Raw genomic sequence first — 54,611 nt, 5'->3', positions numbered from 1 at the left:
CAGGCGCTCGGACAGTTCGGCGGCGCTCGCGGCGCGCAGGCCGGAGTCGACGCTGCGCCGGTGGTTGGGGGTCACGGTTTCCATCAGGTAGTGCAAATCGCTCTTCGGCGTGCCGTGGCAGCACCACACCTCCACGTCCAGCCGGCACGTCGGCGGCAGCGAGGCGAGCCAGGCGCGGTGGGTTTCGTTCAGCCGCGCGGCGGCGTAGGCGTCGCTTGCGCTCATGAGCGAGCGGTCCGGCGCGAGCACCTGGCGCTCGTGGTTGCCGGCGATCGTGGGCCAGTCGCGCGCCATCAGCCAGTCGATCGTCTCGGCGGGCCACAGCGGCCCGCTGGCGATGTCGCCGAGGTTGACGATCAGGTCCACGCCCGCCGCCTCGATCGCCGCATGCACGGCCTCGAGCGCCGGCAAGTTGCCGTGAATGTCGGATACGACCGCGATGCGCATCACGGCTCCTGCGCGCGCCAGCCGTAGGCCCGCTCGACCTTGGCAATGCGAAGCTCGTAGCCGGTGTACCACTGCTTGCGGCCGGTCTCGCGGGCGATGACGTGCTCGGCATGCGCGCGCCACGCGGCGATCGCTTCCAGCGAAGCCCAGTACGACACCGTGATGCCGAAACCGTCGGCACCGCGCGTGCTCTCGACGCCGAGGAAGCCCTGCTGCTGCGCGGCCAGTTCGACCATGCGATCGGCGGTCTCGCCGTAGCCGGCTTCGGCCGGCGTGCGCTGGCTCGCGAAGATCACCGCGTAGTACGGCGGCTCGGGCCGCGGTGCGAAAGGATTCGTTGTCATGCCAGCTCCCGGCTCAACTCCACCGCCTGTTCGACACGCTCGACGGCATGGATCGTCAAGCCCTCGATCGGCTTCTTCGGCGCATTGGCCTTGGGCACGACGGCCACCGAGAAGCCCAGCTTGGCGGCTTCTTTCAGCCGCTCCTGGCCGCGCGGCGCCGGACGCACCTCGCCGGCCAGGCCGACCTCGCCGAAGGCGATGAAGCCGCGCGGCAATGCCCGTCCGCGCAACGAACCCTGGATCGCCAGCATCACCGCCAGGTCGGCCGCCGGCTCGCTGATGCGCACGCCGCCGACCGCGTTGACGAACACGTCCTGGTCCATGCAGGCAATGCCGGCATGGCGGTGCAGTACCGCCAGCAGCATCGCGAGGCGGTCGCGCTCAAGGCCGACGCTGAGCCTGCGCGGGCTCGGCCCGCCGGAGTCGACCAGCGCCTGCAGCTCGACCAGCATCGGCCGCGTGCCTTCGAGCGTGACCATCACGCAGGAGCCCGGCACCGGCTCGGCATGGGTGGAGAGAAAGATCGCGCTCGGATTCGTGACGCCCTTCAGGCCGCGCTCGGTCATCGCGAACACGCCGATCTCGTTGACCGCGCCGAAGCGGTTCTTGATCGCGCGCACGAGCCTAAAGCTCGAATGCGTGTCACCCTCGAAGTACAGCACCGTGTCGACGATGTGTTCCAGCACGCGCGGGCCGGCGATCGCGCCCTCCTTCGTGACGTGGCCCACCAGCACCATCGTGCAGCCGCCCGCCTTGGCGGTGCGCGTGAGTTGCGCGGCGCATTCGCGCACCTGCGCCACCGAGCCCGGCGCAGAGGTCAGCTGTTCGGAGTACAGCGTCTGGATCGAGTCGATCACGCAGAAGGCCGGCTGTTCGGCCTCGATGGTGGCCTGGATCTTCTCGAGGTTGATCTCGGCCAGCACGCGCACGCGCTGCCCTTCGAGGCCGAGCCTTCGCGCGCGCAGCGCAACCTGCGCGCCGCTTTCCTCGCCGGTGACGTAGAGCACCGGCATCTGCTGCGAGAGCGCGTCCACCGCCTGCAGCAGCAGCGTGCTCTTGCCGATGCCCGGGTCGCCGCCGATCAGCACCACGCCGCCGGCGACGATGCCGCCACCCAGCACGCGGTCGAGCTCTTCGATGCCGGTCGGCGTGCGAGCGACCTCGGCCGCGTCGATCTCGGCCAGCGTCGCGACCGGCTGGCTCTTCGCCAGCGACTGGAAACGGTGCTTCGAGGCGGACGCGCTCTCGGCGACCGTTTCCTCCAGCGTGTTCCAGGCGTTGCAGTGCGGGCATTTGCCCAGCCACTTGAGGCTGGTGCCGCCGCACTCGCTGCAGGTGTAGATCGTCTTGTCCTTGGCCATGCGGGGATTGTGGCCGCTCAGTCGAAGCGCTTGGACCGCCCGGCCTTGACCTGCGCGCGCTGGCTCTTGCCCTCGAGCCGCCGCTGTTGCGAGCCGTAGGTGGGTTTCGTCGCGACCCGCTTGCGCGGCGGTTGCGCCACGCTCATCAGCAGTTCGACCACGCGCTCGAGCGCCGCCTCGCGGTTGCGCGCCTGGCTGCGGTGTTCCTGCGCCTTGACCACGAGCACGCCGTCGTCGCCGATGCGCTGGTCCTTCAAGGCCAGCACGCGCGACTTGTGCGCCTCGGGCAGCGACGAACGCGCGATGTCGAAGCGCAGGTGCACCGCGCTCGACACCTTGTTGACGTTCTGACCGCCCGCGCCTTGCGCGCGCACCGCGTTGAACTCGGCCTCGCGCTCGACGAGCGCGCGCAATCGCTCGGCCTGGCTCTTCAGCACGCGCTCGTTTGCGCCCGGATGCCGCGCTGGCGCTCGTCGAGTTCGCGGCGCAGCGCCTTGCGCTGGCAGGCCGCCTCCCAGCGCCGCTGCTCGTCGCCGGGGGCCGGCGACAGCGGCGGCACCGGGGTCGGCTTGCCCTCGTCGTCGACCGCCACCATCGTGAAGAAGCAGCTGTTGGCGTGGCGCACGACCTGGGTGCGGATGTTCTCGGTCACCACCTTGATGCCGACTTCCATCGACGAGGTGCCGGTGTGGTTGACGCAGGCGAGAAAGGTGACCAGCTCGCCGACGTGGATCGGCTGGCGGAACATCACCTGGTCGACCGACAGCGTGACCACGTAGCGCCCCGCGTAACGGCTGGCGCAGGCATAGGCCACCTGGTCGAGCATCTTCAAGATGGTGCCGCCGTGGACATTGCCGCTGAAGTTGGCCATGTCCGGGGTCATCAGCACCGTCATCGTCAGCTGGTGGGCAGGGAGGTCCATGCCGGCATTGTGGGGCCTGGGCGCACGCGCAGCGCGGCGCGCCCGACGAGACGCGCCAGCAGCGACGGCCGCTCCACCAGGCTCACCTGGGCGCGGCCCTCTGCCTCGACGATCGCCCGCGCGCCGGGCGCCAGGTGGATCGTCTGGCCGGCGTCGAGGAAGTGGTCGTCGAGGTCGCCGGCGCGCGTCACCCAGACGCGGCCCTGCACCACGCTCAACCAGACCGGCCGGCGCTCGCGCCATTGCAGCAGTTCGCCAGCGGCCAGTTGCAGCACGACGGGACGTTGGAATTCGAGCATCGCAGTCTCCCGGAAGTTGGGTTGCCAGTGTTCCGGGATGCCCATCGTCGCAACAGATCCAGCGCCAATTGAACTGCAGCCGCACAGATGCGCAGCGACCCCGCCTGTACCACCCACTGATCGGCACATCTGTGCCGGTACAAGCGCCGCGCCGATGATCACAATCGGGGCGTGGATGACAGCAACGCCGACGCGCCGCTGTACGAGCGGATCGCCAACCAGGTCGAGCAGGCGATGGCCGGCGGCGCCTTGCGCGCGGGCGACCGGCTGCCCTCGGTGCGCCAGCTCAGCCAGCAGCACGGCGTGAGCGTCACGACCGCGCTGCAGGCCCTGCGCCACCTCGAGAACCGCGGCCTGGTGCAGGCGCGCCCGAAGTCCGGCTACTTCGTCTGCCCGCGCCTGCCGGCGCTGCCCGAGCCGCAGATGGACCTGCGCGTCGACGCGGCCAGCTTCGTCAGCATGGACCAGGTGCTGCACGAGTTCCTGCTGACGATGGAGGACCCGCAGGCCGTGCCGGCCTTCCAGGCGCTGCCGGCGCGCAGCCTCCTGCCCGAGGCCAAGCTGCAGGCCATCCTGGCCAGCGTCAACCGTCGCCACCCCGAATACGGCACCACGTTCTCGATCGCCGGCAGCGCCGCGCTGCGCCAGCAGATCGCGCGCCGCGCGGTGAGTTCTGGGGTACAGCTGCGCCCGGAGGAGATCGTCATCACCAACGGCGGCATGGAGGCGCTGTACCTGGCGCTCAAGTCCGTGGCCGCGCCGGGCGAGACCATCCTGGTCGAGTCGCCGACCTACTTCAGCCTGCTGCAGACGATCGAAAGCCTGGGCATGCGCGCGCTCGAGATCCCGAGCCACCCGCGCGCCGGCATTTCGCTCGAGGCGCTGGACTTCGCGACGCAGACTCCTGGCGCGGTGCGCGCCTGCGTCTTGCTGCCGCACTTCCCGAACCCGGGCGGAAGCCTCATGCCGGTGGAGCACAAGCGCCAGCTGGTGCAGCTGTGCGCCGAGCGTGGCATCGCGGTGATCGAGAGCGACATCTACGGCGAGCTCTACTTCGGCGACCAGCGCCCGCCGGTGCTCAAGAGCTTCGACGAGCACAACGACGTGATCCTGTGCTCCTCGTTCACCAAGACCGTCGCGCCCGGTTACCGCATCGGCTGGATCGCGCCGGGCCGCCACTTCATGAAGACGCAGGCGCTGAAGATGCGCACCTCGTGCGCGAGCCCGATGCTGCAGCAGGAGGTGCTGGCGCAGTTCATGCGCGACGGCGGCTACGACCACCACCTGCGCCGCCTGCGCGCCGCGCTCAAGCTGCAGGCGCACCAGATGGCCGACGCGGTGGCGCGCCACTTCCCGATGGGCTGCCGGCTCAGCATCCCGCAAGGCGGTTTCATGCTGTGGATCGAGCTGCCGCGGCACGTGGACTCGCGCGAGGTGTTCGCGCTGGCGCGGCTGGCGCACATCGGCGTCGCGCCGGGTGCGGCGTTCAGCATCTCGCGCCGCTTCGACCATTTCATCCGGCTGCAGTACGGCGACCCGTGGTCGGCGCGCATGGAGGAGTCGATGCGCAAGCTCGGGCAGATCGTCGCGAAGCTGGCCGAGGCGCCGTCGCGGCAGCGACAGGCCGAGCACGCCTTGCAAGCCTGACTTCAGCCCCCTCTCCCCGCAAGCGGGGCGAGGGCCCAGTGCACGCTCAGGCGTCCAGCACCTGCCACGTATCGGCCGGCGCAGGCAGCTGCGGCAGCGCCTGCGCAATCGACTCGCAATGCGCGATGTGGCGCTCGCACAGCCGCTTGAACAGCCAGCCTGAGATCGCGCCGGAGGCGATCTGCCCGGCCACCGGCACGAGCTTGGCGGCCTGCTGCGCGCCCAGGCGCACGCCGATCGCGCGCATCGCGCCGATCATCAGCGTCTGCGTGAGCGCGCGGCCGACGAGGTAGCTGCCGATCTCGCGCGCCAGCGCCTCGACCTGGCTGCGCTGCGGCGCCGGCAATCTGGCGACCTGCTCGGCGCTGAGCCCGTAGGCGAGGTTGATGCTCTCCAGCGTGCTGGCGAGCAGCTTGCCGTTGACGAACAGGTCGACGCCGGCCACCGGCAGCGCGGAGACGCCGGCGGCCTTGAGTGCCTGGCGGCGCACGAAGCGGCGGCACAGCTGGGCGCGCGTTCCCGTCGCGGGCGAGGCGCCCTGCGGCCGGCGGGGGAAGACGGCGGCGATGCCCATCGGCGCACTGTAGCGCCGTCGAAAAGGCCCGCCGCGCGGCTCAGGCGATCGCCACCGGCACGCGCGGCGCCAGCGCGCACATCAGCTCGTAGCCGATGGTGCCGGCCGCGCGCGCGACCTCGTCGATCGGCAGGCGCGTGCCGTGCGGCCCCTCGCCCCACAGCGTGACCTCGGCCCCGATGCCGGTGTCGCGCCCGGCCGCGCGCACCGGCTCGAGATCGACCGCGATCATGTCCATCGATACGCGCCCCACCGTGCGCGTGCGCACGCCATCGACCAGCACCGGCGTGCCGGTCGCGCAGTGGCGCGGGTAGCCGTCGGCGTAGCCGCAAGCGACGATGCCGATCGCCATCTCGCGCTCGGCGGTGAAGCTGCTGCCGTAGCCGACCGTGTCGCCGCCGCGCAGCTGCTGCAGGCCAATCAACTTCGAGCGCAGCGTCATCGTCGGCGCCAGGCCCCAGTGCGCGATGTCGTGCTCGGGGAAATCGGGCGCCGAGCCGTAGAGCAGGATGCCGGCGCGCACCCAGTCGGCGCGCACGCCCGCCGCCTGGGCGTGGCGCAGCGTCGCGGCGCTGTTGGCCACGCTGCGCTCGCCGGGCAGATCGCGCGCGGCGGACTCGAAGGTCTCGACCGCATGCGCGATGCCGCGCGAGCCGTCGGCATCGGAGAAGTGCGTCATCAGCGAGATCTCGTCGACCTGCGGCAGCGCGTCGAGCCGCGCCCATGCGGCGCGAAAGGCCTGCGGCGTGAAGCCCAGACGGTTCATGCCGCTGTTGAGCTTGAGGAAGACGCGGTGTGTCTGGTGGGTCTTGTGCATCGCCAGCCAGTCGATCTGCTGCTCGCAGTGCACCGCATGCCACAGGTTCAGGCGCGAGCACAGCTCGAGGTCGCGCGGCTCGAACACGCCTTCGAGCAGCAGGATCGGGCCGCGCCAGCCTAAAGCGCGCACACGCTCGGCTTCGGCGAGGTCGAGCAGCGCAAAGCCGTCGGCGCCGCGCAGCGCCTCGTAGACGCGCTCGATGCCGTGGCCGTAGGCATTGGCCTTGACGACCGCGAACACGCGCGCGTCGATCGCCGACGCGCGCGCGCGCTCGAGGTTGTGCTTCAGTGCATCAGGATGGATCAGGGCCTGGATCGGGCGGGGCATGTCGGGTTCGAACGGTTGGCGCGGTCGGCCGCTAGTGTGCTCGCGGCCAAGCGCCCGGCGCCGCTGCGGCCAGTGATTTTCATCGCCGATCAGGCCCGCTGATGAGGCGGCATGCGGGCTTTCGCTCGAAAAGCCGTCAAGACCCGCATGCTATAAACCGCGCCGCGGTAGACGGCCTCTTTCTCGACAGCGGAACGAACCACGACCGCTGCAACTCGAACCCGGCTCGCGACGAAGAAAGGCGCATGAAACGAGGCTTCTACACCATCATGTCGGCGCAGTTCTTCAGCTCGCTGGCCGACAACGCGCTCTTCGTCGCGGCGGTGGAGTTGCTTCGGACCTCGGGTCAGGCCGAGTGGCAGCGCGCCGCGCTGGTGCCGATGTTCGCGCTGTTCTACGTGGTGCTGGCGCCCTTCGTCGGCGCCTTCGCCGACGCGGTGCCCAAGGGCAAGGTCATGTTCGCGTCGAACACCATCAAGGTGGTCGGCTGCCTGCTGATGCTGTTCTCGCTGCACCCCTTGATGGCCTACGCGATCGTCGGCCTCGGTGCGGCGGCCTATTCGCCGGCCAAGTACGGCATCCTCACCGAGCTCTTGCCGCCCTCGCAGCTGGTCAAGGCGAACGGCTGGATCGAAGGCCTGACGATTGCCTCCATCATCCTCGGCGTCGTGCTCGGCGGTCAGCTGATGGGCCGCCAGATCGCGCCGATGCTGCTGTCGATCGACCTGCCGATGATCAACACCGGCATCGACAGCGCTCCGGAGGCGGCGATCGCCACCATCGTCGTGCTGTATGTCATCGCGGCGATCTTCAACCTCTACATCCCGCGCACGGACGCACCGCTGCAGCCTTTCGCGCACGGCGTGGTCGGCCTGGTGCGCGACTTCTCCCAGTGCAACGCGCGCCTGTGGGCCGACAAGCTCGGCCAGATCTCGCTGGCAACGACGACGCTGTTCTGGGGCGTGAGCGGAAACCTGCGCTACATCGTGCTCGCCTGGGCCGCGGCGGCGCTGGGCTACTCGACGACACAGTCGTCGACCCTGGTCGGCGTGGTCGCGATCGGCACCGCGGTCGGCGCGGTCGTCGCCTCGGTGTGGATGCGCCTGGAGCACGCCACGCGCGTGATCCCGCTGGGCGTCGCGATGGGCCTGCTGGTGATCGTGATGAACGTGATCAGCAATGTCTGGGTCGCCGCGCCCTTCCTGGTGGCGCTCGGCGTGATCGGCGGCTTCATGGTCGTGCCGATGAACGCGCTCTTGCAGCACCGCGGCCACAACCTGATGGGCGCCGGCCGCTCGATCGCCGTGCAGAACTTCAACGAGCAGGCCTGCATCCTCGGCCTGGGCGCGTTCTACACCGGCATGACGCGCTTCGGCCTCTCGGCCTTCGGCGCGATCACGATCTTCGGCGTGGTGGTCGCCAGCGTGATGTGGTGGATCGGGCGCTGGCACAAGCGCAACACGATCGAGCACAAGGAAGAGGTCGATCACCTGCTGGAGATCGCGCGGCGCGATCCCCATTGAGCCTGTAGACCCGCGCCGGTCGCGGACAATCCCGGCCCCATGTCCGCCACCACCTCGATCGCCGCGCCGCGCGCGCCGTCGGCCCTGCTCCCCGTCGCGGCCCTGCTCGTCAACGCCTTCGTGTGGGGCGTCTCGTGGTGGCCGTTTCGCCATCTGCAGGGCCTGGGCCTGCACCCGCTGTGGGCCACCGCGCTGATCTACGTGATCGCGGCGGCGGTGATCGTCGTCCGCTGGCCGCAATCGGTCGGCCAGCTGCTGCGCACGCCGGTGCTGTGGATCCTGGTGTTCGCCTCGGGCAGCACCAACGCCACGTTCAACTGGGCGGTCAGCATCGGCGACGTCGTTCGCGTGGTGCTGCTGTTTTATCTGATGCCGCTGTGGGCGGTGCTGCTCGCGCGCGTGCTGCTGCACGAGCGCCTGACACGGCTGGCGCTCGCGCGCGTCGTGCTGGCGCTCGCGGGCGCCGCGATCGTGCTCAAGCCCGAGGGTGCCGGCTGGCCCGTGCCCTCGAGCCTGTCGGACTGGCTCGGCATCGCCGGGGGCTTTTGCTTCGCGCTCAACAACGTGATGCTGCGGCGCGAAGCGCACCGCCCGCCGGAGGCGCGCGCGCTGGCGATGTTCGCTGGTGGCGTGGTCGTGGCCGGCGCCATCGCCGCGGCGCTCGGCGCGCTCGGCAACGTGCCGCTACCGCCCGCACCGGCCTGGTCGTGGACGCTGCCGGCCTTGCTGCTGGCCGGCGCCTTCCTCGCCGCCAACCTCTCGCTGCAGTACGGCGCCGCGCGCCTGCGCGCGAGCGCGACGGCCGTCGTGATGCTCAGCGAAGTCGTGTTCGCGGCGGGATCGGCGGTGCTGCTCGGCGATCAGGCGCTGTCGGCGGGCGTGCTGCTGGGTGGGGCGCTGATCCTCGCGGCCGCGGCGCTGGCGACGCTGGAATCCAGCGACGCGCACTGAGCGCTACGCGGCTCGCAGGCAATCGACGATCTTCATCCTCGCCGCCCGCCACGCCGGCACGAAGCCGCCGACGAAGCCCATCGCCAGCGAGAACAGCAAGGTCTGCACAACGATCGCCGGCGTGAGCTTGAACTGGAAAGCGATCTCGCTGAAGGTCTGGAAGTTGGTGGTCGACAGGCTCACCGCCTGCATCAGTGACGCGCCCGCGAGCCCCACCACGCCGCCGACCAGCGCGAGCAGCAGCGCCTCGCCGAGAAAGGCCGCCAGCACCGCGCCGCGCCGGAAGCCCAAAGCGCGCAAGGTGCCGATCTCGCCCACGCGCGACGCCACCGACGCGAACATCGTGATCATTGCGCCGACCACCGCACCGATCGAGAAGATGATCGACAGCGTCAACCCGAGGATGCTGATGAAGGTCGCGAGCGCCTGGCTCTGCTCGGCGTAGAACGCGTCCTCGCGCTTCATTTCCACCTGCAGCCGCGGCTCCTCCTCGAGCAACTTCTTGAGCGCATCGAAGCGCTGCAGATCGCTCAGGCGGAACACCACGCTCGAGAACGCGTTGCGCCGAAACGCCTGCATCATCTGCTCGGCGTCGCCCCAGATCTCGGAGTCGAAGCCGGTGCGCCCGGCGTCGAACACACCGACCACCACCCACTCGCGACCGGCAAAGCGCAGCGTCTCGCCCAGGCCCGCGTTGCGAAAGCCGCTCGCGACCGCGCGGCCGGTGACGATCTCGCTGGTGCCGGGGCGAAACATGCGCCCTTCGACGATGCGCACCTGCGGGCGCAGCTCCAGCCCCTGCGGCGTCGTGCCGCGCACCGTCACGTTGGCCGGCTTGCCGCTGTTGCGCTTGGGCAGGTTGTTGAGCACGACCGGCTCCTTGGTCACCAGCGCGCGGCCTTGCGCGTCGGTCGCGATGCCGTCCTGGCTTTCGATGATGGCCGCCTGCAGCCGCGAGATGCCGGAGTTGATCTCGGCGCCGGCGCCCTTGCGCAGCACGATCACGTTGTCGGGCTGGCCGGTCGCGACCAGCGTCGCGCGGATGCCCTCGCTCATCATCAGCACCGTGGCGAACACGTAGACCACGAGCGCCATGCCACCGGCGGTCAGCAGCGTCGTCACGCGCCGCATCCAGAGGTTGCGCGCGATGTAGCTGATCGGCACCGCCTTCATGCGACGTGCCTCAGGCCCGCAACGATGTCGATGCGGCTCATCTTCCACGCCGGCCACGCGGCCGCGATCAGACCGACAACCAGCGCCGCGGCGAGCTGCAGCACAAGCGTCAGCTCCGAGATCTGGAACACCGGAAACAGCGTGCCGACCGCGCCGCGAAACGCCGCGGCCAGCGGGAACGACACGAGCACGCCCAGCACGCCGCCGATCGCCGCGATCAGGAGGCTCTCGCCGAACAGCAGCTTCACCACGAAGCCGGGCGGAAAGCCCAGCGCCTTGAGCGTCGCGTACTCGGCCAGGCGCTCGCGCGCCGTCATGCTCATCGTGTTGGCCATCACCGCGAGGATGATCAGCACGACGATGAAGCTCACCGCCTCGATGCCCACGAGGATGGCCTCGCTCATCGCGACGAAGCCGAGCTGGAAGGCCTTCTCGGTTTCGGTCAGCGTCTCGGCCAGCGAGTTGGCGAAGATCTCGTCGACCTGGCGCGAGATGGCCGCGGCCGCGTCAGGGTCGCGAATGCCGATCACGTAGACGCCGACGAAGTCGATGCTGCGGCTGCCGCTGCCCGCGCGCTGCTGGCGCATGCGCTCGTTGATCAGCTTCCAGTGGAAGAACATCTGCGTCTCGTCGACGGTGGCATCGGCGCCGTCGTAGATGCCGCGCAGTGTGAAGTTCCAGGTGCCCGGGTAGATCGTGCCGCGCAGCGGGATCGTGTCGCCGAGCTTCCAGCCGAACTTGTCGGCGATCTTGCGGCCGACCACCGCGCCTTGCCGGTCGCGCACGAAGGCCGCGCGCTCGGCCTCGCTCATCCTGTATTCCGGATAGAGGTCGAGGTAGGTGTTCGGGTCGATCGCGAACTGCGGAAAGAAATTGCGCTCGGTCTGGTAGATGCCGCCAAACCAGTTGGCCCACGACACACCCGAAACGCCTTCGACGCCGCGGATGCGCTCGGCGTAGTTCAGCGGCAGCGGAAAGGTCAGCGAGATCGCGTTGCGGGTGATCAGGCGCGTGGAGGAGCTGGCCTCGACGCCGGCGTACCAGGCGTCGACGATGGTGCGCAGCAGGCCGAAGGCGCAGATCGCGACGATCAGGCCCACGAGGGTGAGCAGGGTGCGGAGTTTGTGGCGGAAGGCGTTCTTCAGCAGGAGCTTGAGGGTGAACATGGTTTGTGTTCCTCAACTCAAGCGATGGGGTGGAGATGTCGCCCTGCGGGGCGCGTGCTGTCTCTGCGAGGCTCGATGCCGGGGCGAAATCCCGGCGCCAGCGCCGCAGGCGCGCAGCCGCCCGCAGGGCGGCACCACAAGCCCCTCGCGAAGATCCAACTTCGCGACCCCCATCAACGCCCACCTTCCAAAGAAGGATCATCCACCAGCACCCCCTTCTCCAGATGCACCAGGCGCTGCGCCCGCGCCGCCGCCTTCGGGTCGTGCGTGACCATCACGATGGTCTTGCCCAGCTCGCGATGCAGCGCATCCATCAGCGCGAGCACCTCCTCGCCGGTCGCGCGGTCGAGGTCGCCGGTCGGTTCGTCGGCGACGATCAGCGTCGGGTCGGTGACCAGCGCGCGGGCAATCGCGACGCGCTGCTGCTGGCCGCCCGAGAGCTCGTTCGGGTAGTGGTCGAGCCGGTCGCTCATGCCCACCATGTCGAGCACCGCCGCGGCCTGGGCGCGGCGCTGGCTTGCCGACAGCCCCGCCAGCAGCAACGGCAGCTCGACGTTCTCCAGCGCACTCAACACCGGCATCAGGTTGTAGAACTGAAAAATGAAGCCGATGTTGGCGGCACGCCAGTCGGCCAGCTCGCCTTCCGACAGCTGCGCGATGTCGACGCCGGCAATCTCGATCGTGCCCTGCGTGGGCTTGTCGATGCCGGCGATGAGGTTGAGCAGCGTGCTCTTGCCCGAGCCGCTCGGGCCCATCAGCGCGATGAACTCGCCCGACTGAACATCGAGGTCCAGCCCCTGCAGCACGGGAATGGTCTGGTCGCCGCGTCGGTAGGACTTGTCGAGTCCGCGGATGCGGATCAGCACCTCGTCGTTCACTTCGCCCCCGCCGCCACGCGCACCGCGTCGCCGTCCTTGAGCTTGTCGGGCGGGTTGAGCACCAGCTTGTCGCCGCTCTTGAGGTCACCGGCCTGCGCGAGCTCGATCGCGTCGCCCAGCGTGCGGCCGGTGCTCACGGTCACCGCCTGCACCGTCGGTGCCGCGCCCTCCTTGGCCGGCTTGCCGATGCGAAACACCACTTTCGCGCCGTCGCGCTCGACCACCGCCGCCGGCGCGACCGCGAGCACGCTCTTCAGGTCGGCCTCGCCGACCGGCTGCGACAGGAACGCGACCTTGGCGCTCATGTCCGGCAGGATGCGCGCATCGAGGCGGTCGAACTGGATCTTGGTCATCACGGTGGCCTTGGCGCGGTCGACGGTCGGCACGATGGTCGCGACCTTGCCGATGAAACGCATGTCCGGCAGCGCGTCGAGCGAGATCTCCACCGGCTGGCCGATGCGCGCCTTCGCGAGGTTGCTCTCGGAGACGTCGGCCTCCACTTCGAGCGTGCTCATGTCGGCCATCGTGACCACCGAACCGAGCGAGCCGGCCGCGCTGGAGAACGGCGTGATGATGTCGCCGACGTTGGCGTTCTTGACCAGCACGACGCCGTCGAACGGCGCGCGGATCTCGGTGAAGTCGCGGTTGACCTGTTGCAGCCTGAGCTGCGATTGCAGCTGGCCCACCGTGGCCTGCGCCGACGCCACCGCGGCGCGGGCGCTGGCCGCGCGCGTCGAACTGGTGTCCAGTGCGGCCGGCGACAGGAAGCCCTGCGCGACCAGCTGCTGGTTGCGCTTGAGCTCGACCTCGGCGTTGGCCGCTTCGGCCTGCGCCTGCCGCACCTGCGCCTCGGCCTGGCGGACGCCGGCGCGCGCCGCGTCGATCTGCGCCTGCACGTCGGCGGCGTCGAGCCGCGCAATCAGCGCGCCCTTCTTGACCACCGAGCCCTCGCGCACGTTGAGCTCGAGCAGGCGGCCGGTGGCCTTAGAGGCCACCGCGGCACGGCGCTGCGCGACCACGTAGCCCGATGCGGTGAGCTGCACGTACTGGCGCGACGGGGTGCTTTGCAGCACGCCGGTGGACTGCACTTCGGGCGCGCGCGGCTTGAGCGCCACGCCCACGGCCGCGAGCACGGCCACCGCGATCGCGATGCGCCAGCCCCAGCGGCGGCGCTTGCGCGCCTTGCCAACGCCGGGCGCGCCGCGGTCGATCTTCAGCTGCGAAAGCCGGCTGCTCTTCGCCGCCGGTGCGGCCGAGGCAGCCGACGGGGCGGTGGTTCCAGTGGCGTCGCTCATGGCGGCGTGCGGCGTGGAGTGGCAATGGCGCCGGATTGTGGACGAGCGTGCGATGCCGCGGAGCCCCCGCGTTGCGGCGGCGGCGACACGCCTGCGAGGCCGCGCGGTTGCACTTTGTGAGCCCTGCGCCGCCGCTGTGCGTGCAGGATCGGGCACGTCCGTTGCCTCACGAGCTTGCCTCGTCGCTTGCCGCCATGAGCGTTCATCCCTTGCCTCGCCGCCTTGCCCTGCTCGGCCTGCTGGTCGCGCTGTCCGCCTGCGGCGGCGGAGGCGATGACAACGGCGGCGACGACGAGGCGCCGGGCGGCGGCGTGCCGGCCGGCACCGACATCGGCTGCGGCACCGCGAACTTCCAGGCCGAGGCACTGCGCCTGGTCAACGAGCGGCGCGCAGCCGGCGCCTCGTGCGGCACGCGCGGCAACTTCGCGGCGACCGGCGCGCTGCGCTGGAGCGACGCGCTCGCCAGCGCGGCCTACCTGCACTCGAAGGACATGGCCGACAAGAACTACTTCTCGCACGACAGCCAGGACGGCCGCAGCTTCTCGCAGCGCATCACCGCCGCCGGCTACAACTGGAACACGGTCGGCGAGAACATCGCCGCAGGCCAGGGCACGCTCGCCGCCGTGATCGACGGCTGGATGGCCAGCGACGGCCACTGCGCCAACATCATGAGCCCGGCGTTCCAGGACATCGGCCTGGGCTGCGCGCGCAACGCGAGCAGCCAGTACGGCATCTACTGGACGATGGATCTGGGCACGGCTCGCTGAGCCCTGGGAGTCCGCGCGGCAGACTCCTAGGCCGCGGCAGACGCGATCACCCCGCCGCCCAGGCACACCTCGCCGTCGTACAGCACGGCCGACTGCCCCGGCGTCACCGCCCACTGCGGCTCGTCGAAGCGCAGCGAGAACACTCCGTTGGCGCCAGGCGCCAGCTCGCAGGCACTGTCGGCCTGGCGATAGCGCGTCTTCGCGGCGATGCGCGCCGCCCCCGGCGCCTCGCCCGCGACCCAGCTCGCGTCGTCGGCATGCAGCGCATGCGACAGCAGCAGTGGATGGTCGTGGCCCTGCACGGCCACCAGCACGTTGCGCTCGAGGTCCTTGCGCGCGACGAACCACGGTGCGTGGTCGCCGCCGCCGCGCGCGACGCCGTTCGCACCGCGCTTCAGATGGCGCTCCTTCAGGCCACCGATGCCCAGGCCCTGGCGCTGGCCCAGCGTGTAGAACGACAGCCCGACGTGCTCGCCGATGCGCCGGCCGCGCTCGTCCTCGATCACGCCGGGCTGGTTGGCCAGGTAGCGGTTGAGGAACTCGCGAAACGGCCGCTCGCCGATGAAGCAGATGCCGGTCGAATCCTTCTTCTTCGCGTTGGGCAGGCCGATCTCGTCGGCGATGCGCCGCACCTCGGTCTTGCGCAGCTCGCCGACCGGGAACAGCGTCTTCGCAAGCTGCGCCTGGCTCAGGCGGTGCAGGAAGTAGCTCTGGTCCTTGGCGGGGTCCAGGCCCTTGAGCAGCTCGTGGCGCTGCGTGGCCTCGTTGAATCGAACCCGCGCGTAGTGGCCGGTCGCGATCTTCTCGGCGCCCAGGCGCATCGCGTGGTCGAGGAAGGCCTTGAACTTGATCTCGGCATTGCACAGCACGTCGGGGTTGGGCGTGCGGCCGGCCTGATACTCGCGCAGGAACTCCGCGAACACGCGGTCCTTGTACTCGGCGGCGAAGTTGACGTGCTCGATCTCGATGCCCAGCACGTCGGCCACCGAGGCGGCGTCGAGGAAGTCCTGGCGCGACGAGCAGTACTCGTCATCGTCGTCGTCTTCCCAGTTCTTCATGAAGATGCCGACGACCTCGTGGCCCTGCTGCTTGAGCAGGTACGCGGTGACCGCGGAGTCGACTCCGCCGGACAGGCCCACCACGATGCGCTGCTTGCTGCTCATCCGGCGATTTTATTTTTGGCGCGATGAGCCCGCGGTGTGCAAGGCTTCAGCGGTCGGGTCGCAGGACGATGGGCTCGAGCAGGCTCGGGTCGGCCCACACGAGATCGATCGGAAAGCGCCGCCCGGCCAGGTGATCCTCGATGCAGCGCCACAGCAGCGGGCTGCGGTGCGGCGTGGCGTGCGTGCGGATCTCGTCCGGCGCGAGCCACAGCGCGCGCACGATGCCCTCGTCGAGCGCACGACCGGGCTCGGGCTCGCTCACGTCACCGGCAAACGCGAAGCGCAGATAGGTCACGTCCTCGCCGGTCGCCGCACGATGGAAGCGCGAGAGGTACACGCCCAGCAGCGCCGTCGGCGTGAAGCGGCAGGCGGTTTCCTCGAGCATCTCGCGGCACACCGCGTCGATCAGCGACTCGCCCGGCTCCAGGTGTCCGGCCGGGTTGTTCAGGCGTAGGCCCTCGCTGGTGAGTTCCTCGACCAGCAGGAAGCGGCCGTCGCGCTCGGCGACGCCGGCGACGGTGACGCTCGGGCGCCAGCGGTCGTTCAGCAGGGATGACATGGCACGAGATGGTATCGACGCGACACGCGTGTCAGTTTCCGTAAGGTAAGCTCGCGCCCGTCGTTCGGGTGGCCATAAGCCCCGGTGGCAGTCGGAGCATCGGGGACCTGTTCGATGCGCCGTCGGCCACGCCCACGTTGTGTGATCGTTGTTTGATCAACGTTGTCGGAGGAGCAACCATGCTGATCGGCGTGCCTGCGGAGTCGTCCGCCGGCGAAACCCGGGTCGCCGTGACCCCGGAGACGGCCAAGAAATTCATTGCACAGGGCCACGCGGTGCGCGTGCAGTCCGGTGCAGGTGTCGCGGCCGCAGTGACCGACGCCGCCTACCAGGCCGTCGGCTGCGAGATCACCGATGCCGCCGGCGCCCTGGGCGCGGCCCTGGTGCTCAAGGTGCGCTCGCCCAGCGATGCCGAGCGTGCGCAGATGAAGCCCGGCGCCGCCCTCGTCGGCATGCTCAACCCCTTCGACCGCGACGGCCTGCAGCGCCTCGCCGACGCGGGGCTGACCGCCTTCGCGCTCGAAGCGGCGCCGCGCACGACGCGCGCGCAGAGCATGGACGTGCTGTCCAGCCAGGCCAACCTGGCCGGCTACAAGGCCGTGATGATGGCGGCCGACAAGTACCAGCGCATCTTCCCGATGCTGATGACGGCCGCCGGCACCGTGAAGGCCGCGCGCGTCGTGATCCTGGGCGTGGGCGTCGCCGGCCTGCAGGCCATCGCGACAGCCAAGCGCCTGGGCGCGGTGATCGAGGCCTCGGACGTGCGCCCGTCGGTGAAGGAGCAGGTCGAGTCGCTGGGCGCCAAGTTCATCGACGTGCCCTACGAGACCGCCGAGGAAAAGGAAGCGGCCGAAGGCGTGGGCGGTTATGCGCGCCCGATGCCACCGAGCTGGCTCGAGCGCCAGAAGGTCGAAGTGGCCAAGCGCGTCGCGCAGGCCGACATCGTGATCACGACCGCGCTGATCCCGGGGCGGCCCGCGCCGGTGCTGGTGACCGAGGAAATGGTCAAGGCCATGAAGCCGGGCTCGGTGATCGTCGACATGGCCGCGCCGCAGGGCGGCAACTGCCCGCTCACCGAAGCCGGCAAGACCGTCGTCAAGCACGGCGTCACCATCGTCGGCGAAACCAACCTGCCGGCGCTGGTGGCGGCGGACGCTTCCGCGCTCTACGCGCGCAACGTGCTCGACTTCCTCAAGCTCGTGCTCGAGAAGGACGCCACCGCGCTGAAGATCGACCTCGAGGACGACATCGTCAAGGCCTGCCTGATGTGCCGCGACGGGCAACTCCTTCGCACCTGAGGGGCCGGCGATGACCCGCATCATGCTGCGCGCGAAGCTTCATCGCGCCACCGTCACCGAGGCCGACCTGCACTACGAGGGTTCGTGCGGCATCGACGCCGCACTGCTCGAAGCCGCCGACATGCGCGAGTTCGAGAAGATCGAGCTCTACAACGTCAACAACGGCGAGCGCTTCTCGACCTACATCATTCCGGCGCCTCCGGGCTCGGGCGTGATCTCGCTCAACGGCGCGGCCGCACGCAAGGCCCACGTCGGCGACCTGCTGATCATCTGCACCTACGGCCCGGTCGACGAGGCCGACGTGCCGAACCACAAGCCCAAGGTCGTGCTGCTCGGCGAGGGCAACCGCATCGACTCGATCCGCAAGTTCTGACCGAGCCGCGAGGAGGACCGAATGGACATCGTTTCCCCAACCCTGATCAACCTGATCATCTTCGTGCTGGCCATCTACGTGGGCTACCACGTGGTGTGGACCGTCACGCCCGCGCTGCACACGCCGCTGATGGCGGTCACCAACGCGATCTCGGCGATCGTGATCGTCGGCGCCATGCTCGCCGCGGCGCTCACCGAGACCACGCTGGGCAAGACCATGGGCGTGCTGGCCGTGGCGCTGGCCGCGGTCAACGTCTTCGGCGGCTTCCTGGTCACGCGCCGGATGCTGGAGATGTTCAAGAAGAAAGAGAAGAAGCCTGCGCAGATCGAAGGGGGCAAGGCATGAGCATGAACCTTGTCGTCCTGCTCTACCTCGTGGCGAGCGTCTGCTTCATCCAGGCACTCAAGGGCCTGAGCCACCCCACCACCTCGATCCGCGGCAACCTGTTCGGCATGGTCGGCATGGCGATCGCCGTGCTGACCACGGCGGCCTTGATCGTCAAGACCGCGGGCCAGCTCGGCCAGCCGAGCGCCACGGGCATGGTGTGGGTCTTCGTCGGCCTGCTGGCCGGCGGCACGCTCGGCGCCATCATGGCCAAGCGCGTCGAGATGACCAAGATGCCCGAGCTGGTGGCCTTCATGCACAGCATGATCGGCCTGGCGGCGGTGTTCATCGCGATCGCCGCGGTGGCCGAGCCCTGGGCTTTCGGCATCGTGGCGCACGGCGCGCCGATCCCGCACGGCAACCGGCTCGAGCTCTTCCTCGGCGCCGCCATCGGCGCGATCACCTTCAGCGGCTCGGTGATCGCCTTCGGCAAGCTCAGCGGCAAGTACAAGTTCCGCCTGTTCCAGGGCGCGCCGGTGCAGTTCAGCGGCCAGCACATGCTCAACCTGGTGCTGGGCCTGGCGACCATCGGCCTCGGACTCGTCTTCATGATGACCGAGCAATGGGTCGCCTTCTTCACGATGCTGGCGCTGGCCTTCGTGCTGGGCGTGCTGATCATCATCCCGATCGGCGGCGCCGACATGCCGGTGGTGGTGTCGATGCTCAACAGCTATTCGGGCTGGGCGGCCGCGGGCATCGGCTTCTCGCTCAACAACAGCATGCTGATCATTGCCGGATCATTGGTGGGCAGCTCGGGCGCGATCCTGAGCTACATCATGTGCAAGGCGATGAACCGTTCGTTCTTCAACGTGATCCTCGGCGGCTTCGGCGGCGAGACCGCGGCGGCCGGCGGCGCGGCCCAGCAGCAGCGCAGCGTCAAGAGCGGCAGCGCGGACGACGCGGCCTACATCCTCGGCAACGCCGAGACCGTGATCATCGTGCCGGGCTACGGCCTGGCAGTGGCGCGCGCGCAGCACGCGGTCAACGAGCTGGCCGAGAAGCTCACGCACAAGGGCGTGAACGTGAAGTACGCGATCCATCCGGTGGCCGGGCGCATGCCGGGCCACATGAACGTGCTGCTGGCCGAGGCCGAGGTGCCCTACGACCAGGTGTTCGAGATGGAAGACATCAACGGCGAGTTCGGCCAGGCCGACGTGGCGATCATCCTCGGCGCCAACGACGTGGTGAACCCGGCCGCGCTGCAAAAGGGCACGCCGATCTACGGCATGCCGATCCTCGAGGCCTACAAGGCCAAGACCATCATCGTCAACAAGCGCTCGATGGCCGCCGGCTACGCGGGCCTGGACAACGAACTCTTCTACATGGACAAGACCATGATGGTCTTCGGCGACGCGAAGAAGGTGGTCGAGGACATGGTCAAGGCGGTCGAGTAGGGAATTCGCACCGCCCTTGGCGTGAAGGAAGGCCGGCTCGTCCGGCCTTCTTCGTTTCTGGGGCCGCCCCTCGATAAAACGCTATCGAAAGCCCCGATGCCCCGGCGTCAGTCGCGGGTAAGAATCCGCGCCGATTTGAATCGACGGACATCACAACCATGAACGCCCCCTGGCTCAAGCATTACCCGGCCGGCGTGCCGCCCACCATCGACCCGGACCAATACGGCTCGCTGGTGCAGCTGCTCGACGAGAGCTTCAAGAAGTACCGCGAGCGTCCGGCCTACTACTTCATGGGCAAGGCCATGACGTTCGGCCAGGTCGACGACGCCTCGCGCGCCTTCGCGGGCTACCTTCAGTCGCTGGGGCTGGCCAAGGGCGATCGCGTCGCGGTGATGATGCCCAACGTGTTCCAGTACCCGATCGCGGTCGCGGGCATCCTGCGCGCGGGCATGACGCTGGTCAACGTCAACCCGCTCTACACGCCGCGCGAGCTCGAGCATCAGCTCAAGGACTCGGGTGCCAAGGCCATCGTCATCATCGAGAACTTCGCGGCGACCTTGCAGGCCTGCATCGACGTGGTGCCGACCAAGCACATCGTGCTCGCCGCGATGGGCGACCAGCTCGGCATGCTCAAGGGCGCGCTGGTCAACTACGTGGTGCGCAACGTCAAGAAGATGGTGCCGGCCTACAGCCTGCCGGGCGCGGTGCGCTTCAACGACGCGCTGGCGCAAGGCGCGCGCTTCGCCTTCAAGGCGCCTTCGATCTCGCGCGACGACATCGCCGTTCTGCAGTACACCGGCGGCACCACCGGCGTCAGCAAGGGCGCGGTGCTGAAGCACCGCAACATCATCGCCAACGTGCTGCAGTCGGAAGCCTGGAACGGCCCGGCGCTGAACAAGATCCCGGCCGGCGAGCAGCCCACGACGATCTGCGCGCTGCCCCTGTATCACATCTTCGCGTTCACGGTGAACATGATGCTGTCGCTGCGCACCGGCGGCGCCAACGTGCTGATCCCGAATCCGCGCGACATCCCCGCCGTGCTCAAGGAGCTCTCGAAGCGCCGCTTCCACAGCTTCCCGGCGGTCAACACGCTGTTCAACGCGCTGGCCAACCACCCCGACTTCAACACCGTCGACTGGTCGAGCCTGAAGCTGAGCGTGGGCGGCGGCATGGCCGTGACCGCGGGCACCGCCAAGCTGTGGCTCGAGAAGACCGGCTGCCCGATCTGCGAGGGCTACGGCCTGTCGGAGACCTCGCCGTCGGCCTCGTGCAACCCGGTCGACAGCACCGCCTACACCGGCACGATCGGCGTGCCGATCCCGTCGACCGAGTTCAAGCTGCTCGACGACGAAGGCAACGAGGTGTCGGTCGGCACGCCGGGCGAGATCGCGATCCGCGGCCCGCAGGTGATGGCCGGCTACTGGCAGCGCCCCGACGAGACCGCCAAGGTGATGACCTCGGACGGCTTCTTCCGCACCGGCGACATCGGCATCGTCGACGAGCGCGGCTTCTTCAAGATCGTCGACCGCAAGAAGGACATGATCCTGGTCTCGGGCTTCAACGTCTATCCGAACGAGGTCGAGGACGTGGTCTCGCAGATGCCCGGCATCCTCGAGTGCGCGGCGGTCGGCGTGCCGGACGAGAGGTCCGGCGAGGCGGTCAAGCTGGTGCTGGTCAAGAAGGACGGCGCCGTGACCGAGGACGACGTGCGCAGCTACTGCGAGACCAACCTCACCGGCTACAAGCGGCCCAAGGTGATCGAGTTCCGCACCGAGCTGCCCAAGACGCCGGTCGGCAAGATCCTGCGCCGCGAGCTGCGCGCGAAATCCTGAGCCGGGCTCGCGCAGTAAAGCCATGATGGACCAGCGATTCGTCAAGACCTCGGCGGGCCAGGAAGAGATCAAGTCCAAGTCCCGGCCGCTCACGCGCGGCGCGCGCAACCTGCTGCTGATGATCGACGCCACGCGCACCGGCGGCGAGTGGCTCGGCCTGATCAACGGCGTGGAGCAGGCCGACCTGCAGTACCTGGTGAGCGAGGGGCTGCTGTCGGCCGTCGTGCCGGCGCCGCAGGCGGCGACCAGGCGCGAGCCCGGCTTGCCGCTGGAACAGGCGCTGGCACCGCTGTCGCACGAGGATCTCTACAAGTGGCTGACCGGCCAGGCCCGCGAGCAGCTCGGGCTGATCAAGGGCTACAAGGTCATCCTGGACGTCGAGCGCTGCCCCGACACGCAGGCGCTGCGCGAGCTGGCGACGCGCTTCGTCGCCCAGGTGCAGGAGCTTCAGGGCGACGAGGCCGCACGCCAGCTGCGCCGCACGCTGCCGGCCGCGGCCTGACTCAGCGCAGGTTGCGCGAGCCGGTCACGACGACCAGCTTGCCGGCCGCGAAGGTCGCGTTGAGCGAACGCTCCTCGTCGCCCCAGGTGCAGTTGCGCAGTCCCAGGGCCTCGTCGCAGGAGGCCGGCTTGCCGATGATGCCGACCACCTCCTCGTAGGGCATGCCGGTCTTGAGCCGGTCGACGTTTTCCACGGTCAGCTTGCTGCAGCCGGCCAGCAAGGCCGACGCCAGCAGCGCGAAAAGGAGCGCAGGCATCGTAGGTCGCATGCGCCGATGATGCTCGAAGCCGCGGCGGCTGTCGCGCACGGCGCGGCCGTGGCAGCATGCGGCCTTTCCCCACTCGACCCGCGCCCGACATGACGCTCGCCCTGATGGCCGCAATGGCCGAAGAGCTCGAGGCCCTGCTCGCGCCGCTGCAGGAGCGCGCCACGCACCACCATGCCGGGCGCGAGTTCCACACCGGCCGCCTGGACGGCCACGCGGTCGTGCTGGTGCTCGCGCGCGTCGGCAAGGTGGCCTGCGCAACGACCGCGGCGCTGCTGGTCGAGCGCTTCGGCGCCGATCGCATCGTCTTCACCGGCGTGGCCGGCGGCCTGCACCCGGCCGCGCGCATCGGCGACGTGGTGGTCGCGCGCGAACTGTTGCAGCACGACCTCGACGCCTCGCCGATCTTCCCGCGCCACGAGGTGCCGCTGTACGGCCGCTCGCGCTTCCCGACCGACGCGCCGCTGTCCGACGCGCTGCTCGCCGCGGCGCGCGAGGTGCTGGAGATCGAGCGCTTCGCGCTGGCCGAGCCGTACGCGGCGATGGGCATCGTCGAGCCGCGCGTGCACGAGGGCCTGGTGATCAGCGGCGACCGCTTCGTCGCCACCGCGCCCGAGGGCGAGGCACTGCGCCGCGAACTGCCCGACGCAATGGCCGTGGAGATGGAGGGCGCGGCGCTGGCGCAGGTCTGCCACGACTGCGACGTGCCGTTCGCGGTGCTGCGCTCCATCTCCGACCGCGCCGACGAGCGCGCCCATGTCGACTTCCCGCGCTTCCTGCGCGAGATCGCCGGGCCGGTGTCGGCCGCGATCGTTCGGCGCTGGCTCAGCCGAGGAGCGACGGACTGAATGACTCCCCCTCCCGACGGAGAGGGAGCTCCTTTCAGCCTGCGGGCACGGCGGCGATCACCTGCGCCACCGCAGCCGTCAAGCGTTTCGCATACGGCACGTGCAGGAACTCGTTCGGCCCGTGCGCATTGCTCTTCGGGCCCAGCACGCCGCAGACCATCATCTGCGCCTTCGGGAAGCCCTTTTGCAGCAGGTTCATCAGCGGGATCGTGCCGCCCTGGCCGATCAGGCCGCAGGGCGCGCCGTAGTGGGCGCGCGAGGCGGCATCCAGGGCCTGCTGCAGCCAGGGCTCGAGCGAGGGCGCGTTCCAGCCGGTCGCGCCCCAGTGGTCCATGCGGCCGTCGGGCTCGAAGGTGACGCGCGCGTTGTACGGCGCGTTGTCCTCGAGGATGCGCTTGAGCTCGACGGCGGCAAGGTGGCCGTCGACCAGCGGCGGCGTGCGCAGGCTGAGCTTGAATGCGGTGTAGGGCCGCAGCACGTTGCCGGCATTGGCGATCGGCGGCAGTCCTTCGGCGCCGGTGATCGACAGCGTCGGGCGCCAGGTGCGGTTGAGCAGTGCCTCGGTCGGGTCGGTCGTGGTCGGCAACGTGAAGCCCCCGTCGGCGCCGCAGGCCCAGGGCATGCGCTTCCAGACCTCGTCGCCGAGGATCTGCGCGGTCGTGCGCGCCTGCTCGACGCGCTCGGTGGGAATCTCGCAATGCAGGCTCGCCGGCAGCAGGCGGCCGGAGGCGGAATCCTCGATGCGGTCGAGCAGCTGGCGCAGGATGCGCAGGCTCGAAGGCACGAGGCCGCTGGCATCGCCGGAGTGGATGCCCTCGGTCAGGACCTCGACCTTGAGCGTGCCGGTGACGTTGCCGCGCAGGCTGGTGGTGAGCCAGAGCTGGTCGTAGTTGCCGGCGCCGGAGTCGAGGCAGACCACCAGGGCCACTTCGCCCAGGCGCGACTTCAGCGCATCGATGTAGGCCGGCAGGTCGCCCGAGCCCGACTCCTCGCAGGTCTCGATCAGGCCGACGCAGCGTGGGCGCTCCGCGCCTTGCGCGTCGATCGCTTCCAGCGCGGAGATCGCCGCGTAGAGCGCATAGCCGTCGTCGGCACCGCCCCGGCCGTAGAGCTTGTCGCCGTCGAGCTTGGGCGTCCAGGGCCCGAGGTCGGCGCGCCAGCCGTTGAACTCGGGCTGCTTGTCGAGGTGGCCATAGAGCAGCACGGTCGGCGCATCGGCCGCATTGCCGCCGGCGCGCGTGGCCGGCAGCTCGAAGAAGATCACCGGCGTGCGCGGCGTGCCGTCGGCCTCGGCCAGCCGCACGACCTCGAGCTTCAGGCCGGCGAGCTTGCGCGACTCGGCCCAGGCCGCGGCATCGCGCACCACCTGGTCGATGTAGCCGTGCGCTGCCCAGTCGCGGTCGAACATGGGGCTCTTGGCCGGAATGGCGATGTAGTCGGTCAGCCGCGGCACGATGCGCGTGTCCCAGGCCTGGTCGACCAGGCCCTGCAAGGCGGTCGCGTCGAGAGGAAGATGGCGGTCGGGAGCGTTCATGGCCGGCTCGCGTGGGCAGAGGTGAAGCCGAAAGTTTAGGCGTCGCCGCTGCGCTGCCGGCAGGCTCCTGCCGTGTTGCTGCCAAGTGGGCTCACGGCGCACAAGGATTTGCAGCCTGACCTTCCGGTCAGTAAGAATCGTAAAAACCCTAGCACTGGTCTGGTCGACCGCGCGTCGATCGTCGTGCTTTTGGTGCCTCGCGGGGGAACCGTGGCACCGCTCCCGCTTCCGCCTCTTTCCCAAAAGGATTCGAGTCATGGCCATGACCACACGTCATTCGTTCTCGCTGTTGCCCGTTGCCGTCGTGGCATGGGCCCTCGCCGGTTGCGGCGGACCGGCCGAGGGCCAGTCGCACGGCGCCCCGCAGGCCGCGCCAGTCGGCGTCGCCGCCGCGGTGCAGCGCCCGGTGCGCGACATGGAGGAGTTCACCGGCCGGCTCGAGGCGGTGGAAAGCGTCGACGTGCGTCCGCGCATCGGCGGCACGATCGACAAGGTGCACTTCCGCGAAGGCGCGCTGGTGCGCGCCGGCGACATGCTGTTCACGATCGACCCGCGGCCCTACCAGGCCGAGGTCGCGCGGGCCGAGGCACAGCTCGCGTCGGCGCAGTCGCAGTCGGAACTGGCCCGCGCCGAACTCGCGCGCGCGCAAAAGCTGCTCGAGTCCAAGGCCGTGTCGCGCCAGGAGTTCGACCAGCTGACCTCGGGCGCACGCACCTCCGACGCCAACATCAAGGCCGCCGAGGCGGCGCTTCGGGTGGCACGCCTGAACCTCGAGTACACCGCCGTGCGCGCGCCGATCGCCGGGCGCATCTCGCGCGCCAACATCACGACCGGCAATCTGGTCGACGACAAGACCGTGCTGACCACCCTGGTCGCGCAGGCCAAGGTCTACGCCTACTTCGACGCCAGCGAGCAGACCTTCCTGCGCCTGCGCAAGGCCACGGCCGACCAGCTGCAGGTCAAGATGGGCTTGGCCAACGAGCAGGGCTTCCCGCACGTCGGCAAGATCGACTTCATCGACAACCGCCTGAACCCGCAGACCGGCGCGATCCGCCTGCGCGCGGTGTTCGACAACGCCAAGAGCGAGTTCACGCCGGGCCTGTTCGCGCGCGTGCAGCTGGCCGGCGCGACCGAGCGCACGGTGGTGATGACGCCCGACCGCGCGCTGGGCACCGACCAGAGCAAGAAGTTCGTGCTCGTCGTCGACGACAAGAACGTGGCCGGCTACCGCGAGGTGCGGCCGGGCCCGCTCTACGACGGCATGCGCGTGATCGAAAGCGGCCTGAAGCCGGGCGAGCTGGTGATCGTCGACGGCCTGCAGCGCGCCCGCCCGGGCATGCCGGTCGCGCCGGAGAAGCTGGCGCTCGACGAGCACGGCATGCCGGTGCCCAAGGCGCCCAACGCGCCGGCCGCGCAGCAGGCGCCGGCCGCCGACAAGTCCTGACCGCCCGGGAGACCACGCGATGGACATCTCACGCTTCTTCATCGATCGACCGCGCTTCGCAGGCGTGCTGTCGATCATCATCTTCCTGGTCGGCCTGATCGCGATCTTCCGGCTGCCGATCTCCGAGTACCCCGAGGTCGCGCCGCCGCAGATCGTCGTGCGCGCGCAGTTTCCCGGCGCCAACCCGCGCGTGATCGCCGAGGCCGTCTCCACGCCGCTCGAGGAACAGGTCAACGGTGTCGAGAACATGCTCTACATGTCCTCGCAGGCCACGTCCGACGGCTCGATGACACTGACCGTCACGTTCAAGATCGGCACCAACCCCGAGGTCGCGGAGACCGCGGTGCAAAACCGCGTGAACCGCGCGCTGCCGCGCCTGCCGGAGATCGTGCGGCAGATCGGCGTGACCACCGAGAAGAGCTCGCCGAACCTGACCATGGTGGTGCACATGGTCTCGCCGGACGATCGCTACGACGCGCTGTACCTGCGCAACTACGCCACGCTCAACGTGCGTGACGAACTGCTGCGCATTCCCGGCATGGGCTCGGTGCAGACCTTCGGCTCGGGCGACTACGCGATGCGCGTCTGGCTCGACCCGGACAAGCTCACCGCGCGCGGCCTCACCGCCAGCGACGTCACCAACGCGATCCGCGAGCAGAACGCCCAGGTCGCCGCCGGCGTGGTCGGTGCGCCGCCGGCGCCGCGCGGGCTCGATTTCCAGCTCTCGATCAACACCCAGGGGCGGCTGACCACGCCGGAGGAGTTCGCCGAGATCATCGTGCGCGCCGACACGCGCGACGGCTCGCTGGTGAAGATCAAGGACGTGGGCCGCGTCGAGCTGTCGAGCAACTCGTACTCGCTGCGCAGCCTGCTCAACAACAAGGAAGCCGCCGCGATCGCGGTGTTCCAGGCGCCGGGCTCCAACGCGCTGCAGCTGTCCAACGACGTGCGCAAGACGATGGAGCGCCTGAAGGCCGACTTCCCGCCCGGCGTGAGCTACGACATCGTCTACGACCCGACGCGCTTCGTTGCCACCTCGATCGAGAAGGTGATCCACACGCTGATCGAGGCGGTGCTGCTGGTCGTGCTGGTGGTGATCGTGTTCCTGCAGACCTGGCGCGCCTCGCTGATCCCGCTGCTGGCGGTGCCGGTGTCGATCGTCGGCACCTTCGCGGTGCTGCTGGCCCTGGGCTTTTCGATCAACACCTTGACGCTGTTCGGCCTGGTGCTCGCGATCGGCATCGTGGTCGACGACGCGATCGTGGTCGTGGAGAACGTCGAGCGCAACATCGAGGCGGGCCTGGGTCCGCGCGAGGCCAGCGTCAAGGCGATGAAGGAAGTGTCGGGCCCGATCATCGCGATCGGCCTGGTGCTGTGCGCGGTGTTCGTGCCGCTGGCCTTCGTGTCCGGCCTGTCGGGGCAGTTCTACCGCCAGTTCGCGGTCACGATCGCGATCTCGACGGTGATCTCGGCGTTCAACTCGCTGACGCTGTCGCCGGCCTTGAGCGCGATCCTGCTCAAGGGCCACGACGAGCCCAAGGACTGGCTCACGCGCGGCATGGACCGCCTGTTCGGCCCGTTCTTCCGCGTCTTCAACAAGTTCTTCCACCGCTCGTCGGAGGCCTACGGCCGGCGCGTCACGTGGATCGTCGGCCACAAGATCAAGGCGCTGCTGATCTACGCCGTCGCGATCGGACTGACCGCGTTCATGTTCACGCGCGTGCCGCCGGGCTTCGTGCCCAGCCCCGACAAGCAGTACCTGATCGGCATCGCGCAGCTGCCCGACGGTGCCAGCCTCGACCGCACCGAGAAGGTGATCCGCGAGATGAGCGAGATCGCGCTCAAGATCCCGGGCATCAAGGACTCGGTCGCGTTCCCGGGCCTGTCGATCAACGGCTTCGCGGCGCAGCCCAACTCCGGCATCGTGTTCTTCGGCCTCGAGGATTTCGAAGAGCGCACCACGCCCGACAAGAGCCTGTTCGCGATCCTCGGCGGCGTGAACGGCGCGATCCAGCAGATCAAGGACGCGCAGATGTTCGTCGTGCCGCCGCCGGCCGTGGACGGCCTCGGCAACGCGGGCGGTTTCCGCCTCGAGCTGCAGGACCGCGACTCGCTCGGCGAACAGGCGCTGTTCGGCGCCGCCTGGGGCGCACTGGGCCAGATCTACGGCAACCCGAACTCGTCGATCGGCCTGGCCTACAGCAACTACCAGATCAACGTGCCGCAGCTGTTCGCGGACGTCGACCGCACCAAGGCCAAGCAGCTCGGCGTGAACCTCGGCGACGTCTACGAGACGATGCAGACCTACCTCGGTTCGCTGTACGTCAACGACTTCAACCGCTTCGGCAAGACCTACCAGGTCGTCGTGCAGGCCGACGCGCAGTTCCGCGCGCAGCCGGAAGACATCGTCAAGCTGCGCGTGCGCAGCCAAAGCGGCGAGATGGTGCCGCTGGGCGCGCTGATGAAGGTCGCGCCGACCTTCGGGCCCTCGGCGGTGTCGCGCTACAACGGCTTCTACTCGGCCGACATCAACGGCTCGCCCAAGCCCGGCTTCAGCTCGGGCCAGGCGCAGGCGGAGATGGAGAAGATCCTGCAGCAGTCGCTGCCGCGCGGCATCGGCTTCTCGTGGACCGAGCTGGTCTACCAGGAAAAGATCGCCGGCAACACGATGGTCTACATCTTCCCGCTGTGCGTGCTGCTGGTGTTCCTGGTGCTGGCCGCGCTGTACGAGAGCTGGACGCTGCCGATCGCGATCATCCTGATCGTGCCGATGTGCATCCTGTCGGCGCTCACCGGCGTATGGTTGAGCAAGTTCTTCGGCCAGCCGGGCGACTTCAACATCTTCACGCAGATCGCCTTCGTGGTGCTGGTGGGCCTGGCGTGCAAGAACGCGATCCTGATCGTCGAGTTCGCCAAGGAGCTCGAGGAAAAGGGCGAGGACACCATCAAGGCCGTGATCCACGCCTGCCGCCTGCGGCTGCGCCCGATCCTGATGACCTCGATCGCCTTCATCGCCGGCGTCGTGCCGCTGATCCTGGGCACCGGGGCCGGCGCCGAGATGCGCCGCGCGATGGGCGTGGCGGTGTTCAGCGGCATGATCGGCGTGACCGTGTTCGGCATCTTCCTGACGCCGGTGTTCTACGTGCTCTTGCGGCGCTGGCGCCTCAAGGGCGTGGTGGCCGGGCCGCATGGCGGTCATGGCGCCAGCGCGCTGGCTCACGCACCTCATGACGCCGCCGAGAAGGGAGCCGGCCATGTTTGAGAAGCAAAACGCGATGCTTCGCGCCACCGCGCTCGCGGCGGCCGTGTTTGCCGCCGGCTGCGCCGTCGGCCCTGACTACCAGCGCCCGGCCTCGGCGATGGATGGCAGCTTCCTCAACGTCGGTGCCGCGCGCAACAACGACGCCGCCCCGTCGGCCGACATCGCCAGCTTCTGGCGCGGCTTCAACGACGCCGCGCTCAATGCGCTGGTCGAACGTGCGCTGTCCGCCAACGGCGACGTGCGCATCGCACAGGCGCGGCTGCAGGAAGCGCGCGCCAACCAGGGCGTGGCCGATGCCGAGTGGCTGCCCAGCATCGGCGCGCAGGCCAACGCCGGACGTTCGGTGACGCCGCGCTACCAGGCGCCGACGCTCAGCCGCAGCGAGCGCACCGGCAGCGCCTACGACGCGAGCTTCGTCGCGAACTGGGAGCTCGATCTCTTCGGCCGCGCACGTCGCGGCGCCGAGGCCGCGGCCGCGCAGGTGAGCGCCAGCGAGGCCGGGCTCTATGCCGCGCATACCGCTGTGAGCGCCGAGGTGGCGCGCAACTACCTCGAGCTGCGCGGCCTGCAGCAGCGCTTCACGGTCACCGAGGCGGCGCTGGAGAACCAGCGCAGTTCGCTGCAGCTCACCGAGGCGCGGCTCGACGCCGGCCGCGCGACGCAGCTCGACCTCGAGCGCGCTCGCACGTTGACCGAGAACACCGCCGCCGCGCTGCCGGCGCTGCAGGCGGCGATCGACCGCACGATCTTCCGCCTTGCGACGCTGACCGCGCAGTCGCCGCGCTTCCTGCGCGAGCAGCTGGGCGCGCCAGCGCCGATCCCGACGCTGCCGGTCACCGACCTCTCGACGCTGCCGGTCGGCACGCCCGAGGCTTGGCTGCAGCGCCGCCCGGACCTGGTGGCGTCCGAGCGTCAGCTCGCCGCGGCGACGGCCAGCATCGGCATTGCCAAGGCGGATCTGTTCCCGCGCCTGTCGCTCAGCGGCCTGCTGGGCCTGGCGGCCGCCAGCGCCGGCGACCTGGGCGAGAGCGCGTCGCGCATCTACTCGGTCGGCGCCGGCATGACCTGGACGCTGATCGACTTCGGTCGCGTGCGCGGGCGCATCGCGGCCAGCGAGGCGCGTGCGCAACAGGCCCTGGCGAGCTACGAGCAGACCGTCGCCACCGCGCTCGAGGAGACCGAGGGCGCGCTGACGCAGTTCACGCGCGACGCGCAGCGCAGCGAGCGGCTCGCCAACGCGGCGCACAGCGCCGACGAGGCCGCGCGGCTCGCGCGGTTGCGCTACGAGACCGGCGTCACCGACTTCCTCGCGGTGCTCGACGCCGAGCGCGAGGCGCTGTCGACGCGCGACGCGCTGGTGCAGTCGCAGACCAGCAATGCGGCCTCGCTGGTGGCCGTGTACCGCGCACTGGGCGGCGGCTGGTCGGTGCCGAGCGCGCCGGCGACCGCCTCTCGCTGAAGCACGGCTTCGTTAAGCGAAGCGCGCGTTCAGCCAGTCGAGCACGCGGTCCAGCACCAGCTCGCGCTCGGGCTCGTTGAAGAGCTCGTGCGCGAAGCCGGGCCAGGGCAGCGACTCGAGCACCGAGCGCGGCGCCGCCGCCGCGAAGGCCGCTGCGCCGGCCGGCGCGACGCAGCGGTCGGCGCCGGCCCACATCAGCAGCGTCGGCACGCGCCAGCGCGCAGCGAGCACCTGCGCCTCGGCGCCCGCCTCGGCTGCGAAGCGCGCCACGGTGGCGGTGACGCGGTCGTGCACGAGCGGATCGGCTTGGTACGCGGCCACGACGCGCGCGTCGCGCGAGATCCACTTCGGGTCGAGCCCGTTGCCCACCGCCAGATGCGGGAACAGGCGCCGCGCGACCTGGAGCAGCGTGCGCTGCGCCGGCTTGAGCCCCGCGTCGAGCGCCGGCGACGAGAGCGCGAGCGCATCGACCTCGCGCGACCAGGCGGGCCGCGACGGCTCCAGCCCCGCGGCGACGAAGCGTGCCGCGATCAGGCCGCCGAGGCTGTGGCCCAGCAGGACCAGCGGCAGCCCGCGCGGCGTGAGCGCGCGCGCGGCATCGATCACCAGCGCCAGGTCGGCCAGCAGCGTGTCGCGCTGCGGCGCGTCGCCGCGCGGGCCTTGCGAGCGGCCGTGGCCGCGCAGGTCGCAGCCGAGGACGCGCCACTGCTGCGCAGTGAGCCGCGCGGCCACGTGGTTGTAGCGGCCCAGGTGCTCGCCCAGGCCGTGCACGAGCACGACGCTGCCGCGCGTCGGCCCGTCGATCGAGGGCCAGTCGTAGGCGTGCAGGCGCAGACCGTCGGGGGTGGTGATGGAGTCCATGGGCGGGCAGTCTAGGCAGCCGGGTGCCGTCGCTCTCTTCGGGCCGATCCCTATCGGCAGAATCCCCGCATGGATCAGTTCCGCGCCATGACCGCCTTCGTGCGGGTGATCGACGAAGGCAGCTTCGCCAAGGCCGCGCGCGCGCTCGACCTGACGCCGCCGGTGATCACGCGCCTGGTGTCCGATCTCGAGCAGGCGCTCGGCACGCGGCTGATCCACCGCACGACGCGGCGCCTCGCGCTCACGGCAGTCGGCGCGCAGTACCTGGAGCGCGCGCGCCAGATCCTCGCCGACCTGGAGGAAGCCAACACGCAGGCGATGACGACCACCGGCCAGCTGCGCGGCGTCTTGCGCGTGTCCGGGCCGCTGCCGTTCCTGGTGCATCAGGTGGCGCCGCGCCTGCCCGCGTTTCGCGAGCGTTATCCGGGTGTCGACTTCGAGGTCACGGCCGCGGCAATGCTCGAGGCACCCGACGAGAACGCGGACGTGACGCTGCTGTTGAGCGGGCCGCGCCCGATCGACGGCGACTTCGTCGCGCGGCGGCTCGCGCACGCGCAGATCGTGTTCTGCGCGACACCGGACTACCTGGATCGCCATGGCCGCCCGCAGTCGCCCGCCGATCTGGACGCGCACCAGCTGCTCGTGCCCAACGTGAGCTTCGCGCCGCGTGAGTGGACCTTCCGCCGCGTCGGCGATGGCCGCGACGGCGCGGCGCAGCAGGTGGTCGGCGTGCTGCGCCGCAGCGCGATCTCGTCGACCAGCACCGACTTGCTGCTGGCCGCGGCGCGCGCCGGCATGGGCATCGCCGGCACGCTGTCCTACTCGGTAGCCGATGCGCTGCGCGAAGGCAGCCTCGAGCGCGTGCTCGCCGACTGGAGCGTCGGCCACTATGTCGTCCACGCCGCGATGCCGACGCGCAAGTACCTGCCGCTGCGCACGCGCGTGTTCACCGACTTCCTGGTCGAGGCGTTCGGCGGCGAGGAGCGCGATCCCTGGCTCACCGGCTGCAACCGCGCCGAGTGACCGACCCGGCCTCGGCCATCGGGCGGCACGTCTTCGGCAAGCCTGCGCCGCTTCGCACGCCCCGCGGCCCTACGCTGGTCGCGAATCGAGCGGAGGTTCGCATGGAGCGACAGCAGCAGCCGGCCTGGAAGGTCGAGCCCCTTTCGGCGAAGGACATCGATGCCATCGTCGCCCACATCAAGACGCTGCCGCCCGAGGACCTGCGCCTGCGCGGCTTCGGCAACGTCGCGTCGGACGAGGAGATCCGAACGCTGGTGAAGGGGCAGTTCGGCATGCCCGGCGCGATGATCGCCGGCGTCTTCGACAGCACGCGCAGCCATCTGGTGGCCTATGCGACCTATGGCCCCGACACGCAGGCCGGCGGCGCCGGCAGCCAGGACACCGCGACGGTCGGGCTGAGCATCTCGCCGCAGTTCCGCGGCCAGGGCATCTATCGCGCAGTGTTCGAGTGGCTGTGCGACACGCTGGCGGCGCACTACACCTACCTGAGCGTCGATATCCGCGGCGACAACGAGCGCTCGATCTCGGCGTGGAACCGCGTTGCCGGCGCGATCGGCTCACGGCTGACGGTGGGCTTCGGCGGGCGAGCGGCCATCCACCTCCAGGACCGCCTGGCCGTGATCGCGGCGCTGACCGCGTTCTTCGTCGGCCTTCGCGAGCTCGCCGCCGGCGTGGGCACGACGACCGCCAGACTCTGATCACGGCGGCGGCACCGGCGCCGCGGCACGGCTAGCATCGCGCGTCGCCACGACGCTTCGCGCACGCCACCATGGATCGCCGCCGCTTTCTCTCGCAGATCCCCCTGGCCGCCGCGGGCGCGGCCGTCGCCGCCGACGACGCGACGCCGGTGCCCGACTTCTCGTTCGCCGAGCTGGGCGTTGCCGAACTCGCGCCGCGCCTGGCCGACGGTTCGCTGAAGGCGGTGACGCTGGCGCAGGCCTACCTCGACCGCATCGCGGCAATCGACGCTGCCGGCCCGGCGCTTCGCAGCGTGATCGAGCTCAATCCCGACGCGCTGGACATCGCCCGTGCGCTCGACCAGGAGCGCGCCGCCAAGGGCCCGCGCGGGCCGTTGCACGGCGTGCCGGTGCTGATCAAGGACAACATCGCGACCGCCGACCGCATGGCCACCACCGCCGGTTCGCTGGCGCTGCTGGGCGCCAAGGCGCCGCGCGACGCGCACCTCGTGGCGCGGCTGCGCGCGGCCGGCGCGGTGATCCTCGGCAAGACCAACCTGAGCGAGTGGGCCAACATCCGCTCGTCGCGCTCGACCTCGGGCTGGAGCGCGCGCGGCGGCTTCACGAAGCACGCCTACGCGCTCGACCGCAACCCCAGCGGCTCGAGCTCGGGCTCCGGCACCGCCGCCGCGGCCAGCCTCGCGACGCTGACCGTGGGCACCGAGACCGACGGCTCGATCACCTCGCCGGCGTCGGTGCAGAACCTCGTCGGGCTCAAGCCCACGGTCGGCCTCGTCAGCCGCGACGGCATCGTGCCGATCTCGCACACGCAAGATACCGCCGGGCCGATGGTGCGCAGCGTGCACGACTGCGCCGTGCTGCTGGCGGCCCTGGCCGGGCACGACCCGCGCGACGCGGCAACCAAGCCGCTGGCCGGCCGTGCACCGGTCGACTACCTCGCCGCGCTGCAGGGCGAACGCGGCGTCAAGGGCGCGCGCATCGGCGTCGCGCGCAGCTTCTTCACGCACCACGACCGCATCGACCCGGTGATCGAGGAAGCGATCGGCACGCTCAGGGCGCTGGGCGCGGTGATCGTCGATCCGGTCGAGCTGCCGTCGGCCGAACGCTACGGCGAGGCCGAGTTCGAAGTGCTGCTCACCGAATGCAAGCACGGCCTGAACGCCTGGCTGGCCGAGTTCGGCCGCGGCGCGCCGGTCAAGACGCTGGCCGAGGTGATCGCCTTCAACCGGCGCGAAGCCGCGCAGGAGATGGCCTATTTCGGGCAAGAGCTGTTCGAGCAGGCGCAGGCCAAGGGTGGCCTGGGCAGCGCGGCCTATCGCAAGGCCCTCGCCACCTGCCGCCGCGAGGGACGCGCCAGCCTGGCGCGCGTGATCGCCAGGCACCGGCTCGACGCGATCGTCGCGCCGACCGGCGGGCTGGCCTGGCTGACCGACACCGTCAACGGCGACCACTACGGCAACGCCAGCTTCACTGCGCCGGCCGCAGTGGCGGGCTTTCCGCATCTCACGGTGCCCGCCGGCTGGGCGCTCGGGCTGCCGGTGGGCCTGAGCTTCGTCGGCAAGGCGTGGAGCGAGGCGACGCTGCTGCGCATCGGCCACGGCTTCGAGCAAGCGACGAGGCAGCGGCGGGCGCCGAAGTTCCTCACCTCCGTGGGGCAGCCCCTGCGCTGATCTCAACCGAGAGCTTGCGCGGATCCGGCTCCGCCGGTCCGCAGCAAGGGCCCCCTCGGGGGGCAGCGAACGAAGTGAGCGTGGGGGCCTACCGTTCGAACTTGAACACCGCCGTCGGCGCCAGCAGGTTCGGCCAGCGCCGCACCGCGCGCCCGTTGTCCAGCCCGAAGGCCTCGGTCACGCGCAGGCCGTTCTTGTGCGCGAGCACGTCGAAGTCGGCAAACGTCCCCACGCGGATGTTGGGCGTGTCGTACCACTGGTAGGGCAAGGCCTTGGTCACCGGCATGCGCCCGCCGAGCACGCGCAGGCGGTTGGGCCAGTGCGCGAAGTTCGGAAAGCTCACGATGCCCATGCGGCCCACGCGCACCGTCTCGCGCAGCATCTGCTCGGTGTTGCGGATGTGCTGGAGCGTGTCGAGCTGCAGCACGACGTCGAAGCTGTTGTCGTCGAAGATCGCCAGGCCTTCCTCGAGGTTGCGCTGCAGCACGTTGACGCCGCGCTGCACGCACTCGAGCACGTGGGCGTCGTCGAGCTCGACGCCGTAGCCGTAGCAGCCGCGCTCGTCGCGCAGCAGCGCGAGCAGCGCGCCGTTGCCGCAGCCGAGGTCGAGCACGCGCGAGCGCGGCGGCACCAGGCTCGCGATGAGTTCCAGGTCGCGTCGCTCGCTCATCTCGCCCATCCCCGGGGTCGATGCGGCTGGGGACGATGCGGCGTCGGCGGGCGAACGGGTCTAGGCCAGCGGCTCATTCGCAAGGTCGTCATTCGAAACACCCCTTCGCGACCCGGTCGAAGTACGCCCGCACCACGCCGTGGTAGCGCGGGTCGTCGAGCAGGAAGGCGTCGTGGCCGTGCGGCGCGTCGATCTCGGCGTAGCTGACCTCGGCGCGGTTGTCGATCAGCGCCTTGACGATCTCGCGCGAGCGCAGCGGCGAGAAGCGCCAGTCGGTGGTGAAGCTCACGACCAGGAACTTGGCGATCGCCGGCGCCAGGGCCGCGGCGAGGTCGCCGCCGTGCTCGCGCGCCGGGTCGAAGTAGTCCAAGGCGCGCGTGATGAGCAGGTAGGTGTTGGCGTCGAAGTACTCGCTGAACTTGTCGCCCTGGTAGCGCAGGTAGCTCTCGATCTGGAACTCGATGTCCTGCGTCGTGTAGGCGAGCTCGTCGGCCTTCAACTCGCGGCCGAACTTGCTCTCCATCACGTCGTCGCTGAGGTAGGTGATGTGGCCGATCATGCGCGCGACGCGCAGGCCGCGGCGCGGCAGCGTGCCGTGGGCGTAGAAGTGGCCGCCGTGGAAGTCGGGATCGGTGACGATGGCGCGGCGCGCGACCTCGTTGAAGGCGATGTTCTGGGCCGAGAGGTTGGGCGCCGAGGCGATCACCAGCGCATGCGCGACGCGCGCCGGATGGCGGATGGTCCAGCTCAGCGCCTGCATGCCGCCGAGGCTGCCGCCGATCACCGCAGCGAGCCGCTCGATGCCCATCGCGTCGAGCAGGCGCGCCTGCGCGTCGACCCAGTCCTCGACGGTCACCACCGGGAAGTCGGCGCCATAGGGCTGGCCAGTCGCGGGGTTGGGGTGCATCGGCCCGGTCGAACCAAAGCAGGAGCCGGGGTTGTTGATGCCGATGACGAAGAAGCGGTTGGTGTCCAGCGGCTTGCCGGGGCCGACCAGGTTGTCCCACCAGCCCTCGCTGCGCTCGATGCCGGCGTGCGTGCCGGCCACGTGGTGGCTCGCGTTGAGCGCGTGGCACACAAGCACCGCGTTGCTTTTGTCGGCATTGAGGCGCCCGTAGGTCTCGTAGACCAGGGTGTAGTCGGCGAGGCTCGCGCCGCTGCGCAGCGGCAGCGGCTTCGCGAAGTGCATCGACTGCGGTGTGACCTGTCCGACCGATCCCGACATGGACGCCTGTGTGCTGCAGAAGAACGAAACCCGGCGCCGCCAAAGCGGACACCGGGTGGGCGTCCCTCTTTAGCGGCATTTGTAGAGCGCCCGCAATCCGGAACAAATCGGCGCTGTGGCGGCGAGTATATCGGCCGCCTTCGGCATCACGCGGGCGCGCGGGCAGCGCCGGTCAGCGCGGCAGGCCAGGGCCCGCGATGCCAGCGCCAGGCCACCGCAAGGCCGCGCACCCATTCGTCGACCACCATCGCAACCCACACGCCGACCAGCCCGAGCCCGAAGTGCAGGCCCAGCAGCCATGCGCCGCCGGCCATCACCAGGGTCATCGACAACGCCGCCACCACGACCGGCCAACGCACGTCGCCGGTCGCACGCAGTGCGTTGACATAGACCAGGTTCATTGCGCGGCCAGGCTCGAGCGCGACGCCCACCCACAGCAGCGCGGCGGCCAGCTCGAGCAGCGCCGCATCGCGTGTGAAGCCGCCCAGCGCCAGCGGGCCCAGCAGCGCGAGCAGCACGGCCGACAGGCACGAGACCACCAGCCCCCAGCGGATCGACAGGCGCACGCGGCGGCGCGCGACGTCCAGCCGCCCTGCGCCGACGTCGTGGCCAACCAGGATTTCCGCGGCGAGTCCGAGCGACAGGCTCGACAGGATGAGCAAGCCGCCGAGCTGCTGCGCGTAGGCATGCGCCGCGAGCGCCCCGGCACCGAGATGCGCGACCACCGCAGTGACCACGAGGGAGGCAACGCGGTAGGCGATCGCCTCGGCCGCCCCCGGCACGCCGATGCGCAGCGCCGGCGCCAGCACGCCGTGCTCGAGCCGCCACCAGTCGGCCGCCTGCGGCCGCAGCTGCAGGTGCGCGCCCCAACCGCGCAGGTGCAGCACCAGCGCGACCACGCGGCTGGCGATCATCGCGAGCGCGAAGCCGGCCAGGCCGAGCGCGGGCAGCGGGCCGTCGCCGCGCATCAGCGGCAGGCAGGCCAGCAGGTGCACCGCGTTGGTGGCCAGCGCGATCCACAGCGCGCTGCGCGCATGCAGGTGCGCGCGCAGCACCGCCCCCATCAGCGCGTTGAGCGCATCCAGCCCCAGCGCCAGCGCGAGCAGGCGCAGGTAAGGCTCGGCCAGCGGCAGCACCTCGGCTGGCGTGCCGAGCGCACGCAGCAGCGGCGACGCCGCAAGCACCACGCCCGTCGCCACCACGGCGCCGAGCCAGGCGCTCGCGCCCAGCCCGGCGCGGGCCACGCGCGCGGCGCCGGCCGCGTCGCCGGCGCCCAAGCGCTGGGTGATGACGACACTGACGCCGGCGCCGACGATGCGAAAGGCGATGAAGAAGCAGGCGAACAGCGTGTTGCCGATGCCGTAGGCCGCGGCCGCTGCGTCGCTGACGCGCGAGGCGAGCGCCACACCGGCCAGGCCGATGGCAATGCCCAGCAGCAGTTCGGCCCCCATGGGCCAGGCCACGGTCCACAGGGCGCGCGGCGAAGTGATGGACGACGAAGACATGCAAGAGCGCAGACGCGAAACGCGCCATGGTCGCATCCTCGCGTGACGGCAGCCCGGGCCGGGACATGGCAGCATGCGCCACGCTGGACACGGGAGCGGTCGCCATGCAGGGATTCGAAGGCTTCGAGGCGCGCGAGATCGACGTCGGCGACGGCATCTCGCTGTTCGTGCGCCACGGCGGGCGGCGCGGCGCCCCGCCGCTGCTGATGCTGCACGGCTATCCGCAGACCCACGCGATGTGGCGGCGCGTCGCGCAGCGCCTGGCCGATCGCTTCGAGCTCGTGCTGCCCGACCTGCGCGGCTACGGCGCGTCGTCCAAGCCGCCCGGCGCGCCGGACCACGCCAACTACAGCAAGCGCGCGATGGCCGCCGACATGCGCGCGCTGATGCGCACGCTGGGCCACGAGCGCTTCTTCGTCGCCGGCCACGACCGCGGCGCGCGCGTCGCCCACCGCCTCGCGCTCGACCACGCCGAGGCGGTGCAGCGGCTGTGCGTGATCGACATCGTGCCCACGCTCACGATGTACGAGCGCACCGACATGGCCTTCGCGCAGGCGTACTACCACTGGTTCTACCTCACGCAGCCCGCGCCGCTGCCGGAAAAGCAGATCGGCGCCGACCCCGGCTGGTACCTGCGCTGGACGCTGTCCGGCTGGGGCTCGAAGGGCTTGGATTTCATCGAGCCCGACGCGCTGGCCGATTACGAGCGCGGCTTTGGCAACCCCGAGGGCGTGCACGGCGCCTGCGAGGACTACCGCGCGGCCGCGTCGATCGACCTCGAGCACGATCGCGAGAGCCGGGCCGCGGGCGTGCGCGTGCGCTGCCCGCTGCACGTGCTGTGGGGCGCGCGCGGCATCGTCGCGCGCCACTTCTCGCCGCTCGAAGACTGGCGCGCGGCGGCCGACGGCCCCGTGAGCGGCCGCGCGGTCGAGGCCGGACACTTCATTCCCGAGGAGCTGCCCGAGCTGACGGCCGACGAGCTGCTCGCCTTCTTTGCCGATGGAGACTGGTCGCACAATGCAGTCCGTCTGTAGCGCAGGGGGAGTGCGAAGGTGTTGACGGTCTACCTGGTCGAGGACGATCCGCTGGTCGCCAAGCACGTGCGCGAGGCGCTCGAGCAGGCCAGTGGCCTGCGCTGCGTCGGCCATGCGCAGCGCCTGTCGGTGGCGCGCGAGGAACTGCCCAGCTGCCGGCCCGACGTGCTGCTGTCCGACCTCGGGCTGCCCGACGGCGACGGCACCGAGCTGATCGGCGAGCTGAGCCACGCGCCGGCGATCGAGGGCGTGTGGCATCCGCACATCCTGGTGTTCTCGGTGTTCGGCGACGAGCAGCGCGTGATCCGCGCCATCGAAGCCGGCGCCGACGGCTACTTCCTCAAGGGCTGCACTGCCGAGGAACTGGTGCGCGCGGTCGAGCAGGCCGCGCGCGGCGAGTCGCCGATCTCGCCGACCATCGCGCGCCACCTGCTCAAGCGCTTTCGCGACGAGGGCCTGGGCGATGCCGGCGACGAGCTCGCGAGCGAGCTGCCGCCGTTCGACGAACCCACGCTGCCCGGCGAGTTCGACCCGCCGGCGCGCCTGGCGGTCAACGCGCGCGAGCAGCAGGTGCTCAAGCTCGTGGCCCAGGGCTACGTCGCCGAGGAGATCGCCGAGCGCCTGCTGACCACGCCCGGCGCGGTGGCCACCGACGTGCGCAATGTCTATCGCAAGCTGCAGTGGCTGCAGCGCGCCCGCGCGGCGTCGCAGGCGGCCACGCGCCCCGGCTGGGCGTGAGGAGCCTCGCCCGGTGACGATGCGGCGGCTGCTGGCGGCGGCGTGCGCACTCGCCGCATCGATGCTGCTGGCCGCCTGCTCGGGCGCGCCCGACGGCTCGGCCCAGCAGATCACGCGCGCGGTGCTGCTCGAGCCGGGCATGGCCGCGCGCGAGGTCACGCTGCCCGACGCCTGGGAGCGCAGCGCGCCGACGCGCGACGGCTCGGTGCGCTACCGCATCGTGCTGCCCGACGACGCGCTGCAAAGCCGCCCCGCCGCGCTGTTCGTGCGCCGCGCCGGCCAGGTGCTGCGCGTCACGCTCAACGGCGTGCCGATCGCCGCGATCGGCGAGCTGCGCCGCCCGCTGCAGGAGGCGCCGGTCGAGCCGCTGCTGATCGCGCTGCCCGGCGCGGTGCTGCAGCCCAGCGCCAACTGGCTCGACCTCGAGGTCCACGGCGAGCCGCGCCGCGAGGCCGGCCTGTCGGCCGTGTGGGTCGGGCCGATGGAGCGCCTGGCGCCGCTGTACCAGGCTACCGCGCGCGAGCAGGTGCACGGCGCCTTCGCGGTGAGCGCGGCGGCGGTCGTGATGGGCGCGCTCGCGCTGCTGCTGGCATGGCGCGCGCGGCGCTTTGCCTATGCCTGCTTCGGGGCCGCGAGCCTGTTGTGGGCCTGGCGCGTGTCGGCCTTCCTGGCCGGTGACCCGGGCGACTGGGCGCCGCTGATGACCATCGTGTTCCAGGCCTCGTATGCCTGGTTCGTGGTGCTGATGTCGCTGTACGCGCTGAGCACGGTGGGCAGCGACACGCCGCTGGCGCGCCGCGCGCTTGCGTCCTGGGCGCTGGCCGCGCTCTTGCTCACCATCGTCGGCTGGCGCTGGAACCTGCCGGCGCTGCGCACCGTCGTGCTGGCCGGCAATCTCGCGGTGCTGGTCGGCCTGGGCGTCGCGCTCGTCGGCGCGGCGCTGCGCCAGCGCACGCAGGCCGCGCTGCTGCTGTGCGTGGCCGCGGCGATCAGCCTGGCGGTCGGCCTGCGTGACTTCTGGGTGTTTCGCGTCGTGCACGACTACGGCGCACTGGCCTGGAGCCGCTACACCATCCTCGTGCTGCTCGCGGTGCTGGCCTGGACGCTGGTCGACGAGTTCACGCGCAGCTCGCTCGCGTTGCGCGCGTTGAACCGCGACCTGCGCGAGCGCGTCGCCGAGAAGGAGCGCGAGCTGCACTCGGCCTTCGAAGGGCGCCGCCTGCAGGAGCGCGACGAGGCGGCGCGCGCCGAACGCGACCGCATCCTGCGCGAGATGCACGACGGCCTGGGCGGGCGCCTGGTCGCCGCGCTGGCACTGACGCAGCAGGCGCGCGGCAACGGCGGCAACGGCAACCATGCCGGCAAGGACGCGATCGCCGAGGCCGCGGCCGACGACGCCCAGGGGTCACCGGTCAACGGCAACGAAACGCTCAGCGAACTCAAGCTCACGCTGGACGATTGCCTGGTCGAGCTGCGGCTGGCGCTCGACTCGCTCGAATCCGACCGCCGGCCGCTGATCGAGGCGCTGGGCGAGCTGCGCTTTCGCGTCGAGCCCTCGCTGCGCGCGGCCGGCGTGCGACTGGTCTGGCAGCCCGACGACGCGCTGACCGAGCTGTCGCTGTCGGCCGGCGACACGCTGCAGGTACTGCGCATCGTGCGCGAGGCGCTCACCAACGTGATCAAGCATGCGCAAGCCAGCGTCGTCTGGCTGCAGCTCGAGCCGCTGCAAGGCGAGGGCGGGCGCGTCGGACTGCGGCTGCGCGTGGTCGACAACGGCGTGCAAAGCCGCGTCGACACCGAGCGCGGCGAGGTGCTGCCCCTGTTCGTGCCGGCCACGATGTCGCGCGGCCGCGGCCTGGCCAACATGGAGCGGCGCGCCCAGGCGATCGGCGCCCTGCTGACCAGCGGCCCGCGCGAAGAAGGCTGGGCGGTCACGCTGGAGATCGCGCCGCGCGCGGCGGGCTGAACGCGGCGCCCGCCGCAGCTCAGGCCGCCGGCGGCGCGGTGTCGATGAAGCTCGGGCGCTGCGCGAGCTTTTCGTGCAGCTTGGCGAGGTTGGGATAGCTCTCGCGCCAGTCGATCGCCGGGAAGCGGAAGTCCAGGTAGCCCAGCGCGCAGCCGACCGCGATGTCGGCCAGCGTCAGGTGATTGCCGTTGCACCACGGCCGCTCGCCCAGGCCCTGGCTCATTGCGCGCAGCGAGCCATGCACCTTGGCCATCTGGCGGTCGGTCCAGGCCTGGCTGCGCGCACCCTCGCGGCCGGGCCAGGTCTGCTCGAGCCGCGCGAGGATGGCCGCGTCGAGCAGGCCGTCGGCCAGCGCCTCCCAGGTGCGCACCTCGACGCGCTCGCGGCCCGACTGCGGGATCAGCTTGCCCACCGGCGACAGCGTGTCGACGTACTCGACGATCACGCGCGAGTCGAACACCGCCTCGCCGCCTTCCATCACCAGGCAAGGCACCTTGCACAAGGGGTTGGCGTCGGCGATCGCCGAGTCGTCGGACCAGACGTCGGTGAGTTCGAAGCGGTAGTCCAGCTTCTTCTCGGCCATCACGACGCGCACCTTGCGCACGTAGGGGCTGGTGAGGGATCCGAGGAGTTTCATGGAGCGGGCAATCGAGTTGGGACGGGCATTCTAGGGAAGGGCCGGCGCTTCGCGCCGCCGGCCCCTGCGCCGCAGTCTGCGGGGGCGCAAGCGAGCGCGCAACTGCGCGTGCAGGAGGTGTCGCGCGCGCGCCGCCCCGGTCACGGCCGCCGTAAGGCGGGCTTTCTACAATCGCGGATTGCCTCGAGCCGGCGCCGGTCGGCCGCCGGCTCCCCCTTCTCCTGCTGCGCTTCCATGTCTTCCTCCGCCCTCACCGCCTTGTCGCCCCTGGACGGCCGCTACGCCGCCACGCTGGCCGCGCTGCGCCCGCTGCTGTCCGAGTTCGGCCTGATCCATCGCCGGGTGCAGGTGGAAATCGAGTGGTTCATCGCGCTGTCCGACCTCGGCCTGCCCGAGTTCGCCGCGCTGCCGGCACCCGAGCGCGCGCGGCTGCGCGAGATCGTCGCCGCCTTCACCGAAGCCGACGCGCAGGCGATCAAGGACATCGAGAAGACCACCAACCACGACGTCAAGGCGGTCGAGTACTGGATCAAGCAGCGCCTGGCGGGCGAACCCGCGCTCGCGCAGGCCGCCAGGCACGGCGAGTTCGTGCACTTCGCGTGCACCAGCGAGGACATCAACAACACCAGCCACGGCCTGATGCTCAAGGCCGCGCGCGACACGGTGCTGCTGCCCGCGCTCGACGGTGTGATCGCCACGCTCGCCGGCATGGCGCGCAGTCTCGCCGCGGTGCCGATGCTCAGCCGCACGCACGGCCAGACCGCGAGTCCCACCACCGTGGGCAAGGAGATCGCCAACGTCGTCGCGCGCCTGCAGGCCGCGCGCGAACGCATCGCCGCCGTCAAGCTGCTGGGCAAGATGAACGGCGCGGTCGGCAACTACAACGCGCACCTCGCGGCCTACCCCGAAATCGACTGGGAGGCGTTCTCGCGCGGCGTGGTCGAGCAGCAGCTGGGGCTGAGCTTCAACGCGTACACGATCCAGATCGAGCCGCACGACTACATGGCCGAGCTGTTCGACGCGGTCACGCGCAGCAACACCATCCTGATCGACTTCGCGCGCGACGTCTGGGGCTATGTCTCGCTGGGCTACTTCAAGCAGCGCCTGAAGGCCGGCGAGATCGGCAGCTCGACGATGCCGCACAAGGTCAACCCGATCGACTTCGAGAACGCCGAGGGCAACCTCGGCCTTGCCAACGCGCTGCTCGCGCACCTGAGCCAGAAGCTGCCGATCAGCCGCTGGCAGCGCGACCTCACCGACTCCACCGTGCTGCGCAACATGGGCGTCGCGCTCGGCTACGCGCTGCTGGCCTGGTCCAGCCTCGCCAAGGGCCTGGCCAAGCTCGAGATCAACGAGGCCGCGCTGGCGGCCGACCTCGACGCGGCCTGGGAGGTGCTGGCCGAGCCGATCCAGACCGTGATGCGCCGCCACGGCCTGCCCAATCCCTACGAGCGCCTCAAGGAGCTCACGCGCGGCAAGGCGATCACGCGCGAGTCGATCCAGGCCTTCATCCAGACGCTGGAGCTGCCCGAGGCCGAGAAGCAGCGGCTGCTGGCGATGACGCCGGCCAACTACATCGGCAAGGCGAGCGAACTCGCCTCCAAGCTCGGGGCGGCCCAATGAGTTTCCTGGAGCGCCTTCGCGCCGCCGAGCGCAAGCACGACTCGCTGCTGTGCGTCGGCCTCGACCCGGACCCGGCCCGGTTCCCCTCGCCCTGGACCGGCGACGCCTCGCGCATCCACGACTTCTGCGCGCGCATCGTTGACGCGACCAAGGACCTGGTGATCGCGTTCAAGCCGCAGATCGCCTATTTCGCCGCGCACCGCGCCGAGGACCAGCTCGAGCGCCTCCTGGCCTACATCGCGCGCGTCGCGCCGGAGGTGCCGGTGATCCTGGACGCCAAGCGCGGCGATATCGGCGCGACCGCCGAGCAGTACGCGCGCGAGGCCTTCGAGCGCTACCAGGCCGACGCGGTGACGCTGTCGCCGTTCATGGGCTTCGATTCCATCGAGCCCTACCTGCGCTGGCCCGGCAAGGGCGCGATCCTGCTGTGCCGCACCTCCAACCCCGGCGGCAGCGACTGGCAGAACCAGCGCCTGGCCGACGTGCCCGGCCAGCCGCGGCTGTACGAGCATCTCGCGCACCTGGCGCAGACCGAGTGGAACCGCAACGGCCAACTCGGCCTCGTGGTCGGCGCGACCTTCCCTGCGGAACTCGCGCGCGTGCGCGAGCTGGCGCCCACGCTGCCGCTGCTGGTGCCCGGCGTCGGCGCGCAAGGCGGTGACGCGCAGGCCACGGTGCGCGCGGCCTGGCGGCCCGATGCGCCGGTGGTCGTGAACTCGTCGCGCGCGGTGCTCTACGCCGGCTCGGGCCCCGACTGGGCCGAAGCGGCCCGCACCGCGGCGCAGGCGACGCGCAACGTGCTGAACGCCGCGCGCCGCTGACGCGAAACCACGCTTCAGGGTAAGCGCGGGCTCAACCGCCGCGCGGGCGCACCGATAACGGAGGGCCACGGCCCGCCGGTCGTGCGCCGCTTGTTGCAGTCACCGTGAACCGCGTGGGCCCGCCGATCCGCTTCCTCTCGCCGCCGGACGTCATCGACGTCGCGACGGCGCGCGCCTTCCTGCGCGTGGCGGCCTGGGTCGCCGGCGCCGGCGGCCTGGTGCTGACGCTGAACTACCCGGACTTCACGCTCGGCCAGCGCGGCATCGCCGGTGCGGCGGCTGCGGCCCTGGGTGTGGCTTTCGCATGGGCAGCGCGGCGCGGCGAGGCGGCGCTGGGCTGGGCGGCGTTTGCAACGCTGGCCGGGCTGGAGCTGACGGTGCTGGCGCTGGCGATCTTCACGCGGCTGGGCGTGCATGCGATGGTGCTGGCCGGCGTCGGCGTGCTGCTGGCGGTGGCCGGCACCTTGCTGGAGCGCCGCCACGCTTGGGCGCTGGCAGGCCTGGCGCTGGTTTCGCTGCCTGGGCTGGCCTGGCTGGATCCGGGCGCCGTCATGCCATCGCCGCCGGGCTACTCGGCCGAGCTGAGCTGGCAGCGCACGCTGGCGCTGCTGCTGATCACGCTGTTCGGCGCCGCCACCGGCGAAGTACTGGGTACGCTGCTGCGCCGGCAGCTTGCCGCCTCGCGCGAGCAGCAGCAGCGCTGGCAGCGGCTGTTCGCGCGCTCGCCGACGGCCATCGTGATCCACCGCGCCGGGCGCATCGTGATGGTCAACGACGCCGCGGTGCGGCTGTTCGGCTTCGCGTCGCAGGCCGATGCCGTCGACCGCGACCTGATGCGGCACTACCTCGACGAGGATCTGCTGCAGATCCGCGAGCGCATCGCGCGCATCGACGCGCTGCCCGCGGACCAGCAGCTGGCGTCGGCCGAGTTCCGCGTGCGCCGCACCGACGGCACGCTGCGCTGGGTCACCGTCACGGGCTCGCGCGTGATGCTCGACGACGGCCCGGCCGTCGAGTCGGTCTACCTCGACGTCGGCGAGCTGCGTGAGCGCGAGCGCCGCATGCTGCGCTCGGAGGCACTGCTGTCGCGGCTGTTCGAGGCGAGCCCGAACTCGGTCTCGGTGACCGCAGTGGCGACCGGCCGCTACCTGATGGTCAACCGCGCCTACGAACTGATCTCGGGCCGCACGCGCGAAGAGACCGTCGGGCGCACCTCGACCGAACTCGGCATCTGGGCCGACGCGGCCACGCGCGCGGCCATCCTCGGCGCGATCGAGCGCGACGGCGAACTGCGCGACCTGCCGGTGCGCTTTCGGCACAAGCAGGGCCACATCCTGCTGCTGGGCCTGTCGGGCGCCTTCTTCGACTTCGAGGGCGAGCGCTGCCTGGTGACGATGGCGCGCGACCTCACCGATCAGGAGCGCGAGCGCCGCGAGACGCGCGCCATCCTCGACGCCGCCTCGGTCGGCATCGCCTTCACGCGCGAGCGGCGCTTCCTGCGCGTGAACCCGCACTTCGAGGCCATGTTCGGCTGGCCCGCCGGCGAGATCGTCGGCCAGCCGGGGCTCGCGGTGTGGCCCGGCGACGCGGCCTACGCCGCCATCGGCGCCGAGTTCGGGCCGCGTCTGGCCGCCGGCGAGACGGTGGAGTTCGAGCGCGAGATGCGCCGCCGCGACGACAGCCGCTTCGTCGCGCGCGTGCTGGCGCAGCCGGTCGACCGCGCCGATGCGGCGAGCGGCACGATCTGGATCGTCGAGGACGTGACCGAGCGCCGCCGCGTCGCCGCCCAGCTCGAGCAGGCGCTCGGTGACGCGCAGGCCGCCAACCGCGCCAAGAGCGCCTTCCTGGCCAACATGAGCCACGAGATCCGCACGCCGCTCAATGGCGTGGTCGGCCTCGCGCAGCTGGCGCGCCAGCCCGGCACCGCGAGCGCGGTGCGCGACGCCTACCTGCTGCAGCTGGTCGACAGCGCCCAGCACCTGTCGGCGGTGATTTCCGACGTGCTCGACCTCTCCAAGATCGAGGCCGGGCGCCTGACCGTCAGCGCGGTCGCGTTCGACCTGCCGGCGCTGCTCGACAGCGTGCGCGCGACGCATGCGCCGGTCGCGCAGCAGCGCGGACTGGCCCTCACGGCCCAGCTCGACGAGCGGCTGCCGCGCCGCGTGCGCGGCGACGACATGCGGCTGCGCCAGATCCTGTCGAACTACCTCGGCAACGCGCTCAAGTTCACCGAGTCCGGCAGCGTGACGCTGCAGGCGCGGCCGGTCAGCGGCGAGCGCGTGCGCTTCACCGTGGTCGACACCGGACCGGGCGTCGCCGAGACGGCGCGCGCGCGGCTGTTCCAGCCTTTCGTGCAGGCCGACGACTCGGCGACCCGCCTGCATGGCGGCACCGGCCTGGGCCTGGCGATCTGCCGCGAGCTGGCCGAGCTGATGGGCGGCAGCGTCGGCCACGAGCAGCCCGCGGCGGGCGGCAGCGCGTTCTGGCTCGAGCTGCCGCTGGCGCCGCTGGCCGACGAAGCGCGTGCCGACGACGCCGGCGTCGGGCTGCCGGAGGATGCGGCCTCGCTGGCCGGGCTGCGCGTGCTGGTGGTGGAGGACCATGCGGTGAACCTGCTGATCGCCCGGGCAATGCTGGAACGCTGGGGCGCCGTGGTCACCGAGGCGGCCAACGGCGAAGCGGCGCTGGCGGCGGTCGAGCGCGAGAGCAGCGCCGGACACCCGGGCTTCGACCTCGTGCTGATGGACGTGCACATGCCGGTGCTCGGCGGCGTCGAGGCGACGAGGCGCCTGCGCACGCGCTGGTCGGCGCAGCAGCTGCCGATCGTCGCGCTGACCGCGGCGGCGCTGGTCGAGGAACAGGAGCGCGTGCTCGCGGTGGGCATGAACGACTTCCTCGCCAAGCCGCTCGACGCACGCAAGCTGCACGCCACCGCGGCGCGCTACCGCCGCGCGCCCGCGCCGCTGTCATCGAGCTGAGCGCAGCATCGGACCGCTCGTCCGTGCGATCTGCACGTTCGTCGGCCGATTCGATTACGTAGACTATCGACCACGATGGGTCGGTAGTCATGTGGCGCGTCTGTTTCATCACCTGCAGTCCCTTGCGACTGGGCAGCGGCGATCGCGGCCCATGGCACGCGGACCGCGCGTCGGCCGAGCGCTGGGCCGACTGGTTTCGCGCCCAGGGCTACCGCGTCGCCATCGAAGACAAGCACGGCGACGTCCACGAGCCCGGCCAGCCGGTGCGCAACCTCGCGCGACCGCGCTTCACGCAGGCTTCGTTCGCCGGCTGATCAGCCGATCAAGGGCAGGGTTCGCCGCCGCGGCCCCAGCGCCGCGAGCGCGTTGGCCAGCGCCGGCGCGAGCGGCGGCACGGCGATCTCGCCGACGCCGCCCGGCGCGCGCGTGCTGGGCACGAGGTGGACCTCGATGCGCGGCGTCTCGGCCAGCGTCAGAAGGCCCAGCGAAGCCAGGTCGCGCTGGCGCACGCGGCCGGCCTCGATGTCGCAGCGACCGCGCAGCGCGGCGCCGAGCGCCCAGACGATGCCGCCTTCGAGCTGCTGCGCGACGCCGTCGGGCGAGACCACGCTGCCGCAGTCGGCCGCGCAGACCACGCGGTGCACGCGCGGCACGCCGGACTCGATCGAGGCTTCGACCACCTGCGCGACGACGCTGCCGTAGCTCTCGTGCAGCGCGACGCCGCGCGCGCGGCCCGCCGGCAGCGCCGCGGCCGCACCGAAGCCGGGCCAGCCGGCCTTCTGCGCCGCGAGCCGCAGCACCGCGGCGTAGAGCGGCCGCTCGGCCAGCAGCTCGAGTCGAAACCGCAGCGGATCCTGGCCGGCGGCCTGCGCCAGCTCGTCGACAAAGCTCTCGGCGAAGAAGGCATGGTGCGAATGGCCGACCGAGCGCCAGTAGCCGATCGGCACGCCGCTGCGCGTGGCGACATGCGCGACGCGCACATTCGGCACCGCATAGGGCAGCGAATGAAGGCCTTCGACCGCCGTCTTGTCGGGCAGGTCGATCGGCCCGGCCAGGAGCGGCATCGTGCGTTCGACGTTGCGCGGCGTGATCGCGTCGCCGGCCACCGCGATCGCGATCGCCTGCGGGCGGCCGTCGGCGTCGAGCGCGGCGCGCAGCGTCGCGGCCGCGGCCGGCCGATAGAAATCGTGGCCGAGGTCCTCGTCGCGCGGCCAGATCAGTTGCACCGGCGCGCCGGCGCATTCGAGCGCCACGCTGACCGCCTGGCCGACCATGTCGACCTCGAGCCGGCGCCCGAAGCCGCCGCCGACGTAGGGCACGTGCACGGTGACCGCGTCGGAACCCACGCCGGCCACGCGCGCGGCGATCGTGCGCGCGGCGCTCGGCACCTGGGTCGAGACCCACAGCGTCACGCGGCCGTCCTTGACCTGCGCGGTGCAGCCGATCGGCTCGAGCGGCGCGTGCGCGAGGTAGGGCGCGCGGTAGTGCGCCTCGAGAACGCGCTGGCCCGCCGCCTGCGCCCGCGCGAGCGCGCCTGGCGCGTCGCCGTCGTCGCGGAACCAGGCTGGCGCGTCGCCGTCGCGCGCGGCGCGTTCGGCGCGCGCGGCCAGATCGTCGAGGATGGCCGCCGAGTCGGCTTCCGGGCGCGGCGCGGGCCGCCATTCGGCCAGGCGCGGATCCTGCGCGGCCGCGCGTGCCGCTTCGAGCGCATGCCAGCTGCTGCGCGCGACGATCGCGATGCCGTGGGCGGCGCCGGCCAGCGGCAGCAGGCGCACGACGCGCAGCACGCCGGGGCGCGCGCGCAGAGCGTCGGCGTCGAGCCGGCCGAGGCTGCCGCCGAAGCTCGGCGCGTGGCACACCGCGGCGTAGAGCAGGCCGTCCGGGCGCACGTCGATGCCGAACACCGCCGAGCCGTCGACCTTGGCCGGCACGTCGCGACGCGGCACCGCCTTGCCGATCAATCGCCACTGCTCGCGCGGCTTGCGCGCGACCGTGGCCGGGCGCGTGCCGGCTGCCAGGGCGGCCAGTTCGCCGAAGTGCGCATGGCGCCCGCCGCCACCGTGATGCACGACGCCGAGTTCGATCCGCAGCTCGTCGGCCGGCAGCTTCCAGGCCAGCGACGCGGCGCCGATCAGCTGCGCGCGGGCCGTCGCCGCGACCAGCGGCAGCACGTCCCAGGCGTCGGCGACGCTGCTCGAGCCGCCGGTGATCGACATGCCGAGTTCGCGCCCCGCCTTGGCCAGCAGCCAGAGCGACACGCGCTCGACGCTGCCGGCCTCGCGCAGCGCGGCCTCGCCCGGGTGCGCCAGCATCGTCGTCGTGATGCTGGTCGGGTTGCCGTAGATCGACTCGGGGCCGGCATCGACGAGGTCGATCTGCGCCGGCTCGACGTCGAGCTCCTCGGCCACCAGCAGCGCGAGCGCGTGATGCACGCCCTGGCCCATCTCGGTGCGCGGCATCGCCAGGCGCACGCGGCCGTCGGCGCTGATCTTGAGCCAGCCGTTGAGCGCGACCTCGCCTCGCTCGACCGGCAGGCGGCGCCGCTGGCCGAGCCGCTCGCGCGGCGGCAACAGCCCCCAGCCGACCACCAGCGCGCCGCCGACGCCGGCGGCGCCGAGCAGGAAGTGGCGCCGGCGCGTCATGGCCTGCGCGCGCCCGCCAGCTCGGCCGCGGCGCTGCCGATCGCCGCACGCACGCGCGGGTAGGTGCCGCAGCGGCACAGGTTGGTCATCGCGGCGTCGATGTCGGCCGCGCTCGGCCTGGGCGTGCGCGCCAGCAGGCCGGCAGCGGCCATCAGCATGCCGCTTTGGCAGTAGCCGCACTGCGGCACCTGGTGCGCGATCCACGCGCGCTGCAGCGCGGCGCCGATGCGATCGGCCGCCAAGCCTTCGATCGTGCGCACAGCCTTGCCGGCGAGCGAGCCGACGGGCACCAGGCAGCTGCGCTGCGGTTGGCCGTCGACGTGCACCGTGCAGGCGCCGCACTGGCCGATACCGCAGCCGAACTTGGTGCCGGTGAGCGCCAGGCCGTCGCGCAGCGCGAACAGCAGCGGCATCGCCGGGTCGTCGCTGCCGCTGGGCAGCGCGCGGCGCTCGCCGTTGATCGAAAGCTCCATGGCGCCATTCTGGACGCGCGGCGCACGACCACAGCGTTGTGGCATGCGAACGACAAGACGCTCCCGACGCGACAGGCTCGGCCGGGGACGGTACCGGACAATTTCGCGAAGGCATGAGGCTTGCGCGTGAGCGCCGAAGCCCTCGCCATCCAGGCACAACCACAACGGAGTTCTCCACGATGAAGCATTTCCTGCGTCCGCTCGCTTTCGCCACCGCGCTGCTCGCTGCGGCCGGCGCCGCGCAGGCCCAGTCCTCGGTCCAGCTGTACGGCCTGGTCGATATCGGCGTCGGCGAGTTCGACGGCAACGCGGTCGAGAACGGCTCGGGCGGCAGCTTCTTCACCCAGCCCTGGACCAAGCGCGTCAAGGTCGAGCCGGGCTCGATGACGACCAGCTACTGGGGCGTCGCGGGCAAGGAAGCGCTCGGCGGCGGCGTCTCGGCCGAGTTCAAGCTCGAGGCCTTCTTCCTCGGCGACAACGGCGCGCAGGGCCGTTTCACCGGCGACACCTTCTTCGCGCGCAGCGCCTACGTCGGCCTCACCAGCGACGAGCTCGGCTCGGTGCGCATGGGCCGCAACACGCCGCCGATGTTCATCTCGACGCTGCTGTTCAACCCCTTCGGCGATTCCTTCGTCTGGTCGCCGTCGATTCGCCAGTGGTACAACGGCAGCTCGGGCGGTCAGCTGCGCGGCGACTCGGGCTGGAACAACTCGCTCAACTACGTCTCGCCGAGCCTGGGCGGCCTGACGATCAATGCGATGGTCGCCGCCGGCGAGGGCTTCAGCTCCACCACCACCGGCACCGGCAAGAGCGTCGGCATCCACGGCCTGTACTTCCGCGGCCCGTTCGCGGCCACGCTGGCCTGGCAACGCGTCGAGCAGGGCAATACCGCCGGCGAGAAGCAGGACAGCTGGCAGCTCGGCGCGAGCTTCGACGCCGGCTTCGCAAAGTTCTTCGCCCAGCTCGGCCAGATCGACGACAAGGACATCAGCGGCGTGAAGGACGACCTGTGGGCCGTCAGCGCCTCGGTGCCGCTGTTCAATGGCAGCGTGCTCGCGTCCTACGGCGAGACCAAGTACAAGGCCGCCGGCACCGGCAAGCGCTGGACCGGCACGCTGGGCTACAACTACGCGCTGTCCAAGCGCACCGACATCACCGCGGCGGTGATGTCCGAGGAGGTCGACGCCGGCAGCGTGGCGATCGACTTCGCCGGCTTCAAGCCGGTGGGTGCAGCGATCGGCCCGGCGGTCGGCAACGACGGCGTGAGCTACGGCGTCAACATCCGTCACCGCTTCTGAGCGGCGCGATGAAAGAAAGGGCGGCCGACGGCCGCCCTTCTTCCTTGGCATGGCGGCGCGAAGCCGCGTGCCGTCAGACCCGCTCGAGCACCACCGCGATGCCCTGCCCGACGCCGATGCACATCGTGCACAGCGCGTAGCGGCCGCCGCTGCGGTGCAGCTGGTTGATCGCCGTGGTCGCCAGCCGCGCGCCGCTGGCGCCCAGCGGGTGGCCCAGCGCGATCGCGCCGCCGTTCGGGTTGACGCGCGCGTCGTCGTCCTTCAAGCCGAGCTGGCGCAGCACCGCAAGGCCTTGCGCGGCGAAAGCCTCGTTGAGCTCGATCACGTCGATCTGCTCGAGCTTCAGGCCGGTGAGCTCGAGCACCTTCTGCGTCGCCGGTGCCGGACCGATGCCCATGATGCGCGGCGCGACCCCTGCCGTGGCCATGCCGACCACGCGCGCGCGCGGCGTGAGGCCGTGCTTGGCGAGCGCCGCTTCGCTGGCGAGCAGCAGCGCGGCCGCGCCGTCGTTGACGCCCGAGGCGTTGCCGGCGGTGACCGAGCCGTCGGGCTTGACGACACCCTTGAGCTTGGCCAGCGCCTCCATCGAGGTCTCGCGCGGATGCTCGTCCTTCGCGACGACGATCGCATCGCCCTTCTTCTGCGGGATCGTCACCGGCACGATCTCGGCGTCGAAGAAGCCGGCCTTCTGCGCCGCCACGGCCTTGAGCTGCGAGGCCAGCGCCATGCGGTCCTGCGCCTCGCGCTCGATGCCGAAGTCCTTGGCGACGTTCTCGGCCGTCTCGGGCATCGAGTCGATGCCGTACTGCTCCTTCATCAGCTTGTTGACGAAGCGCCAGCCGATGGTGGTGTCGTAGACGGCGTTGGCGCGGCTGAACGCGCTCTCCGCCTTGGGCATCACGAACGGCGCGCGGCTCATGCTCTCGACGCCGCCGGCGATCATCAGGCCGGCCTCGCCGGCCTTGATCGCGCGCGCCGCGCTGCCGATCGCGTCGAGCCCCGAGCCGCACAAGCGGTTGACCGTGCTGCCCGGCACTTCGATCGGCAGGCCGGCCAGCAGCGAGGCCATGCGCGCAACGTTGCGGTTGTCCTCGCCGGCCTGGTTGGCGCAGCCGTAGATCACGTCGGTGACCGCGGCCCAGTCGAGGTTGGGGTGGCGCGCCATCAGCGCCTTGAGCGGGATCGCGCCGAGGTCGTCGGTGCGCACCGACGAAAGCGCGCCGCCGTAGCGGCCGAAGGGGGTGCGGATCGCATCGACGATGAAGGCGTGCTGGCTCATGGCGGTCTCACTCACAGGGCATTGATTAGGGGAATCGCGGTCACGTTCTGCAGGTCGTCGAAGGTCAGGCCCTCGGCGATGTCGATCACCCGCGCGCCGTCGCGCGTCAGGTCGATCACCGCGAGGTCGGTGACCACGCGGCTCACGCAGGCCAGGCCGGTCAGCGGGTACGTGCAGCGCTCGACCAGCTTGCTCTCGCCGCTCTTGGTCAGGTGCTCCATCATCACCCAGGTGGCCTTGGCGCCGATGGCGAGGTCCATCGCGCCTCCGACGGCCGGAATGGCATCGGCCGCGCCGGTGTGCCAGTTCGCGAGGTCGCCGTTGGCGGCAACCTGGAACGCGCCGAGCACGCACAGGTCGAGATGGCCGCCGCGCATCATCGCGAAGCTGTCGGCATGGTGGAAGAACGAGCCGCCGGGCCGCAGCGTCACCGGCTGCTTGCCGGCGTTGATGAGGTCGTAGTCCTCTTCGCCGGGCGCCGGCGCGGGGCCCATGCCGAGCACGCCGTTCTCGCTGTGCAGCAGCACCTCGCGTTCCTTCGGCAGGTGGTTGGCCACCAGCGTCGGCAGGCCGATGCCGAGGTTGACGACCATGCCCTCGGCGATGTCGCGCGCGACACGGGCGGCCATCTGGTCACGCGTCCATTTCTTGCTCATGTC

The 54,611-nt window shown here is 70.8% G+C and carries 51 protein-coding genes and 1 riboswitch (2 of these 52 running past the window's edge); of the genes, 25 read left to right on the top strand and 26 right to left on the bottom strand.

The features are described from left to right. The 6 genes in view from ACO2TI_RS14605 to ACO2TI_RS14580 are tightly spaced (at most 17 nt apart) and all read right to left on the bottom strand, a layout consistent with a single transcriptional unit that may run on beyond the window. Positions 1-447, bottom strand: partial view of a metallophosphoesterase family protein gene (locus ACO2TI_RS14605; RefSeq protein WP_423285341.1) — the 5' portion only. 369 nt of this gene lie to the left of the window's left edge; the window shows 447 of its 816 coding nt (coding positions 1-447); the start codon lies at positions 445-447; the stop codon falls past the left edge of the window. After that, a complete protein-coding gene (locus ACO2TI_RS14600) occupies positions 447-791 on the bottom strand; it encodes an antibiotic biosynthesis monooxygenase family protein (protein ID WP_423285339.1) in 345 nt (114 codons plus the stop codon). Before ACO2TI_RS14600 ends, ACO2TI_RS14605 begins: the two co-directional genes overlap by 1 nt. Continuing rightward, the gene (radA, locus tag ACO2TI_RS14595; RefSeq protein WP_423285338.1) at positions 788-2,152 is read right to left on the bottom strand and encodes a DNA repair protein RadA; all 1,365 of its coding nucleotides are present in this window, start codon (positions 2,150-2,152) and stop codon (positions 788-790) included. The genes ACO2TI_RS14600 and radA overlap by 4 nt, the downstream gene beginning before the upstream one ends. 17 nt (positions 2,153-2,169) lie before the next feature. Then, complete coding sequence (arfB, locus tag ACO2TI_RS14590) at positions 2,170-2,589, bottom strand: alternative ribosome rescue aminoacyl-tRNA hydrolase ArfB (protein ID WP_423285336.1); 420 nt, start codon at positions 2,587-2,589, stop codon at positions 2,170-2,172. Continuing rightward, on the bottom strand, positions 2,583-3,074 hold the full coding sequence (locus ACO2TI_RS14585) for an acyl-CoA thioesterase (RefSeq protein ID WP_423285334.1): 492 nt from the start codon (positions 3,072-3,074) through the stop codon (positions 2,583-2,585). Before ACO2TI_RS14585 ends, arfB begins: the two co-directional genes overlap by 7 nt. Continuing rightward, positions 3,050-3,373: a DUF2917 domain-containing protein gene (locus tag ACO2TI_RS14580; protein ID WP_423285332.1), complete on the bottom strand. Its 324-nt coding sequence runs from the start codon at positions 3,371-3,373 to the stop codon at positions 3,050-3,052. The genes ACO2TI_RS14585 and ACO2TI_RS14580 overlap by 25 nt, the downstream gene beginning before the upstream one ends. A gap of 171 nt (positions 3,374-3,544) precedes the next feature. On the opposite strand from ACO2TI_RS14580, the gene ACO2TI_RS14575 reads away from it, so the two are divergent. Beyond that, positions 3,545-5,020 carry a PLP-dependent aminotransferase family protein gene (locus ACO2TI_RS14575; protein ID WP_423285330.1) on the top strand — a complete coding sequence of 492 codons (1,476 nt, stop codon included), beginning with the start codon at positions 3,545-3,547 and terminating at the stop codon, positions 5,018-5,020. A gap of 46 nt (positions 5,021-5,066) precedes the next feature. On the opposite strand, the gene ACO2TI_RS14570 is transcribed toward ACO2TI_RS14575, so the two are convergent. Together ACO2TI_RS14570 and alr are read right to left on the bottom strand one after the other, a co-directional pair. Beyond that, on the bottom strand, positions 5,067-5,594 hold the full coding sequence (locus ACO2TI_RS14570; RefSeq protein WP_423285328.1) for a hypothetical protein: 528 nt from the start codon (positions 5,592-5,594) through the stop codon (positions 5,067-5,069). Positions 5,595-5,634: 40 nt separating this feature from the next. Continuing rightward, the gene (gene alr / locus ACO2TI_RS14565; protein WP_423285326.1) at positions 5,635-6,741 is read right to left on the bottom strand and encodes an alanine racemase; all 1,107 of its coding nucleotides are present in this window, start codon (positions 6,739-6,741) and stop codon (positions 5,635-5,637) included. Between the two features lie 245 nt (positions 6,742-6,986). Between alr and lplT the strand changes: the two genes are divergently transcribed. After that, positions 6,987-8,264, top strand: a complete 1,278-nt coding sequence (lplT, locus tag ACO2TI_RS14560) for a lysophospholipid transporter LplT (RefSeq protein ID WP_423285324.1) — start codon at positions 6,987-6,989, stop codon at positions 8,262-8,264. A gap of 39 nt (positions 8,265-8,303) precedes the next feature. Further along, positions 8,304-9,215 carry a DMT family transporter gene (locus tag ACO2TI_RS14555; protein ID WP_423285322.1) on the top strand — a complete coding sequence of 304 codons (912 nt, stop codon included), beginning with the start codon at positions 8,304-8,306 and terminating at the stop codon, positions 9,213-9,215. A gap of 3 nt (positions 9,216-9,218) precedes the next feature. On the opposite strand, the gene ACO2TI_RS14550 is transcribed toward ACO2TI_RS14555, so the two are convergent. The 4 genes from ACO2TI_RS14550 to ACO2TI_RS14535 form a co-directional block, all read right to left on the bottom strand. Continuing rightward, entirely contained in the window at positions 9,219-10,388 is a 1,170-nt protein-coding gene (locus tag ACO2TI_RS14550) for an ABC transporter permease (protein WP_423285320.1), read from the bottom strand. Further along, on the bottom strand, positions 10,385-11,554 hold the full coding sequence (locus ACO2TI_RS14545) for an ABC transporter permease (protein ID WP_423285318.1): 1,170 nt from the start codon (positions 11,552-11,554) through the stop codon (positions 10,385-10,387). Before ACO2TI_RS14545 ends, ACO2TI_RS14550 begins: the two co-directional genes overlap by 4 nt. A 173-nt stretch (positions 11,555-11,727) precedes the next feature. Continuing rightward, positions 11,728-12,432 carry an ABC transporter ATP-binding protein gene (locus ACO2TI_RS14540; protein WP_423285316.1) on the bottom strand — a complete coding sequence of 235 codons (705 nt, stop codon included), beginning with the start codon at positions 12,430-12,432 and terminating at the stop codon, positions 11,728-11,730. Continuing rightward, positions 12,429-13,727, bottom strand: a complete 1,299-nt coding sequence (locus ACO2TI_RS14535; RefSeq protein WP_423285315.1) for an efflux RND transporter periplasmic adaptor subunit — start codon at positions 13,725-13,727, stop codon at positions 12,429-12,431. Before ACO2TI_RS14535 ends, ACO2TI_RS14540 begins: the two co-directional genes overlap by 4 nt. Positions 13,728-13,921: 194 nt before the next feature. Here ACO2TI_RS14535 and ACO2TI_RS14530 point away from each other — a divergent pair, with 194 nt between their 5' ends. Continuing rightward, positions 13,922-14,494: a CAP domain-containing protein gene (locus tag ACO2TI_RS14530; protein ID WP_423285313.1), complete on the top strand. Its 573-nt coding sequence runs from the start codon at positions 13,922-13,924 to the stop codon at positions 14,492-14,494. A gap of 26 nt (positions 14,495-14,520) precedes the next feature. Here the strand turns inward: ACO2TI_RS14530 and mnmA are convergent, their stop codons facing one another. Both mnmA and ACO2TI_RS14520 read right to left on the bottom strand, forming a co-directional pair. Continuing rightward, entirely contained in the window at positions 14,521-15,657 is a 1,137-nt protein-coding gene (mnmA, locus tag ACO2TI_RS14525; protein WP_423285311.1) for a tRNA 2-thiouridine(34) synthase MnmA, read from the bottom strand. Positions 15,658-15,703: 46 nt separating this feature from the next. Further along, entirely contained in the window at positions 15,704-16,216 is a 513-nt protein-coding gene (locus ACO2TI_RS14520) for an NUDIX hydrolase (RefSeq protein WP_423285309.1), read from the bottom strand. Between the two features lie 179 nt (positions 16,217-16,395). Here ACO2TI_RS14520 and ACO2TI_RS14515 point away from each other — a divergent pair, with 179 nt between their 5' ends. The 6 genes from ACO2TI_RS14515 (at position 16,396) to ACO2TI_RS14490 (ending at position 21,999) form a co-directional block, all read left to right on the top strand. Beyond that, positions 16,396-17,514, top strand: coding sequence for a Re/Si-specific NAD(P)(+) transhydrogenase subunit alpha (locus ACO2TI_RS14515; RefSeq protein WP_423285307.1), 1,119 nt, complete (start codon positions 16,396-16,398; stop codon positions 17,512-17,514). Positions 17,515-17,524: 10 nt separating this feature from the next. Further along, positions 17,525-17,887 carry an aspartate 1-decarboxylase gene (gene panD / locus ACO2TI_RS14510; protein ID WP_423285305.1) on the top strand — a complete coding sequence of 121 codons (363 nt, stop codon included), beginning with the start codon at positions 17,525-17,527 and terminating at the stop codon, positions 17,885-17,887. Positions 17,888-17,908: 21 nt separating this feature from the next. Beyond that, the gene (locus tag ACO2TI_RS14505) at positions 17,909-18,232 is read left to right on the top strand and encodes an NAD(P) transhydrogenase subunit alpha (RefSeq protein ID WP_423285304.1); all 324 of its coding nucleotides are present in this window, start codon (positions 17,909-17,911) and stop codon (positions 18,230-18,232) included. Then, positions 18,229-19,665, top strand: a complete 1,437-nt coding sequence (locus ACO2TI_RS14500; protein ID WP_423285303.1) for an NAD(P)(+) transhydrogenase (Re/Si-specific) subunit beta — start codon at positions 18,229-18,231, stop codon at positions 19,663-19,665. Before ACO2TI_RS14505 ends, ACO2TI_RS14500 begins: the two co-directional genes overlap by 4 nt. A gap of 158 nt (positions 19,666-19,823) precedes the next feature. Continuing rightward, on the top strand, positions 19,824-21,497 hold the full coding sequence (locus ACO2TI_RS14495; RefSeq protein WP_423285301.1) for a long-chain-fatty-acid--CoA ligase: 1,674 nt from the start codon (positions 19,824-19,826) through the stop codon (positions 21,495-21,497). 25 nt (positions 21,498-21,522) lie between these two features. Beyond that, complete coding sequence (locus ACO2TI_RS14490; protein ID WP_423285300.1) at positions 21,523-21,999, top strand: hypothetical protein; 477 nt, start codon at positions 21,523-21,525, stop codon at positions 21,997-21,999. 1 nt (position 22,000) lies between these two features. Here ACO2TI_RS14490 and ACO2TI_RS14485 read toward each other — a convergent pair whose 3' ends face one another. Beyond that, positions 22,001-22,255: a hypothetical protein gene (locus tag ACO2TI_RS14485; RefSeq protein WP_423285298.1), complete on the bottom strand. Its 255-nt coding sequence runs from the start codon at positions 22,253-22,255 to the stop codon at positions 22,001-22,003. 101 nt (positions 22,256-22,356) lie between these two features. Here ACO2TI_RS14485 and ACO2TI_RS14480 point away from each other — a divergent pair, with 101 nt between their 5' ends. Beyond that, a complete protein-coding gene (locus ACO2TI_RS14480) occupies positions 22,357-23,112 on the top strand; it encodes a 5'-methylthioadenosine/adenosylhomocysteine nucleosidase (RefSeq protein ID WP_423285297.1) in 756 nt (251 codons plus the stop codon). A 34-nt stretch (positions 23,113-23,146) separates the two neighbouring features. Here the strand turns inward: ACO2TI_RS14480 and ACO2TI_RS14475 are convergent, their stop codons facing one another. Continuing rightward, entirely contained in the window at positions 23,147-24,646 is a 1,500-nt protein-coding gene (locus ACO2TI_RS14475; protein ID WP_423285295.1) for a M20 family metallopeptidase, read from the bottom strand. Between the two features lie 262 nt (positions 24,647-24,908). Between ACO2TI_RS14475 and ACO2TI_RS14470 the strand changes: the two genes are divergently transcribed. The 3 genes from ACO2TI_RS14470 to ACO2TI_RS14460 are packed head-to-tail and all read left to right on the top strand — an operon-like array spanning position 24,909 to position 30,811. Next, on the top strand, positions 24,909-26,090 hold the full coding sequence (locus ACO2TI_RS14470; RefSeq protein WP_423285423.1) for an efflux RND transporter periplasmic adaptor subunit: 1,182 nt from the start codon (positions 24,909-24,911) through the stop codon (positions 26,088-26,090). Between the two features lie 19 nt (positions 26,091-26,109). Then, positions 26,110-29,352 (top strand): efflux RND transporter permease subunit, encoded by a 3,243-nt coding sequence (locus ACO2TI_RS14465; protein ID WP_423285293.1) that lies wholly within the window; start codon positions 26,110-26,112, stop codon positions 29,350-29,352. After that, positions 29,345-30,811 carry an efflux transporter outer membrane subunit gene (locus tag ACO2TI_RS14460; RefSeq protein WP_423285291.1) on the top strand — a complete coding sequence of 489 codons (1,467 nt, stop codon included), beginning with the start codon at positions 29,345-29,347 and terminating at the stop codon, positions 30,809-30,811. Before ACO2TI_RS14465 ends, ACO2TI_RS14460 begins: the two co-directional genes overlap by 8 nt. A gap of 12 nt (positions 30,812-30,823) precedes the next feature. On the opposite strand, the gene ACO2TI_RS14455 is transcribed toward ACO2TI_RS14460, so the two are convergent. Then, a complete protein-coding gene (locus ACO2TI_RS14455) occupies positions 30,824-31,672 on the bottom strand; it encodes a lysophospholipase (protein ID WP_423285290.1) in 849 nt (282 codons plus the stop codon). 69 nt (positions 31,673-31,741) lie between these two features. Here ACO2TI_RS14455 and ACO2TI_RS14450 point away from each other — a divergent pair, with 69 nt between their 5' ends. The 3 genes from ACO2TI_RS14450 to ACO2TI_RS14440 all read left to right on the top strand — a co-directional run bounded on the left by ACO2TI_RS14450 (position 31,742) and on the right by ACO2TI_RS14440 (position 35,063). After that, positions 31,742-32,695 (top strand): LysR family transcriptional regulator, encoded by a 954-nt coding sequence (locus ACO2TI_RS14450; protein ID WP_423285289.1) that lies wholly within the window; start codon positions 31,742-31,744, stop codon positions 32,693-32,695. 101 nt (positions 32,696-32,796) lie between these two features. Beyond that, positions 32,797-33,393 (top strand): GNAT family N-acetyltransferase, encoded by a 597-nt coding sequence (locus ACO2TI_RS14445; protein WP_423285287.1) that lies wholly within the window; start codon positions 32,797-32,799, stop codon positions 33,391-33,393. A gap of 71 nt (positions 33,394-33,464) precedes the next feature. Beyond that, on the top strand, positions 33,465-35,063 hold the full coding sequence (locus ACO2TI_RS14440; RefSeq protein WP_423285285.1) for an amidase: 1,599 nt from the start codon (positions 33,465-33,467) through the stop codon (positions 35,061-35,063). Positions 35,064-35,151: 88 nt separating this feature from the next. Here the strand turns inward: ACO2TI_RS14440 and metW are convergent, their stop codons facing one another. The 3 genes from metW to ACO2TI_RS14425 all read right to left on the bottom strand — a co-directional run bounded on the left by metW (position 35,152) and on the right by ACO2TI_RS14425 (position 38,463). After that, the gene (gene metW / locus ACO2TI_RS14435) at positions 35,152-35,733 is read right to left on the bottom strand and encodes a methionine biosynthesis protein MetW (RefSeq protein WP_423285284.1); all 582 of its coding nucleotides are present in this window, start codon (positions 35,731-35,733) and stop codon (positions 35,152-35,154) included. Positions 35,734-35,821: 88 nt separating this feature from the next. Further along, complete coding sequence (gene metX, locus ACO2TI_RS14430; protein ID WP_423285282.1) at positions 35,822-36,958, bottom strand: homoserine O-succinyltransferase MetX; 1,137 nt, start codon at positions 36,956-36,958, stop codon at positions 35,822-35,824. A gap of 48 nt (positions 36,959-37,006) precedes the next feature. Further along, a riboswitch (SAM riboswitch) is annotated at positions 37,007-37,082 on the bottom strand. A gap of 22 nt (positions 37,083-37,104) precedes the next feature. After that, entirely contained in the window at positions 37,105-38,463 is a 1,359-nt protein-coding gene (locus tag ACO2TI_RS14425; protein ID WP_423285281.1) for an MATE family efflux transporter, read from the bottom strand. A gap of 104 nt (positions 38,464-38,567) precedes the next feature. On the opposite strand from ACO2TI_RS14425, the gene ACO2TI_RS14420 reads away from it, so the two are divergent. Genes ACO2TI_RS14420 through ACO2TI_RS14410 form a run of 3 tightly spaced genes read left to right on the top strand, consistent with a single transcriptional unit; the run spans position 38,568 to position 42,201 of the window. After that, on the top strand, positions 38,568-39,497 hold the full coding sequence (locus ACO2TI_RS14420) for an alpha/beta fold hydrolase (protein WP_423285280.1): 930 nt from the start codon (positions 38,568-38,570) through the stop codon (positions 39,495-39,497). 18 nt (positions 39,498-39,515) lie between these two features. Continuing rightward, positions 39,516-40,235, top strand: coding sequence for a response regulator (locus ACO2TI_RS14415; protein WP_423285278.1), 720 nt, complete (start codon positions 39,516-39,518; stop codon positions 40,233-40,235). A 19-nt stretch (positions 40,236-40,254) separates the two neighbouring features. Beyond that, complete coding sequence (locus ACO2TI_RS14410) at positions 40,255-42,201, top strand: sensor histidine kinase (RefSeq protein WP_423285421.1); 1,947 nt, start codon at positions 40,255-40,257, stop codon at positions 42,199-42,201. Positions 42,202-42,220: 19 nt separating this feature from the next. Here the strand turns inward: ACO2TI_RS14410 and ACO2TI_RS14405 are convergent, their stop codons facing one another. Beyond that, on the bottom strand, positions 42,221-42,838 hold the full coding sequence (locus tag ACO2TI_RS14405) for a glutathione S-transferase C-terminal domain-containing protein (protein ID WP_423285276.1): 618 nt from the start codon (positions 42,836-42,838) through the stop codon (positions 42,221-42,223). A gap of 234 nt (positions 42,839-43,072) precedes the next feature. Here ACO2TI_RS14405 and purB point away from each other — a divergent pair, with 234 nt between their 5' ends. The 4 genes from purB to ACO2TI_RS14385 all read left to right on the top strand — a co-directional run bounded on the left by purB (position 43,073) and on the right by ACO2TI_RS14385 (position 48,574). Beyond that, the gene (gene purB, locus ACO2TI_RS14400) at positions 43,073-44,461 is read left to right on the top strand and encodes an adenylosuccinate lyase (protein WP_423285275.1); all 1,389 of its coding nucleotides are present in this window, start codon (positions 43,073-43,075) and stop codon (positions 44,459-44,461) included. Continuing rightward, positions 44,458-45,282 (top strand): orotidine-5'-phosphate decarboxylase, encoded by an 825-nt coding sequence (gene pyrF / locus ACO2TI_RS14395; RefSeq protein ID WP_423285274.1) that lies wholly within the window; start codon positions 44,458-44,460, stop codon positions 45,280-45,282. Before purB ends, pyrF begins: the two co-directional genes overlap by 4 nt. Before the next feature lie 104 nt (positions 45,283-45,386). Beyond that, positions 45,387-48,260: a PAS domain S-box protein gene (locus ACO2TI_RS14390; protein WP_423285272.1), complete on the top strand. Its 2,874-nt coding sequence runs from the start codon at positions 45,387-45,389 to the stop codon at positions 48,258-48,260. An 89-nt stretch (positions 48,261-48,349) separates the two neighbouring features. Next, complete coding sequence (locus ACO2TI_RS14385) at positions 48,350-48,574, top strand: hypothetical protein (protein ID WP_423285270.1); 225 nt, start codon at positions 48,350-48,352, stop codon at positions 48,572-48,574. Here ACO2TI_RS14385 and ACO2TI_RS14380 read toward each other — a convergent pair whose 3' ends face one another. After that, positions 48,575-50,902 carry a molybdopterin cofactor-binding domain-containing protein gene (locus ACO2TI_RS14380; RefSeq protein ID WP_423285268.1) on the bottom strand — a complete coding sequence of 776 codons (2,328 nt, stop codon included), beginning with the start codon at positions 50,900-50,902 and terminating at the stop codon, positions 48,575-48,577. Beyond that, on the bottom strand, positions 50,899-51,375 hold the full coding sequence (locus ACO2TI_RS14375) for a (2Fe-2S)-binding protein (protein WP_423285266.1): 477 nt from the start codon (positions 51,373-51,375) through the stop codon (positions 50,899-50,901). Before ACO2TI_RS14375 ends, ACO2TI_RS14380 begins: the two co-directional genes overlap by 4 nt. A gap of 179 nt (positions 51,376-51,554) precedes the next feature. On the opposite strand from ACO2TI_RS14375, the gene ACO2TI_RS14370 reads away from it, so the two are divergent. Beyond that, the gene (locus tag ACO2TI_RS14370) at positions 51,555-52,673 is read left to right on the top strand and encodes a porin (RefSeq protein ID WP_423285264.1); all 1,119 of its coding nucleotides are present in this window, start codon (positions 51,555-51,557) and stop codon (positions 52,671-52,673) included. Positions 52,674-52,746: 73 nt separating this feature from the next. On the opposite strand, the gene pcaF is transcribed toward ACO2TI_RS14370, so the two are convergent. The 3 genes in view from pcaF to ACO2TI_RS14355 are tightly spaced (at most 11 nt apart) and all read right to left on the bottom strand, a layout consistent with a single transcriptional unit that may run on beyond the window. Beyond that, positions 52,747-53,952 (bottom strand): 3-oxoadipyl-CoA thiolase, encoded by a 1,206-nt coding sequence (pcaF, locus tag ACO2TI_RS14365; protein ID WP_423285262.1) that lies wholly within the window; start codon positions 53,950-53,952, stop codon positions 52,747-52,749. Between the two features lie 11 nt (positions 53,953-53,963). Further along, on the bottom strand, positions 53,964-54,608 hold the full coding sequence (locus tag ACO2TI_RS14360; protein ID WP_423285260.1) for a 3-oxoacid CoA-transferase subunit B: 645 nt from the start codon (positions 54,606-54,608) through the stop codon (positions 53,964-53,966). A 1-nt stretch (position 54,609) separates the two neighbouring features. Then, on the bottom strand, positions 54,610-54,611 hold a 2-nt sliver of the coding sequence (locus tag ACO2TI_RS14355) for a 3-oxoacid CoA-transferase subunit A (protein WP_423285258.1). The gene runs 700 nt beyond the window's last position; a 2-nt sliver of its 702-nt coding sequence is all that appears in the window; the start codon falls outside the window, past its right edge; the stop codon is cut by the window's right edge — 2 of its three bases fall inside, at positions 54,610-54,611.

The organism is Caldimonas sp. KR1-144 (genome assembly GCF_049446155.1).
Classification (GTDB): Bacteria; Pseudomonadota; Gammaproteobacteria; order Burkholderiales; family Burkholderiaceae_C; genus Rivibacter.
The sequence above is the reverse complement of the archived record's forward strand: the minus strand, read 5'-3'. Positions and strand labels throughout refer to the sequence as shown.

Bases quoted from the DNA above. Each gene is read 5' to 3' on its own strand.
- ACO2TI_RS14570 (WP_423285328.1), bottom strand. From the start codon at position 5,594: ATGGGCATCGCCGCCGTCTTCCCCCGCCGGCCGCAGGGCGCCTCGCCC.
- ACO2TI_RS14475 (WP_423285295.1), bottom strand. From the start codon at position 24,646: ATGAACGCTCCCGACCGCCATCTTCCTCTCGACGCGACCGCCTTGCAG.
- ACO2TI_RS14450 (WP_423285289.1), top strand. From the start codon at position 31,742: ATGGATCAGTTCCGCGCCATGACCGCCTTCGTGCGGGTGATCGACGAA.
- ACO2TI_RS14530 (WP_423285313.1), top strand. From the start codon at position 13,922: ATGAGCGTTCATCCCTTGCCTCGCCGCCTTGCCCTGCTCGGCCTGCTG.
- ACO2TI_RS14460 (WP_423285291.1), top strand. From the start codon at position 29,345: ATGTTTGAGAAGCAAAACGCGATGCTTCGCGCCACCGCGCTCGCGGCG.
- ACO2TI_RS14485 (WP_423285298.1), bottom strand. From the start codon at position 22,255: ATGCCTGCGCTCCTTTTCGCGCTGCTGGCGTCGGCCTTGCTGGCCGGC.
- ACO2TI_RS14505 (WP_423285304.1), top strand. From the start codon at position 17,909: ATGGACATCGTTTCCCCAACCCTGATCAACCTGATCATCTTCGTGCTG.
- ACO2TI_RS14600 (WP_423285339.1), bottom strand. From the start codon at position 791: ATGACAACGAATCCTTTCGCACCGCGGCCCGAGCCGCCGTACTACGCG.
- ACO2TI_RS14580 (WP_423285332.1), bottom strand. From the start codon at position 3,373: ATGCTCGAATTCCAACGTCCCGTCGTGCTGCAACTGGCCGCTGGCGAA.
- pyrF (WP_423285274.1), top strand. From the start codon at position 44,458: ATGAGTTTCCTGGAGCGCCTTCGCGCCGCCGAGCGCAAGCACGACTCG.
- ACO2TI_RS14420 (WP_423285280.1), top strand. From the start codon at position 38,568: ATGCAGGGATTCGAAGGCTTCGAGGCGCGCGAGATCGACGTCGGCGAC.
- ACO2TI_RS14410 (WP_423285421.1), top strand. From the start codon at position 40,255: ATGCGGCGGCTGCTGGCGGCGGCGTGCGCACTCGCCGCATCGATGCTG.
- mnmA (WP_423285311.1), bottom strand. From the start codon at position 15,657: ATGAGCAGCAAGCAGCGCATCGTGGTGGGCCTGTCCGGCGGAGTCGAC.
- ACO2TI_RS14465 (WP_423285293.1), top strand. From the start codon at position 26,110: ATGGACATCTCACGCTTCTTCATCGATCGACCGCGCTTCGCAGGCGTG.
- ACO2TI_RS14455 (WP_423285290.1), bottom strand. From the start codon at position 31,672: ATGGACTCCATCACCACCCCCGACGGTCTGCGCCTGCACGCCTACGAC.
- ACO2TI_RS14535 (WP_423285315.1), bottom strand. From the start codon at position 13,727: ATGAGCGACGCCACTGGAACCACCGCCCCGTCGGCTGCCTCGGCCGCA.
- ACO2TI_RS14360 (WP_423285260.1), bottom strand. From the start codon at position 54,608: ATGAGCAAGAAATGGACGCGTGACCAGATGGCCGCCCGTGTCGCGCGC.
- ACO2TI_RS14490 (WP_423285300.1), top strand. From the start codon at position 21,523: ATGGACCAGCGATTCGTCAAGACCTCGGCGGGCCAGGAAGAGATCAAG.
- ACO2TI_RS14445 (WP_423285287.1), top strand. From the start codon at position 32,797: ATGGAGCGACAGCAGCAGCCGGCCTGGAAGGTCGAGCCCCTTTCGGCG.
- ACO2TI_RS14515 (WP_423285307.1), top strand. From the start codon at position 16,396: ATGCTGATCGGCGTGCCTGCGGAGTCGTCCGCCGGCGAAACCCGGGTC.
- ACO2TI_RS14495 (WP_423285301.1), top strand. From the start codon at position 19,824: ATGAACGCCCCCTGGCTCAAGCATTACCCGGCCGGCGTGCCGCCCACC.
- lplT (WP_423285324.1), top strand. From the start codon at position 6,987: ATGAAACGAGGCTTCTACACCATCATGTCGGCGCAGTTCTTCAGCTCG.
- ACO2TI_RS14550 (WP_423285320.1), bottom strand. From the start codon at position 10,388: ATGAAGGCGGTGCCGATCAGCTACATCGCGCGCAACCTCTGGATGCGG.
- ACO2TI_RS14470 (WP_423285423.1), top strand. From the start codon at position 24,909: ATGACCACACGTCATTCGTTCTCGCTGTTGCCCGTTGCCGTCGTGGCA.
- ACO2TI_RS14375 (WP_423285266.1), bottom strand. From the start codon at position 51,375: ATGGAGCTTTCGATCAACGGCGAGCGCCGCGCGCTGCCCAGCGGCAGC.
- ACO2TI_RS14425 (WP_423285281.1), bottom strand. From the start codon at position 38,463: ATGTCTTCGTCGTCCATCACTTCGCCGCGCGCCCTGTGGACCGTGGCC.
- ACO2TI_RS14385 (WP_423285270.1), top strand. From the start codon at position 48,350: ATGTGGCGCGTCTGTTTCATCACCTGCAGTCCCTTGCGACTGGGCAGC.
- radA (WP_423285338.1), bottom strand. From the start codon at position 2,152: ATGGCCAAGGACAAGACGATCTACACCTGCAGCGAGTGCGGCGGCACC.
- ACO2TI_RS14585 (WP_423285334.1), bottom strand. From the start codon at position 3,074: ATGGACCTCCCTGCCCACCAGCTGACGATGACGGTGCTGATGACCCCG.
- ACO2TI_RS14480 (WP_423285297.1), top strand. From the start codon at position 22,357: ATGACGCTCGCCCTGATGGCCGCAATGGCCGAAGAGCTCGAGGCCCTG.
- metX (WP_423285282.1), bottom strand. From the start codon at position 36,958: ATGTCGGGATCGGTCGGACAGGTCACACCGCAGTCGATGCACTTCGCG.
- ACO2TI_RS14545 (WP_423285318.1), bottom strand. From the start codon at position 11,554: ATGTTCACCCTCAAGCTCCTGCTGAAGAACGCCTTCCGCCACAAACTC.
- ACO2TI_RS14555 (WP_423285322.1), top strand. From the start codon at position 8,304: ATGTCCGCCACCACCTCGATCGCCGCGCCGCGCGCGCCGTCGGCCCTG.
- ACO2TI_RS14520 (WP_423285309.1), bottom strand. From the start codon at position 16,216: ATGTCATCCCTGCTGAACGACCGCTGGCGCCCGAGCGTCACCGTCGCC.
- metW (WP_423285284.1), bottom strand. From the start codon at position 35,733: ATGAGCGAGCGACGCGACCTGGAACTCATCGCGAGCCTGGTGCCGCCG.
- alr (WP_423285326.1), bottom strand. From the start codon at position 6,741: ATGCCCCGCCCGATCCAGGCCCTGATCCATCCTGATGCACTGAAGCAC.
- ACO2TI_RS14500 (WP_423285303.1), top strand. From the start codon at position 18,229: ATGAGCATGAACCTTGTCGTCCTGCTCTACCTCGTGGCGAGCGTCTGC.
- purB (WP_423285275.1), top strand. From the start codon at position 43,073: ATGTCTTCCTCCGCCCTCACCGCCTTGTCGCCCCTGGACGGCCGCTAC.
- pcaF (WP_423285262.1), bottom strand. From the start codon at position 53,952: ATGAGCCAGCACGCCTTCATCGTCGATGCGATCCGCACCCCCTTCGGC.
- ACO2TI_RS14380 (WP_423285268.1), bottom strand. From the start codon at position 50,902: ATGACGCGCCGGCGCCACTTCCTGCTCGGCGCCGCCGGCGTCGGCGGC.
- ACO2TI_RS14405 (WP_423285276.1), bottom strand. From the start codon at position 42,838: ATGAAACTCCTCGGATCCCTCACCAGCCCCTACGTGCGCAAGGTGCGC.
- panD (WP_423285305.1), top strand. From the start codon at position 17,525: ATGACCCGCATCATGCTGCGCGCGAAGCTTCATCGCGCCACCGTCACC.
- ACO2TI_RS14370 (WP_423285264.1), top strand. From the start codon at position 51,555: ATGAAGCATTTCCTGCGTCCGCTCGCTTTCGCCACCGCGCTGCTCGCT.
- ACO2TI_RS14440 (WP_423285285.1), top strand. From the start codon at position 33,465: ATGGATCGCCGCCGCTTTCTCTCGCAGATCCCCCTGGCCGCCGCGGGC.